Here is a 57671-nt window from a genome sequence, read left to right as displayed (position 1 = left end):
TAGAACCTAAACCACCTTTTTGTTCTATTTCAAAGGAACCAGGATCACTACCAGGCTTTGGTTTCTGTCCAGTTCCTCTTGGGCTGTGAAATATTTTTCCAGCTGCCACAGTTGAATAGCCATATTGGTTAAAATATTGAGGAAGCGTTATGGTGTTTTCAAACCCTTTTATGTTTCTAAATATTTTACTATTACCATACACTCCTGTTGTTGAAGGGTTATAACCGGTAAGAATACTTGTTCTTGAAGGATTACATAAAGGAGCAGAACAATACGCATTTTTAAAAATGATACTTTTTTCTGCTAATGCATCTATATGTGGTGTGATGGCTTGTTGATTTCCACCAAAAGCACCAACCCAATCATTCATGTCGTCTACCATTATTAAAACTACATTTGGTTTGTCTTGGGAGAAACTAAATAGTGTACTCAGTGATAAAGAAAGGGAAAGTATAACTGTTTTCAACATTATTGGTTTAATTAAGTATTAATTTTTTAACGGATTGATGTTCGATATTGACAAAATAGACACCCCTTTTTAAATGATGTAAATTGATTTGATGTATGGTGTTTGAGCCGTTCAATTTTGTTTTGAATACTTCCTCTCCAAGGACATTAAAAACTAAAATAGTTTCAATTCTATTATTTGTTTTAATTGTGAGTTCTCCAGTTGTCGGATTTGGATACATTAGAACTTTATTGAAATTTATGTTTTCAATTGATAAGACTCCGTTTTCTAAAGGGTTTCTCGGATTTGGAGTGTTTCTAAAATCAGCAGGAACCCAAAAATTCACATCATCAATGGTTTCGTTACAAACTTCATAATCATCGAAACTATTTATAAAAAATGCATTTGGTGGTAAAAAATGCGCTTCAATATTATACCCAATTGGAGTTACTTCTGAAACGGGAAAATCTATATCGTAATGTCCAGGTTTGTCTTGTTCTGATAAAACAGCACCAATAGCTGGTCCATTTCTACTTTCGCCATCTATATTTAAAGTTGTAGAAATTCCAATACCATTAGAGCGTTCTACACGTAATTGACATGGTATATATCTTAATCTTTTAGATAGATGTAATTGTGCATCTTGACCAAAGGTTGCGGTTACGTTTCTAATTATTGAAGAGCTATCAAAGGAGCCAGGTGTTAATCCATCGGCTTCTTGGTCGTCTGTTGTAAAGCCAGCGGACCAGACAACACCACCTTCGCAGCTCGTTGCTGTAATATTTCTCATATCAAAAAATCCTTGGTCTAAAGTATGTGGGGAAAGTTGTAATGTACTTTGACCATTGGTACACTCAAGGTTTCGTCCATAAATATTATCAAGTTTAAGCTCTTCAAAGAGAGCTTCAGGTATATATTGAATTAAGTTAAAACCTGTTTCTAGTCTCAAGGCAACACCTCCAACACAGGATAAATCTCTGAATAGTATGTTTTTTCCAGCTTGTGTTTGCACCAATCCATATCCATAATGTCCATTAACCATGGAAGCATTTTCAATAATACCATTTTGTGGCACACCTCGAACCGAATTAATTACACCGTTTGAAGTTGTATAATTAGTTCCAAAAGCTAAAGAAGAAAACTCGGTATAACTATCAGTAATATGAAAATTGGCGATTTTAAAATTGCTGCAATATTTGAAATTTATGACTCTAATTCGAAGTGTTGAGGCCAAACCTGTTAAATCAAAATTGAATTTACCACCTGTACCAATAATACTGAAATTGGTAATTCCAGCATTATTGTCGGCATTAAAGATGGCGTTATTTACTCCTGCCATTGGATTGTAAGGTAGAATGGTTGCGCCAGCATCAATTTCGATATGCACGTTAGATTTTAAAGGAACTTCAAGAATTCTATATATTCCTGCTTGCACAGTAATGGTTCCTCCTGAAACAGTTAATGCATTGATAGCATTAATAAACAATTGAGAATCGTCTCCAGTTCCCGCAGATGGACTAATAGTCTGTGTTCCAGTGCCAACGATTGGGTCATAAAATGAGTTGTCTGGTGGTGTTTGTGATATTATTGGCATTATAAAACCCAGAATGAATAATATTAATGCGTAGTATTTGGTTTTCATATAAAAAAATTTAAAAGTCTTACAAATTAAAAGAGGTTGTCTAAAAAGTTAAAACAAGATATCATAACGAACCTTTTGACTGTCGCTCAAGACAAGCTAAAGTGAAGTGACCTGTTTGTTGATTTTTAATAATATAAAGATTGCTTTACTTTGTCCACGCTCAGTACAGGCTTACCTCGCAATGACGTGTAATGAACCTTTTTAGACGGCCTCTTGTTGGTTTTATAGTTGTTTCTGATAGTAAATGGATTGTTTATTCCCAAATGATTGGCATAAATACAGTCATTTCACTAACACCTCTATTACTCCAAGCGTAGTATGGTATAAAGGTAGCATCAAAAGTTTTCCAAGTTGGTTTTTCCAATGTTTTATACATTTTATCACCTCTATCTTCAGTTAACATTATTGTTCCCTTTAATGTTGATAAACCTCCTAAAAAATTCACTTCTTTTTGTGGAGTCAACTTAATACCCGAAGGGATATATACATCTAAAATATTGGTGTTTTTAGGTAAATCTGGAGTTTCTATACAATATACAACTGGTCCTCTTTTAATAGCTGCTTGATTTCTTACTTCTTCAATGTTTCTATGTCCAACCACTAATTCTGGTTTCATAGGCATATATAAAGAAACTATATCTCCTTTTTTCCACTTTCTATTCATTGTAAAGTAAGTTCCTGCTGTTGCTTTTTCTTCTTTTCCGTTTACAGAAACTGTACTTCCTTTTGCCCATTCTGGAATGCGTAGCATAATATCAAAAGCTTCTTTTTTACTTTCTAATACTTCAATAGAAACTGTCCCATCCCATGGATAAACTGTTTTTTGAACTACTTTAATTTTGGATTTATCCAACAAATTTGTTTCCAATTTATTTCCTCCATATAAATTAACTGCAATTCCATTTTTTGTTAAACTATATGCCCAAGCTGAAAGTTTTGCAATGGTACGTACCAAGTTTGGTGGACAACAAAAACAAGGAATATACGCGACTCTTGTAGCATAATCTGTTGCTCCCATTTTATGGTCAAAACCTCTTCTTAAAGGATTTGTATAGAAAAAATTTGTCCCTCCAATATCAATTCCAGATAATGCACTATTGTACATTACTGTTTCTATAACATCTGCATATTTTGCTTCACCTTTAACACTTAACATTCTATAATTAAACATGGCATTACAAAGGTTTGCACAGGTTTCATTATAAGAATGTGCGTTATGCATTTCATAATCTACCGTAAACGCTTCGTGTACAAAATCTCTTTGAGAAGAACCCCCATCGTGTTTTTGCCCACAAGCTCCTGTGATAAACATTTTCTTATCAACTATATTTCCCCAAATTCTATCTAATGCATCAATCAAAGCTTGTTCACCAGTTTCTGCATAAATATCAGAAGCACCAGCATAATAATAAAGCGCTAAAACGGCGTGACCAACCGCTTCATCTTCATCTCTTAAAGCTGTTCTTTCTTGCGTCATATCACCAATATTTCTAAATCTTACAGAATCATCTAGGGTTACTTTAGACTTACCACGCATATTCACAAAAATTTCTGCGAGCTCTAAATATTTTTTATCTTTTGTAGTTCTATACAATTCTACCAAGCCCATAATTTGAACTTGATTAAAGCCAAAGCGCGCTAATTCTTTTGGTTGGGGTTGAAAAACACTATATAAATTGTTTGCGTGTTTAATAGCGATGTCTAAAAAGTTACGTTTACCTGTAATTCTATGATGAATAATGGCGCTTATGTATAAATGACCAGCATTATACATTTCATGATGCTTTCTTTCTGAAAAAGGCTTTTTACCCGGAATAGAAACTTGTGTTTGCAAATACCCATTTTCTAATTGAGCTTTGCCTATAATTTCTATATATTCATCGATTTCTTTTACAATTTTAGAATCTTTATTTATTGCATAAATATATAATGCAGCTTCCATCCATTTATAGAAATCTCCATCGTGCCAGAACATGCCTTGGTGCTTCCCTTCTTTAAGGCCTGCTGCAATTTTGAAATTGTTTAGTGCGTGACCTGTATCACTTGCCAACAATTTACCCATAGATGGCACCATCGATTTTTCTGCAATCTCAAACTTATCTGCCCAAAATCCATCTGTCCAGACGCAATCGCCAATATCAATACTTTTAAATTTTACAAATTTGCTATCTACATTATTAACAACCCCTTTTTCTTGGGAAAATAAATTTCCAAAACAAAGTATTGTAACCAATATAATTTCAAATTTTTTCATAATTTTAGTTTTGTGAGTGCAATATAAATTCGAAGCTGTATTCCCCAGAAGGAATTATGTACTTGGGTAAGGTTTCAGATAAAGTTCCATTTACACTCATTTGAATTAAATGTAAATTCAAGGTATAAAAACCTTGTTTTTCTAAATCGAAAGGATGTTTTGCAGTTTGAATATTTTCCGCTGAATATGGCCAGATTGAAAAACCAAAAGTTGGAAAACCTTCAATTTTGAAACTCCTTTTTTCGCTTTCCGATAGTTGTAACCATCTTACGTCTGAGCGATTTCCGTTTTCCTGTGGAAACACATAATTGGTAAATAAGTCATCAGTTTTAAAGGTAAATTCATCTACTTCTGTTCCTCTTTTTCTATCAATATAATTTTCCCAAGGACCTTTCCCATAAAATATTGTGTTTTGATATTCTTTTGAAACTCCTAATGTCATTCCGAATTTCACCAAACTTGGTAAATTTTCTTTGGCATCCATTTCCATTTTAACAACAATACTTCCATTGCTTAAAAATGTGTATAGAATATTTAATTTCACTTCGTCTTTGTGAAATTTTTCAACTAAAATAATCGCTTCATTTTTCTTTTTTGAAATTACCTTTACAGATTTTATTTCTAATTTCTCATTTAGTAACTCCCAATAATCTCTTGATTTTCTAAAATCACGACTGCTTGCTCCTCTTAAATCATTATCGATTGGTGGTCTAAAAAAATTAGGCTTTAATGGTGATAAAATGTGCTCTTTTCCATTTGTAGATAATGACGTTAAGTTTCCGTTTTCTTTAGATATTTTTATGGTAACACCATTTCTTGTAATGGTAATTTTATTATCAACTTCAATAATTAAAGCCTCTGAGTTGCTATTCTTTTTAAAATTATTTAATTCAGTTTTCTCTTTTAATAAAATCTGGTCTTTTGCAATTTCAAAACCTTTTTCTGCCCAAAATATTTCTTGTTTTTCGTGAACAGATATTTTTAACCAATATTCGTTTTCATCTTTAAAACGAACCTTTTTATATGGAATATTTATTTCTGATGATGATTTTGGTTTTACATCAACATTTTCTAAAACGCCAGATTGTAATTCTTTTCCATTTTCGGATAAAACCCATTTTACATCATAGTTATTTAAATTGGTTTCATTTAAATGATTAATCGCTAAAACTGTTCCGTTTATCACATTAGCTTTAAAATTAAATGGTTGATGAATATATTTTACTTCCCAAGCGTGTGGATTTGGTTTTCTATCAGAAGAAAAAACACCATTAATACAAAAATTCTTATCATTTGGGTAATCCTCAAAATCGCCTCCATACGCATAAAAATCATTACCGTTTTTATCTTTTTTCTCCAAACCTTGATCTATCATATCCCAAATAAAACCACCTATTAAATTCTTTTTAGAGTTGATTAGATCCCAATATTCACCCAAACCACCAATAGAATTTCCCATTGCATGAGCATATTCACACATAATAATGGGTCTGTCTATATATTTACTTACTGACATCGCTTCCAATTGATAGATCTCTGGATACATTCTGCTTAAAACATCTACATATTTTGGGTCATCAGGATTTGCATGTGCTTTTCCTCTAAATGCTTTTTGTCCTTCCTCTCCTTCTTTGTATTCAGGATGATTTGGATTTCCTTGAGCGCCTTCATAATGAATAAAACGTGAAGCATCATAATTTTTAGCCCAACTTGCGGCTGCAGCAAAAGCGGGTCCTGTTCCTGCTTCATTACCCAAAGACCAAGAAATGATGGATGGATGATTTTTATCTCTATCAATCATTCGCATCACTCTACTTAAAATAGGGAATGCTAAACTTGGTTGCTGTGGTGCATAACTTCCTAAATGATGCGTTTCTATATTTGCTTCATCCATCACATAAATTCCGTATTTATCACATAAATCATAGAAATAGGGATCATTGGGATAATGAGAAGTTCTTACTGCATTAAAATTGAATTTCTTCAACAACTTTACGTCTTCTTCTAAATCTTTTCTTGTCAACGCTTTTCCTCTAATTGGATGATGATCGTGACGATTTACACCTTTAATTTTTACTGATTTTCCATTGATTAACAACTCATTTTCAGCTGAAAAACCAACTTGTCTAAAACCAACTTTTTGACTGCGAGACTCTACAATGTTGCCTATTGCATCTTTAACATCAAAAACTAACGTGTATAAGTATGGGTTTTCAACAGACCATTTTTGCGGATTTTTAATATTCGCTTCTAAAAAAGCAAATTTAGTAATATCACGTTGTGGCCATCGTTCATAAAAAATAGCTTCTATAGAAGCCGACATGCTTTCGGATAAGACTTTGTTGTTGTCTGCGTCGTATAATTGCCCTTCTATTTCCCAGCCTTTGAGATTGTCTTGATTTTCTTTTACCCATAGTTTAGGTCTAATTTCAAGCTTAGCATCATTTAAATTTTTATCAAATTTTGTCCTTACAAAAAAATCGTTTATAGCGATTTTTGGTTGTGCCAACAGCATAACTTCTCTATGTATGCCGCTTAAGCGCCACATGTCTTGATCTTCTAAATAACTACCATCACTCCAGCGAAACACTTGTACAGCAACTCTGTTTTTTCCTGAGGTAACATAATCCGTAATATCAAATTCGGCAGCTAAACGACTACCTTGACTATATCCCACTTTTTCTCCATTAACCCATACATAAAAAGCAGAAGACACACCTCCAAAATGCAAGATGATAGATTGGTTTTTCCAATGCGTAGGTACTTCAAAGTCTCTGTAATAACTACCTACAGGGTTGTCTCGATATTTTTCGATATATGGATATTGAGGTGGGTGAGGTCCCATGTAATTAAAATTCCTCGTTCCACCCGTTAAAATATCTGGAGTAAAAGGATAAATTATATTAGAATATATAGGTTGTCCATAACCTTGTAATTCCCAGTTTGATGGTACCTCTATAGTGTGCCAATCGCTATTGCCTTCAAAGTTTTTTGCAATAAAATCTGATGGTCTTTCACTAGATTTTTCGACATAATTAAATTTCCAAATACCATTAAGAGATTTCATTCTTGCCTTTTTCCTGTTGCCATTTAGTGCATCAGAATGATTACTAAATGAATAACTTGGGACACGTGCATCCATTTTGTTTTTTTCGAACATCAATTCATTTTCCCAATCATTTTGAGCAAAGCAAAATGGAACACTAATAAAAACAAGTAAAATTGAAGTTATTTGTTTTAAAATCATTTGTTTATATTTTTTATGTTTGGATGTTTTTATTTCGAATAAGCTTAAAAGGGATTATTAAAAATAATAGCAAACTGATTTTAGAAATTTTCACGCTCAAGTCATTTTTAACCTTTATAAAGATAAAAAGTGTCCCTCTAAATAATTAGAGGGAACTTACCATGTTTTAATTTATATTTATCTTTTATTTTCTGTTTATCAAAGTGTTGGTAGATTTTTTTTGCTTTAATTCATTAGTTTTAATAGAATTAATAAGCAACATCAATAAAACGTACTGAACCTGCGGGAACTACTAGTTTAATTGATTCTTCAGAAATTTTAAGTTCGGTATTGCTTAAAATATCTCTAATCCATTTTGGTTGTTTGTTCTGAAAAATGATGGTTGCTTCACAATCTCTTGGATTAATATAATTCGGTTCAATTAAAATTATTCTAGTATGAGTTTTATCTAATCTGATTGCGCTCCAAGAAGCACCTTTTACAAGGATTGGTAAACTTTTTTCGCCTTCTTTAACCGTTTTTTTAATGGTTTCTCCAAATCGATTGGCAGGTATTTTTTCTTCGTTTTTAATACCTACTTTTCCGTTAGAAACAAAATATGGTTTACCTTGTTTTTCAACCATGGATTTTGATTCAATTGGAGCAACAGGAACCATTCCATGTGGCATTTCTGGCATATAGTTTAACCAACGATATTTTACACCTAATGCGGCATTCGAATAGTCGTATTCAGGAACATCAGTTCCTGCCCAATGCATTTGTCCTACAGAAAACACAGCATTGTCATCATCCTTTTTATATTGTTTTAAATCATGATGGTTATCTACTGAATGAATTAAATGTTCGTCAACATCTTCAATTAAATGCCATGAACCAATTGAAAGTATATCTTCTTTATCAACTATAGGAAGAAGACCTGATTTCATTAATGCAAAGAGTACATTTAGCCCTGGTTCTTCAGTAAAATTGTTATTTCCAACAATTCCATAACGCGCACCATAAGCTGCCATAATCACACCTTGTCTTAAAAATGGAGAAATGGAGTTTTGTCCTCCGGGAGATAAAGGTCTCCAACTTGTTGGGTTATCATCAATTAAGCGCATAGCAAAATCATCTACATAACCACCAGATTGCATTCCTACTCGTCCTGCTAGATTTAAATCCTGAATTCTATTGCTTGTATCTTCCGATGCTGGAACCAAAATATCACTATATTTCCCAGAGAAAAACATATCTTTCCATAAAGGCAAATGCGAAGTTGCAGCCCAAAACATATTTTTATATCTGAAATATAATTTTGCCTTATTATTTTTTCTGATTGCTTTGGCTAAACGCGGTAAATATTCCTTTACAAAGTGTATAACTCGAGGGTCGTCAACATTATCCATTTCTGCATATACAAAGCCGTAGCACGTATTTGGTGCGACTTCTAATATTTGTTCTAATGTTTCAATCTGAATATAAAAAGGGTCGTTACCATGCCCTGCCCAAAAGGTAAACGGTTGACCTTGCGTCTCGTAATCTCTAGCCATTTGTACAATGTCTTCTCGGGAGTCTTCATATTTCCCGCGTTTATCCTTCTTTAAGGCTGACTCACCAATCATTTTAACTAAATGGGTGCGATCTGTACTTTCTTTTGGAGATTTTTGAATGACGAATTTAATATCTTGTCCATTAAGTTTTTTAACTTTATAATCAATTTCTTTAGAGGTAATCATGACCCAATCTTTATCAGATTTCTGTTGATAACTTGGTAGTGTGAATTTTAGTGTTTCCTCATACAGTGTATTCAAGTTTTGTTCTACTTCTAACATTCTACCTTGTTTTTTATGAGTCGTTTTCCACCAATTATTTTTGCCTACGTCATAAAAATATAATGCGTTTCCACCATCAACTTCTCCGGCTGCAATTAATTGATTGGATTTTGGTTCGAAAACAAAATCATTATGAACTAAACTGCCATATCTAGCGCCTGATTTATCAATCAATTTTCCTTTTGCGTCCAACACAAATAAAATTCCACCATGCTGCAACATAATTTCATTTCTATTTGGTAAGTAGGAGCCTTGTGAATGGCCATAGCGTTGCGCTTCCTTTTTTGTCGCTTTAAATTGTGCCAGTACATTAAAATCGGAATTTAAAGCAGTCATAAATGGCGTAAACGAAATATCAGCAAAAAATAAAATATCGTCTTTTTTATCGTTGTTGATATCAGAGATGGTAATATCAGTAACCATTGCTTTCCTTAACTCTTTTAGTCTTTTATCATTAATAGAGACATCTTTAATTGCTTGTTTGTTATCCGCATCTAAAAAGCCCATAAACTCCCATCGGAATTTATCATGGCTATACGTCATTAAAAAGAGTGATTCTTTATTTGCATCAATAAAATTTCCAGCTTCAATTTTTCTAACAACTCCTCTAATTGCAGTTTCTGAAACTAATTGTCCTTCAGCATTTAACTCGTATAATTTATAATCATTTCCACCAGCAAAAATTTGAATTTTACCATTGTTTACAACAGCAATTTCAGAAAAACGAACTTTATGACCTGGATTAAATTTCCATAATAATTTGCCTGAACTATCCCAACAATAAATATTTCCGTCGCCACTGGATGCTAGTAAATCATCGTTTTTATCTCCATTTACATCTGAAGCAACAATTTCGAACATAACAGCTGGTGAAGTAGTTTCATTTCTCCATATTTTTTTACTGTCCATTGTATAAGCTGAAACGCTTCCATCTAATTCTGATAGATAGAGAACCGTTTTTCCTTTAACATGAGCAGTAATACTGTTTCTAATGCCATTTCCATCTGTAGCGAAGTTTTGACCTTTCGTAGTGAAAGACACTAAAGCAATAAGTATGAAGCTCAAATATTTAATCATGTGTTGTTTAAGTTTAAATTGTTCCTTTTCAAAGCGTGTTCCAATATAGGTTCACTATTCTTTAGTTATAAACTGATCGTATTCTGGATTTTTTTTAGCATCTCTAAATATTGGGCGATCCTTCCACATGTTGTAAGTAGCTTTAAGTTGTTCGGCATCTTCAGGATATTGACCTTTATCGTCTGTTTCTTTTATCCATTTTTCCAAATAATCTCTATGTTCCTTAAGAATCAAATCAAATTCGGGATTTGATGCCAAATTGTTCATTTGATGCGGATCTGCTTTTAAATCATATAACTCTTCGTTAGGACGCACTCCAAACCAATGTTTTTCTTGATAGGGCGTAAGTTTGCCTTCTTCATGAAGTGTTTTGAAATCTTTTACTATAGGTTTGTTATCTCTGTAACCTGCTTGAAGCATTGGTCTGTCTGGGAAAAAGTTTCGAATGTATCTGTAATCTTCAGAAACAACGGTTCTAATTCTATCAATGGTATAATCACACCGGTCTCTGGCGCCAACTACATATTTTGGTTCTTTATAATTGGTTCCGAATAAATCTTGACCATCTAAATAATCAGGTAAAACAGCCTGTCCTAAGGCTAATGTTGTGGCTGAAACATCTAATAATGATACTAAATCGTTTCTAACAGTTCCTGACTTTAAAGCAGGATGATTTCCTTTAATCATTAAAGGCACTAGCATACCACCTTCATAACAAAATTGTTTATGGCGCAATGAGGTATTACTACCGTGATCTGAAAAGAAAAATATGATGGTGTTTTCTAGCTCACCATCGGCTTCTAATTGTTTTAATACTTTTTCTAAAGTAACATCAGATCCACGATTTGCGTTGTAGTGATCTGTCCAAGCTTTTCGTTGTGATGAAATATTTGGAAAATATGGAGGTAATGGAACTTCGTTTTCTTTTAATTTTTCTCCTTCACGAACATATTTAGAATCTTTTTTTCCGCCCATTATTTGTACTTGACCAAACCACGGTTGATTTTTATCTTTTCTGGCATTCCATACATAATCATCTACAGTCATATAATCAATTGCAAAATTACCTTGCCAACCGTTCATCCCCGCTAAATAATCATCTTTGGTACCAACATCGTAAAGTGCTCTTCTGTCGTAATGAAAATTATAATCATCTTTTCCACTATTGAATGTGAAATATCCAGCTTCTTTCATTAATTCAGGAATGGTTTTTACACCTTCAGGAAATGAAATTTGTAATTCTTCTGGAACAATTTCTCCATTGGTAAATCTGCTTGATCTATGATTGTGGGTTCCGGTTGTTGTTTGCATAATTCCAGAAATTAGTGCAGAACGACTTGCAGAACAAACTGGAGCAGTTGCATAAGCTCTCGTAAATAAAACGCCATCTGAAGCGAATTTGTCAATAACGGGAGTATGACCTTTGTTAATCGAGTCACCATAACAACCCATGAAAGGAGATAGATCTTCTGCGACTATCCAAAGAATATTTGGTTTTTTTGTTTGAGGTGTTGTATTACAAGAATAAAAAATACAACAAATAAAAGTTAAAATAATAAACTTAGATGCAAAGGTTTTCATAGTATAGGATGAGTTATATAACCATACCAAAGTTAATTTGATTGTGTAGTTTTTTGTAGTTAATAGTAAAAAGGATGTATTCAATAGTTATTATTGAAATTTTGACGAAATAAATAAGGGTTGAAGTTTAAAAGTTTCAGGCCTTATTTATAATGATTTAATTTTTTGTAATTTCTACAAAGTAAACTTCGTGAGGTTTTAAAGTAGGAGTGGAGCTAACAGAAATACCATCTATTAGGTCTTTACAAGTAATATTTGAGTTTCCGTTTAGTGATATTTTTAAGGTAGCATCAGATTTCCCAACGTTTACAACAGAAAGTACATTGTTTTTAGCTTCATTTTTAACCACTTTCCAAATGCACCCCTTAGTACCAATAGAATTAGTTTCGGTTACAACAACTTCAGAGAGTAGGTTTTTGTCTTTTAAAATTGATAATGCTTTTTCTTTTATTTCAGAAACAGAATTTAACTTGATAATAGTCCCTTTTGATTCTTTTAAACTTGAAACAGATTCGTCATATTCATTTGTCAGTAAACTTTTATTATCTACAATTACAATTCCTCCTTTATCTATATAACTTTGAAGTGCATTTAATTCACCATTTGTTACAAAAGGTGTGTCATAAACTATTACAACATCCCAGTTGTGATTGTTTTTTGTGTTAATTATGTTTTCAGTTACAAAACCTAAAGGTGTACCTTCAAAAGTTAAGGATTCATACAATTCAAAAAGGTCATCCATGTGTTCCTTTTTGTTGATAGCAGACGTTTTTGAATAGAAAAGCCTTAAAGGTTTTTTTTGTCTTTGCATAGACATGATTTCTTCTGAATACGAATTTAAATCGATTAGTGTTGTAGCTACTTCGTTGGTAACTCTTGGTTGCTGATTGTTAGAGCCTGCATACCCTTTATCATTTTGAGCTTTTTTAGAAATGGAACCATCTGCATTTCTTGGCCAATACCAAATCTGACTTGCAGTCATTCCGAATGAATGCGCTAGCCAAAACGTTGCTCTTGCATAGTTTGGATCTAAATATAAATTTCTTGACCGAACAGTTGATAAATAATGTAGCTCTGAATTAAAATTGATTTTATTTGGACTTACAGATTTCATGAAGTCATATCCCATGCACAATTCTCTCCAATCAAATGCGTAGTGTTTTTGCCACTCATGCGGTTTTCCCCAAATATAGGTATGGTCTGCTCCGGAGTCGTTTCCAATAATCCCACTTAAGTCTGTTAATGCCTCTAAATCGATACCGTGAACGCGCTTGTTTTCTGTCCATAAATTTGGCATAATCTTCAAATGTACTTTACCTTCAGGATCATATTTAGTCACTTCAGATTTTAAGAAGGTATACCATTCTGTAACGCGATCCATGTTGAATGATGTCCAATCAAACCAAATAGGTGTTCCTTTTAAACTCATATCAATTGGGATTTCGATTTGTACATCATTAAAACTAGCAAAGTTGGTTTCCCATAAACTGTTCAAGCTTTCAATTGTATTATGTTTGTTTTTAAGCCAAACTTTGAATTTGTCTATTGTAAATTCAGAAACACCTCCAGAAGCCCAAGGTAATTTTTCCCTATTAGCATCTTTATATGTGTAAAAATGTGGCTCGTTACATAACATATATCCCAATTGGCTATATTTCTTACCTGCCATTTTAGGCACAACAGCACGTATTAATTTTTCTTGAATTTCTCTTGCTCCAGGGTTATCAATATCGTAGGCTGTATAGGTGTCTTCTCTCATGCTAAAATTTGGACCAAATTTTTCTTCAGACCATTTGGGCACACTTTTATGGTTCATAAAAATAAACCCTAAAGTGCCATCAGGTTTTGAGTTTAAATCTTCTGCTTTTTGTTTATTAATTGTTCCATCTTCTTTGGTAACATAAGTTGGAGTTAGAAAAAATCCATCTAGATTGCCGTGAAATTCGGTTAACTCTTTTACCTTTGGCTTCCAGGTATAATCTGTTAAAAAAACAGGACGATTATTAAATGTAAGTTGGTCGTTTTCTACGGTAACTTTTTCCCAGTCAACTTTAGGACTAGGTGTTCTGAATGCTTTTTTTGAAATAATTAATTTTAAATGCTCTATAGATTCATCTAGCATTAAATTAACATCCTTTCTTTCAAAATCTGCTAACTCTTCGGCCATTTTCAAGGCTTCCTTTTTAAAAGAGGGTACTTTTTGATACAAACCTTTATTTATATCAATATTTTTTTCATCCCAATTGGCAAATTTTAAAAATACTTCTGCAGTTCTAACTGTTGTTTTTTCTTTTAAAACATCAATGTCTTTTTTTTCGGCTGTCTTGATTAATTTTTCAAGGGTTTCAATTTTTTGTTTTGCTTGATGCTCTAAAGATTGTGAGTTAACAGCCAAACTAATGGTTAGAATTAAGGTAAAAAGTATATATTTCATTCGGTTTGTTTTAGATAGTATTACATTTAAATTGTTGTTTTTTCTGTTTTCAATTTTGGAATTGGTTTTGCATAAATAATGCTCCTTTGGCTCCAGTTTTATAAAATTGAATACCTAAAAATGAAGTTTTATGTAGCCAAAACTATCTTTCAGGGTAAATATGTTGTCTTTGTGAGTTTATTTATAGCGTTTACATACGTTTTTCTTTTCTTTTAAGTGCTGCTTTCTCAGCATCATAATTAGGGTTTCCAATCATCATTTGTGCGCCAACAGAAATTCGCCACGCTTTTAAATTTTGAAGTAATTTTGCTGTTTTTTCAGGTTGAATAGAAGCAATATTGTTGGTTTCATTTGGATCAATAGAAAGGTTAAATAATTCCAATCTTCCATTTTCAAAAAATTCAATCAATTTATAATCCCCTTTTCGAATGGCACCGTAAGGTTTTGTTCTATGATAATGAGGATAATGCCAATAAAAAGTATCTCTATCTAATGTATTTGAACTTCCATCGAGTAACGGAACCATACTAATCCCATCTTTATGATCATCTGGACGTAGTGGTAAATTGGCAACATCTAAGAATGTTGGATAAAAATCTGTTCCAATAACAACCTCATCACTTACGGAACCTGCTTTGGTTTTTCTTGGCCATTTAACAATTAAAGGTTCTCTAACGCCACCTTCATGTGAAAAACCTTTATAACCTTTTAAGCCTCCGGTTGTTTCATCAAAATTCCCTCCATTATCTCCAGTAAGCACAATAATTGTGTTGTCTGAAATCCCTAATTCTTCTAATTTTTCTACAAGTCTGCCAACACTATTATCTAATGCTTCAACCATTCCTGCTCTTTTGGGATTGATATATTCATTTTTGGTATTAGTGAAATTCTTAGCTTTTTCCTTGTATTTTTCTTCTAATTTAGGCGGACACATAATAGGGCCATGAACTGTGTAATAAGAGAAATATAATAGAAAAGGTTTCTTGTTATTTGTGCTATCTATAAATTGAAGCGCAGCATCTGTTAACTTATCTGTTAAAAAATCGCCAGGTTTTCCATCATCTAAATTTGGCATTTCAAAAGGTGAAAAATATTTCCCTCTTCCTTTTGGTTGTCCCCATTCTCGTCCTCCAACATTAATATCAAATCCATGATTGGTAGGGTAGTGCGCTTCAAAATCAGTTTGTCCAGAAGGCATTAAATGCCATTTTCCAATAAAGGCTGTTATGTAACCTTCTTCTTTTAAAGCTTCTGGTAACGTGGTTAATTTATGCTCAATTCGTGTGTTCCAATCTGGAACAGATAATTTGGCATGAGGAAATTCATGTCCTGTAATCCAATCTGTAAGATGTGTTCTTGCAGGATATTGCCCGGTTAAAATAGCGCCTCTTGAAGGAGAGCAAACGGTAGCAGCTGCATACGCATTATTAAATAGCATACCTTCGCTGGCTAATTTATCTATGTTTGGAGTTTCGTTAAATTCTGCTTCATAACAACCGAAATCTCCATAACCCAAATCATCAACTAATAAAAACACAATGTTTGGTTTCTCTTGACTAAAACCAAGTGTTGTACTAAATAATAAAATTATGAATAGAATATTTTTTTTCATCAAAGCTATTTTGTTTTTTCTTTGCTATATAAATATTGTGTTTTTCAATTTATCATAAACTATTGGAAAGATTTTAGTTTTAAACTTGGCTTTTTGTTTCTAATGCTTACAAAACTATTATACTTAATAAGAATATTACAATGGTTGATGTGAATGTTTGCTTCACCATTATTTTACAATATATGGCTGGTTCTTTAGCCCAGGTTCATCATATTTTTCTAGTTGCTTAAATAATTCTGTTTGCATTTTTGTTGCAATTCCTTTGTATTCAGGATCATTGTAATAATTGATTAATTCATCTGGATCTTTTTCAAGGTCGAATAAGTATGGCTTCTCCTTTTTGTCAATCACTAATTTGTATCTATCGTTTACAGCAGAAACCCACCAACCTCCTGATTTGGCGAAATAGGTAATTCTGTCTCCCGTGATTTCTTTTTCATCATTCAAGAAATCTTCAGATGTGTCTAATCCATGGAATTTAGCATTATTTTTCACTCCCATCATAGTTAAAATAGTTGGCGCAAAATCTACATTGGTGTAAGCTGTATTAATGACTTTACCTTCTTTTATTTTATTAGGATAGCGAATTACAAATGGTATTCTTGATGAGGCTTCATAAGGCACGCCTTTGTTTCTTCTGTTATGCTCAAAAAACATATCGCCATGATCTGAAGTGAAGATTATAATTGTATTATCGGTTAAATTATTATCATCTAAAAAAGTCAGGATACGTCCAACACTATCATCAATATGTTTTACTTGTCCGAAGTATTGTTTTAAAGCTACTTTATCAAATCCTTTCCCTTCATTTTTATCTTTTGGACCTCCTTTTGCCCAAGATGGCTTAATAGCTGTATATTCTTCTGCCATGGTTTTAGGAGCTTGAAGATCCATATGGTCGTACATTGTTCTGTAAGGTGGACGTGCATAATCTGGTGTATGAGGATCTGGAATAGACAACATTAAAGCAAATGGTTTATTCTTATCACGCTCTAAAATTTCAAGAGTTTTATCTGTAAAATAATCTGTTTGGGTAATGACTTCTTCTTTTGGTAATTTAGCTGCTGCTTTATCTCCAAGTCCATCAACAACTTTACCGTCTTTTAACTGAAAATATGGGGCATGACCACCACGCATCATATATCTATTATCATCAAATCCAGCTTTATATTTAATTCCGAAAGTATATTTTTCATGACCAGCCAAATGCCATTTACCTACATAGGATGTGGCATATCCTTGATCTCTTAAAATGGTAGCAAATGTTGGAATATCTTCACGTATATGCAATCCGTTTTTAGGAGCACCAGTAGCTTGGGGGTATAAACCCGTAACTAATGAAGCTCTAGAAGGTGTACAAACAGGGGAGGAGGCATAATAACTGGTGCAAATAGCACCTTCATTAGCTATTTTATCGATGTTTGGGGTGTTAACATTGTTTCCTTTACCCCAGATGAAAGCCTGATCTTCGGATAATAAATTTTGATAACAACTTAGAGTTCTGAAATTATGCTCATCTGTATGTATGATAATCAGATTAGGTTTTTCTTGAGCGTTTTCTGTTTTTTGGGTTACTTGGGGTTTTTCTCCTTTTTGAGCTTTACAATTTGTTTGTAAAAAGAGAAAGGGGATTGCTATTAAAATGAGATATTTTGTTTTCATAAATTTGATGATTATAACTAGTTATTTTATTATTCTAAAGGAAGTTAATAAGGCGTTTTGCAAAAGCTGTTCCTAAACGTGTTTGACCTTCTGTATTGTAATGAACGTTGTCTGAATGTTTTGGGTAATCATTGTAAGGACTGTCTCTTACGGTTCTAATTGTTTCTACGTTTTTATCTGAATTAGATACTTCTACTATGGCTTTTCTAACCAAATCAGAACAACCTTTAATTCCATAATGCGAATTTATTTGCCCCGCAATAAAAGGCATATCCATTACATTAAATTCCGCACGATATTTTGTAATTAATTTTTTAAGATTTGAAGTGTAACTATTCGCTGCTACTTCTAAAATCGCATCATTTTCACCTTGCATCCAAGCCATTCCAATAATTTTGTAACGCTTTCCTTTTTCAGTAAGAAGTGCTAAATTCTTTTTAATACTTTCAATATGGATTTCACAAAGATTCCAGCTTTGTTTGACTTCTCCCTTTTCAATTTCTTTAGCTTTCTCAGAAGTCCATTCAGGATTCCAAGCACCGTATAGGGACGTCCCGCCTTTGGCTTCCTTAATCAATAAAAATTCTTGATTCGGATATTTTTCGGCTAAGGTTAATCCTATAAATAATTCTGGACCGAAACGCTTAGTAAAATTGTATTTTTCACTTGGTTTGTTGTTATAATAACTGAGTGGTTTTTGTTCTGTGTTAGATTGACTTACCCAAACTCTATTTGATACTTTTTTAATTCGTGCTTTAACAGATTCATCTAATTCATCATAATTTCCAGCTCCAGCCATATTAGATTGACCCGCTAATAAAATCACTTGAACCTCATTAGATGGTATAGAAAAGCCAAAAAGATTGGTAGCGAATACTATTAAAACAATGCATGTTAATTTGTTATTCATCTAGGTTAAATTAATTGTCCCAATTATCAGTTCTAAAAGAAGAAGCAGGCAATCCGGCCGTGTTAAATAGGGAGCCATCCACCCAATCTTGCCAACCATATCTAACAGCAATGGGGTGTTCTACTTTATCACTCCAAACTATTAATTTTCCTTTTAGAAGTATAGCGTCTGCTTCGTAAAAAAATTTATCGGCCCCTGCCACTTTAAAGCCATGCAATTCTTTCCCGAAAGTTGCTAACCCATTTGGTGCGTAGTCAAACTCAATAGCAACTTTGTTTTCTGCTACAGACATTGACTTATATACAGGACCACTATATTGTATATTCTTATACCCGTAATCTTTTGCCAATGCCCAAAGCGCTAGTCGTTCTCCAACTTTTTGTTTTTCAGCTGGATGAATGTTTCCTTTTTCGCCAATATCCAAGGTTACAGCCATTCCTGTATTTGGAACTGCGTGCATTGTTTTTAATTGAGCTTCTCTTAAAAATGCTTGATTATCGCCTCCCCAACCCAGTGGTGCAATTTGCACAAAATAGAATGGAAAATCACCTTGATTCCAATTTGTTCTCCAACTTTTAATCATAGATGAAAACAAGTATGTGTAATTTTGATAGTAGTTTTTGTTGGCTTCTCCTTGATACCAAATCACACCTTTAATGGTGTACGGTTTTAAAGGATGAATCATTCCGTTGTATAATACTGATGGATTTTTTTGAGGTTTAGAATCGTCTGTATTCCAGCCCTTAAAATCTTTAAATTCAGAATCGATGATTTCTTTTGGTGTCCAAGCTTCTGCTGGAGTTCCACCCCAACTACTATTGATTAATCCTATAGGGATATTTAAAGTTTCCTGAAGCATTTTTCCGAAGAAATAAGCGGTAGCACTAAAACCTTTAACAGTTTCGGGCTTTGCTAAAGTCCATTCACCTTCGCAAGAATTCAACGGTTCTGAAGCCATTTTTTTCCCAACTTTAAACAATCTGATTTGTGAATTCTCACTATTTAGAATTGCTAAATTACTTCCGTTTATGGGTTGCCCTTTATTTCCTTGTACAGGCATTTCCATGTTTGATTGACCAGAGCACAGCCAAACTTCACCTACTAGAATATTTGATAAAACGACTTCGTTTTCACCTTTTATTGTTAAAGTATATGGGCCGCCAGCTTGTGATTTATCTAAAAAAATTATCCAGTAACCATCTTTAACCTTAGTAGTATAGGTTTTGTCTTTAAATGAAATTTCTACGAATTTTTCTGAAGTAGCTTTTCCAAAAACGGCAATAGGCTGTCTGCGTTGCAATACCATATTGTTTTGGAATAATGAATTTGGAATAACTTCAGCAATTGCGGATTGACAAAGAATAAATATTGCTATAAAGAGAAATTTTTTCATTTAAAAATGGTTTACTCTAAATTAGAAAAGCCTTTATTCCCTTTTGTTTTTAAAGTTTTTAATGATGTTTCGTCAGCGGAAATTGCCTTAGCATTTTTTCCTTTATATGTGTTATTAGAAATCTCAACATCATTACAATTTATCAGTTCAAATTGAGGTGTATTTGGATACAATTGTTCTCCTTGATCATCAGCCTGATTAATTGTATTTCCTGTAATTTTTAAACCATCAACTCGGTCTGCTATAACAATTCTGTTACCAAAAGTTGTAATTGTGTTATTTTCAAAACGTATGTTTCTATCGTATAATTCAGTTTGGTCAAATGTTTTTCCTAAGCGTGGTGTTACGTACAAGACAGCATGTTCAGAGCCACTATACGCCACATAATTAAAATTGTTATTACGAATAAGTACATCCTCCACGGCTCCTGATTCGAACCAGAAAAAAGTTTCACCTCTAAATAAGATTGAAGACATCATGGATGATAAATCATTATTTTCAATTACGATTTTTTTTGGTGTTTTAATAATAATATTCCTGGCTCTATGGTCTTTTATTGTGCATCCACGCATAGTGAATTTTGGATTCCAAGTTTTGTTCTCAATAATATCTCCTTTTGCGATGTTTTTTGGAAGTTCGTTTTTAAATCTCAAGTCTATAAATTCATCGTTGATAACATTGACATCAACAACTACGTTTTCTGAAGCTCTTTTTGGACTTGGATTTTGAATGAACCAAACTTCATCACCAATAGCAGCAAATTCAAATCCCATTTGTTCAAAATGTTTAAGACCAACTCTTAATGAGTGAGAATCTAATACTTGATTAACTTCTACATAAGTACCGTGAACGTTTGTTCCATCATCTAACATGTGCTTAAACGTACAGTCTTCAACTAAAATATTTCCTTTGCAATTGGCGAAATGTGTTGCATCGGCAATAGTTGAAACGACTCTGTCAGACCCTTCACGAACATATACACCACATTCTTTAATAATAATATCCTCTGTTCTTTCAAACAAAAAACCCATTCCTAAGGCATGGTGAATTACAATATTTTCAAAAAATACATTTTTAGAAGATGTAGTGTGAAAAGCTGGAGCATAGCGATTTTGTCCATGAGGACCTTTAGAATGTAGAATAGATCCAACTGGAGGATAGTATCTTAATTTTTCATGAAATCGCAAAATTCCTCCATCACGCTTTTCAACCCAACGCGGATGACTAGAAATATCGTAAGCGCCATGTTCTACACGTTTTAGTTCTTTATTAAAAGTTAATGAGCTCCCTAGTTCAGTAAATGAGAAGCCATCAATATCTGGAAATATTAATTTATCTTGTTTTATTTTCCATGAGAAGCCTTCGGTAAAAGGTTTTATATCTCTCCAGCCTTCTTCTTTGCTAATTGCCACAACTTCACCTTGAAACGAAAAAGGAATATCCCAATCGATAGTTAGGTTTTTAACGGTTACCTTTTTTATATTATGAAAACGAAATGGCGCGACCTGACCGTGAAATATGAACTCGGAACCATTTCCATCTATTTCAACAGAGTCGAAATCTTCTAATAAGAATATCACTTTTTTAAGGCCATTACCATGATTGGTAATATACGAGTACTTGTCTGTTGCATAATCTGGCAGAAATAAATAATTGCCTTTTTCAAAAACCAATTTAATGTCTTTTGTTTTGGCACCTTCAATAGCTTTTCTAACCTCCCATGTTGAATCACCATCTGTAGGTTTAAAGATTATGGTTTCTTGTGCAGCTAAACTGCAAGAACAGAACAGCATTAAAACAGTAATTAGGCCTAAAATTTGTGATTTATTTATCATTATTACATGTGTTTTATTTTTCAGAGGAAAATTCGGTAAATTCCTCAAGTGTTTTGTATTTGTGGATTAATTCGATGTGCTTATGGGTAAAATACATGAGACATCAATAAAATTATAATTTGATGACCCTCAAATTGCAATTATAAATTAACTCCTGAACCTTGTAATGATGCATCATGACTCCACATAATCATCCAAGGGTCTTTTGTTTTAGTTTGAAAATCTTTCATTTTAGTTTTTAAGTTTTTCAATATTTCAGCAAAGTTGTTATTTGTAGCTAAATTGTTGATTTCGTTTGGATCTTTAGTCAAATTGTAAAGCTCAAATTCTGGTCTGAATAAATAATCGGACACTTTTTTGGGACCATAAAATTCTTCGTGATTTCTATAAATACTTTGCCATGTTGAAGATGCCCATAAATCGGATGCAAAAGGGTATTCTAGTTGATAAGCGATGTTCCAAATTAGCTTATAATCTCCATATCTAACAGCACGCATCGGATAGTACATCGTTACTTCATGAAAGGTATGTGAGGCATAAACTTCGTCCCAACCTTTTGGGTTTTCTTCTTCAATAATAGTATTAAACGATTTACCATGAAATGCTTCTTCTTTATAATCTACTTTAGCCATGTCTAAAATAGTAGGAGTGAGGTCTACCCATGAAATCATAGCATTGTTGGTCGTTCCTTTTGTTTTGTTTGTTGGATCTTTAATTATACAAGGTAATTTAATTCCAGGTTCATGAACGGTTGTTTTTGCTCCCGGAAAAGCCATTCCATTATCAGAAATATAGAATACTATGGTATTATCTGCTTTACCTGTGTCTTGAAGTATTTTCATTAGTTTTCCAAAACCTTGATCTATTCTTGATATACTTTGATAGTATTGTGCAATTTCTTCGCGACTTTGTTTGGTGTCTGGCAAAAACTCAGGAACTAATACATCTTCTGGGTTGTAGGTAATAGCATCAACATTTTTGTAACCTTCTTTTTTATTTCCAAAAGTATTTGGTGCATCCCAAGGTTCTGGTGTAAAAGGATGACCTCTATGAGGATCGTCTGTACAGAAATATAAGAAAAAAGGTTTGTCAGATTTTAATACATTCGTACATGCTTCAGCCATCTCTACTGTGTTTCTAGGATCTGCTTCTAAAACAGTATTAAAATGATACACTTTTTCTGGTGCTACATGGTACTTACCAATTCTTGCAGTTTCATAACCGGCATTTTCTAATAAAACCGGTAAGGTTTGAACATTATCATAAGTACTAAAATGATGATAATCGTGAACATGACCGTAAGATCCTGTAGCATGTCCAAATTGTCCCGATAGAATTACTGATCTACTGGCAGCACAACTTGCACTTGTACAATAGGCGTTTGTGAATTTAACACCATCTGCTGCTAGTTTATCTAGGTTTGGCGTTTTTATTATGGGGTTTCCATATGCACCTAAAGCATCTAAACCATGATCGTCGGAAACAAATAAAATAATATTTGGTTTATCGCTATGAGCTGTTATAACTTCTTTTTTCTTGTTGGAGCAACTGATTGTAATCCAAGCTAAAATAATAAGTAATGTTTTGAAACTCATGTTTTTCATTTATATTATGCTATTTATTTGTGGTGATTTAATGGTATGTTATTAAATTATTTTAAACCCGTTCAAAACTGTTTTTATAAATACATTAAATGTATCTGGGAATATTTTAAAGCCGTTTAAAGCTAGTTTTTATGTACATACATTTATTACATCGTCTGTCAAATCAATAATTGCTTTTTGCAATTGTTTAATATCCTTTTTACAAAGTCATTGTCAATTTGAGTAAAACTTTGTATTACTACAAAAGGCTGTAATACAGGTTAGCAGTGAATTTTGTTTTCATGTTTATAATTTTTCTTTCAATTCAATATCTATAAATCTGAACCCACCTAAAGGAATTTGTATGTCGAATGATGAATCTTCGTCAACTTTAAATTCTTCATTATTTAATAAATCAGATATTTTAAGCGGCTTAATATTATTGACTTTTACAATAGCTGTAGCTTCCTTTGGATTTATATAGCCATTTTCGACCACTGTTAATCGCAAATGCGTGGGAGATGTTTGAGCAACAACCCATCCTACATTACCAGAAACCGTAATTGGTAATAAAGCAGCACTTTTCTTAATATCTTCTTCAATTACTTTATAATATTCACTTGCTTTGTAGGTTTCTTTACCGTCTGCTGACATGTAATTTTTCCCATCAGTATGGTACTCCTTCATAATGTTTTTGTACCAAGGGTGAATGTTGTCTACTAATGGTTTTCTAACTGCATTTTTATCTGTAAAAATTCCTTTTTGAGGTGGTGTTATCAAAACCATTCCGTTGCTATATTTTGGTATAAAATTTAAACGTCTTTCTTTTGCACCTGCTGCATATCTTGAAAAATCCCATGCTGTTAAAGGTGCCCCTGGCCACGTTCCATTTAACCTACTAAATGCTAGCTCATCAAGATTATCTTCATCTTTCTTAAAAAAAGTTAACCATTTTACATTACTCGAACTTTGTATATAATCGGCATCAGGATTGTTTACACTTAAATGTACAGGTGAAAAACTTAAAATATCTGATCGTTTTGGCACATACAATACACCTTCGGCAATTAACTCCCATAAGAGACTCATATAGTCTTGATCTACTGAGAAATTATTAATGTATTGAGCTCCACTAGAAATACTATAAACCATTGTTTTTAAGAAATGATTAGGCAAGGTTTGATTGGAATGTTGACGCAAACGATCAAAACTGGCATTATCTCTTGCACAACGAGCTCCCCAACTATCTACAGAACCACTTGCCCAAAGCCCCAATCTAGATGTAAAGCTCAGTTCCATAGATTTATCTGTAGTTTCTTCCATAGCAGGTACAAATACATTTGCAAAACGTCCTGAAACTAGTGGTTCCCATTTGTCGGTATAAACATCAGCTTGCCAAAATAAATGCTTATTACGCATAAATAAGTTACCATTTTTATCTTTAGCATAGTTTGCTAATGGAAGTATTAAATCATTCATTACAAATTTGAATTCGTCTGAATGATCCTCAACTTCTGGATATACAAGTACTGTTTTTTTACCATTAGCAATATCTAGTCCTTTCATTGTAGTTGAAACTTGATACATATAAGGATCATTACCATGTCCTCCCCAGTACGAAATTCCTTTTCCGTAAGACTGATTGTGTTTTTTTGTTATTATTTCTAGAACTTCATCTTGCGTCAGATTGTATTTCATACGACCATCTCGCTTATTCTTGTAGATTTCGCTAGGCATTGCAGAACGGTCCCAGTTTTCTTTATCAAAATTACCTCCATTTAAGAAAATTGGATTGTCATATCTAGCTTCAATACTGTTAATAACCGCTGCAGCCGATTTATCTTTTCTACTCTCAGTCATAAAATAAACTTTAGCAGATTCATATTGGTAGGTTGGTTTTTTGAAATTTTTAAGATTCTTTCTTATTTCTTTAGTATTTGCTATGATAGTTTGAATTTTTCCAGGTGGATCTAACTTTTCAAACTCCTTTTTCCATGAATTTTTATTAAAATCTATGATATGAATTGAACTACCTCCACTTTGAGCACTAGCTAGAATTAGCTTATTAGAATTAGGATCCTTAAACATATCATTAAAGGAAAACCGTGTAGGCGCAACATTTGCATCTGCAATATTAGAATCTACATCTGAAATGACAATGTTACTACCTAACAACACCATATAGGCAGGTTTGCCATTATTAATAATAACTTCGGGCTGCATCACTCTATACATGCCTCTGTTAAGCGATTTGTCTTTTACTTTGTTTATGTCTAAATAGCTCTGTTCTGAAGTTTTGGTATCAATTATAATAACGCCATTTCCTTTAGCTCTTGCTCCAACACGACCAAGAAGTACTTCGCTATTTCCATCTGCGTCTGCATCTACAACTCTAACATCTCCATAGGGTCCCTTTTTTTTGACGCTTATGGTTTCGAAAGGCATCATTTCTAAAGGATTGAAAAAATACACAGAGCCATTTCCATTCATACTATTTTGTACACCGTGCACAACAAGGATATCCTTTCCTTCTTTTTTAGCTGGTCTTATAAAGTTAGTTACATGTAGCCCTTTAGGTGGTAATACTTTATGTTTAGCTTTACCAAATGGTTTTTCGATTGAGTAGGTTTTTGAAGCGACTTCACTAACCAATTTCCCTTCACTAGTCACATAGTAAAAACTATTGTCGTACCCCCCACAAACCACATAGGCTTTGTGGTCTTTTTTTATAACAGTTACTGAATACATAGGTGCATTATTCTGTTTAAATTGCCAAAGTAATTTACCTTTGTTGCTTAGACAATACACACTACCATCTGCATTCGCTGCAAAAATTTCGTCTACACCATCGTTATTAATATCGCCTGCCCAGAGGTCATGATTCATAAATCCTGACAACGGATTCTTCCATAGTATTTCTCCATCGAAAGAAATCCCAAGAACAGTACCTTCGTAACTGCTGGCTAACAATATAGTTTCCTTTTTGGTTTTCCCTGTGCGTACCTTGGTGATAGTGTATTTTGTATCGATACTATACAGCTCACTTTTCACATCAATCTTTTGTTGTGCAAAACCACTATTAGTAATTATAAATACAAATGAAATTGAAAAAAATAATTTAAAAAAAATTCGCATAATAAGGCTATTGATTTGAATGATAAAATAATAACATATATACCGTAAAGTTGTATTCCACAATTTATAATATGTACCTTATAGTACAAAAAAAAGAAGCTACGTATAGCTTCCTTTTTAATTCAATTATTTAATATATGGACTTTTTGTTTTTTATTTTAGATGAACTATTTCGAAGTTATTTTAAAATCATCTAAATAAAAAGTACCTGTACCGCCCCATTTTGGATTTGTTGAAACTGATATTATCAATACAGAAGATTCTTTTTCAACAAGTATTTCTTCACTAATACTTACCCATTGGTTTGTAGGCACTTTGTTCAACTTAATACTTGTCTTTACAAATGGTTTTTTTAAATTGATACTTAAACCAACAACTTTTGAATGCTCTTCAATAAATATTTTTGAAGTAATCGTATAAGTTCCTGGCGAAAGTTTTACATCGTTATTTTGAATTTGAATATTATTAGCTCCAGCTGGAAAATCACTACAACTAAATTTTAAACTTTTTGTTCCTTCCGCAGCTTTCTCGATAGATACAGACCAAATTTCTTTATATTTTGTCCACCATTCTTTTTGAACGTTTTCAAAATCAAATACAACATCTTGGGCCGCTATATTCATTACATTTAAACTTAAAAAAGTAATTACTACTACTAATTTTTTCATTTTGAATTCTATTTAGATTTATATTATTTCAAATTTCAACTTAAACAAATTATATAATGTCTTGCAGCGTAAATAGATTGTGGTTGAGAATAAATACCAGGAGACACTTACTCTTAAAACAGTAAAGGGCTTCATATAAATTATGAAGCCCTTTACTTAACAATCAATTCTAAACTTATTTTTTAATAATTTTTTCTTGATAAACTTTTCCTTCATTTGAAATTTTCACGAAATACAGTCCACTTCTTAAATTAGAAACCGATACGTTTTGTAAAGCATCTGTTGACTTAATAGTTTTCACAGTAGCTCCTACAACGTTATAAATTGTAATATCACTTCCAACAGGACTCTTAATGCTTAAAGTCTCTCTAACTGGGTTAGGATAAACGCTTACACCCTCTAAAGTATTTTTGATTACAGTTAGGGTTGCTGATAGTTCTGCGTGAAGGTCATCAATATAAACTATATCCCCAGCAAGTAAATCCGCACCATCAATTCCGTATCTAAATTGTGCCGTTGAGTAAGGAGCACTAGGAGTGAAAGCAAAATTTACTTGTTCCCATGTTCCATCTGTTTTAGTTGTTGTTTGATTATCTCCTACCGTAATTAAATTACTAACAACTAAATCAGTACCAAATCTACCTTGTCCTTGGATGTCTACAACTGGAGAAACACCTGGGGTACTTGGTCTAACAACTTTTACCCATACTGAAGCTATCATATGGTCTGAAGTAGTTGAACCTATATCATGAATGTAGTCATTAAAAACAAAATGAGTTCCACCTGAAGGCGCGCTATATTCATGTTTCAAACTGTAGCTTCCCGTATTAACATCCTCTGAACTTACAGCTATAGTGGCCCAAGCTTGTGAAGCAGGATTGAATGGATTAATGGAACCGCCTAAATCATCAAAACTTGGATTTTGAACTAATCCACTCAAAGTTGCTGGTGGAATCGCTGTCAAGAACTCAATTTCATCAATTATAACGAGTGAGCCAGCAGTATCAGGGCTTAATTGTCTAAATATAATATCTAAAGTAGTTATCTCGTGATTGGATGGGATGGCTGTAATATCAATGTAATAAGATTTATATGTACTAGTTTCTGATTCTACGCCATTTAAAGTAACAGCGGTAAAAGCAGGTCCTGTTTCACCGGTAACTCCAGATTCTCTAGAAGTACCTTGAATTCTAATCTGGTTAGCTTTTGTTTCATTTTTTACTATAATCTTGATATAATTATATACAGCTCTATCTAAAACAATAAAAGCATCATCACCATCTTGTTCTCTTCTGATATTTGCATTGTTATTACCATTTCTTTCAAGAGTTAATGCGCCATCTCCAGCAACACCTCCAGTTGGATCATGATCAACTACAGGAGTAGCACCATAACCTTTAGCCCAGTTTTGTTGACCACTTGTGAAATCATAAAGTGTTGGCCCTTGTTGAGCAGACATTGTTATTGCTGCAAAAAATGCAGTAACCATCGTTAAATTTTTAAGTAATCTTGCTTTCATAATTGTTATTTTAAATTAGTAATAGAATAATTGTTTTACTAAAGTATTTCAAACCTTAAAAATTTTTGTAGCTACACGTAAATTAAATGTGTCTATACGTAAAATGCTGAATGTCAAGCTTTAAAATGCTAATTAGCTAGTGTGAACTAACAATGTATTAAAAATTTAAAATGAGTATGCATTTATAAAATCACTTTGTTTCTTGTGTGAGAATCGTTAAGGACTATTAATTATGTGAGGAGGACGGGTGCTAGAGGAATTAAGAGGACTTATACTTTTCCTCTATACTTGAAGCATATTTACCAGGAGTAACATTATATTGCTCTTTAAAGCTTTTACTAAAATGTGTACGGCTCTTAAATCCTGTCATGGTAAACACCTCATTAACAGGTAGTTTATTGACGCTTAAATACTCTGCAGCTTTTTTAAGCCTAAAAGCTTTTAATAGCTCAAATGGAGATTGGTTTGTTAGTGCTTTTACTTTTTGGAAAAAATGCGTTCGATTTAGATATAGTTCTTTGGCAAATTGGTTTAAATCAAGTTCAGAATTATCTAAATTTTCGGCAATTAAACTGTATAACTTCTCGAGGAAAGCATTATCGTTTCTATTGTTTAAATTATTCTCTTTAGTTAATGGGATGCCTATTTGAAAACGTTCGCGTAGTTGTTTTCTGTTGTTTAGCAAAGACTCTGTTCTGGTTATTAAATGCTGTACATTAAATGGTTTATTTATGTAGGCATCGGCGCCATCTCTAATACCTCGTATAGTATCTTCAATATTGGTGAGAGCGGTTAATAAAATTATTGGTATATGACTTGTTTTAATATCTGCCTTTATAGTTCTACATAAGTCTAAGCCGTTTAATTCTGGCATTTGCACATCGCTAATTACAATATCTGGCCATTCGTCTTCCATGGCATCCAAGCACTCTTGCCCGTTGCTAAAAGATTTAATTCTGAAGAATTTAGAAAGCGCATCGGTTACATACAATCTCATGTCAAGATTGTCTTCGGCATAAAAAATCAGGGTTTCAGAGAGGTCACTATCAACCGTAATATTTTGAGGGTTATTTTTTGCCATTAACTGTGTGCTAATTTCAAAATCTTTTTCGGCAGATAGAATAGTTTTCTCTATTTCTTTTTGCTCGTCGGAGGTGTGTTTTTTAACAATTGGTAATTTAATATTAAAGACAGAGCCTTTACCTAATTCACTTTCAGCACTAATATATCCGTAATGCATTTCTACCAATAATTTAGAAAAAGCTAAACCAATACCAGAACCACTAGAGTGAATGTTTTCATACTTGTGAGATTGATAGAAACGTTCAAAAATGTGCGATAAATCTTTTTCGTCAATACCTTTTCCAGTATCACTTATTGATATTGATAAATCTTTATCACTGCTATAGAATTCAATTTTTATAGCATCATTAGGCTCGGTATATTTAAAAGCATTATTAATTATATTATTAAATACTTTTTCCAATTTATCCTTATCGGCAGATACAATAATGTTCTCGCCAGAATCCTTAATCTCTAGTTTTTTATTTTCATTTTGGGCAAAAAACGCAAAATCTCCAACAAGTTCATTAATAAAGGTGTTAAAATAAAAACGTGAATAATTCATTTTCAAAACTTTTGCTTCCGCTTTTTGAAAATCATGCACTTGGTCGATTAATCGCGATATTTTTTTGGATTGACGTTCTACTATTTCTAGTTTCTCTTTAACGTCTTGGTTATTTTTAAAACGATTTAATAAAATAGAAATTGGTCCAGAGATTAATGTTAAAGGTGTTTTAATTTCATGAGATATATTTGAGAAAAAACGAAGTTTTTCATCATTTATCTTTTTCTCATTATCTTTTTCTAAATGCTCTATTTCTAAATTATGATTTAAAGTTTGTATTCGTAAAATTATTTTCACTACAACAAAAGCTAAAAGAGAGGCTATTAAAAAGTAAAGTAAATAGGCCTGTGTTGTTTTCCAGAATGGTGGTGTTATGTTGATTATTAGATTTTTGGGTTCTGTCCATTTATTTAATGAGTTTGAAGCCATTACACTTAATGTGTAATTTCCCGGTTGAAGTCCATTATATGAAATGTTATGTTGACTTGAAGGGACTTCAATCCATTCATCATTAATAGGAATTAATTTATACCTTAAACCATGATTGTCTGGATTTGAAAAATGCAGTGATGTTATTCCAATAGAAAATACATTTTCGTTATATTTTAGGATAATTTCATTCATTTCTGCTAAGCGCTTATCAAGCAGCACTCTATTTGAAATGGTATCACCGGGTAAAACGAATTTGTTAAACACTTTTAAATCTTCAAATTCTAACTTGGGTAGCGATTCTTTATTCGATATCATTTCTGGATTAAAATAACAGAAGCCATCTAACGATGAGAGCACTATTAAATTGTTTTCTAGCGTTTCTCCTGCAAACCAAAAATCTTCATAAGGCAATCCATTTTCCCTGGTGAATTTTCTAATACTTAGATCCTTCGTGTCTATTTTATTTAATCCAATATTTGTAGTTACCCATAAATTATGTTCCTTATCAAAAAGAATATTTTTAATAACATTATTTGAAAGACCATTTTTTTCTGAAAGAGGAGTAAAATATGGTTTTTTATCACTGTTTAAAACTTTACATAATCCACCTCCTTCTGTACCTACCCAAAACTCTTCATTAGGTAACCTAACCATTGAGGTCACAAAGTTGCTGGAAATGCTTTTTTTGTTTTTGTTGTCATGTAAGTACTGATCAATTTTTAAATCTTCAACGGGTTCATTTGCTTCACCAATCTTTATTCTAAATAATCCATTAGCATCGGCACCTAGCCAAATATAATTGTGTAAAGGGTCCGTATAAACACGTCTTGCTAATTTTAATTTATTGTTTTTGAATAAGGGGTGGTTTTGATTTAAAGATTCAATATTTATTATATCATCATTTTTGTCTATAGAAATTTTGTAAACATCCTCAGCACATCCTATCCAGATATTTCCATTTTTATCTTCTGTATATGATCGCGGAGCCATATCGTCAAATGACTTATCACCAATTTTAAATATTTTATCAAAATTGGTTTTACCAGCTTTTACTCTACACAAACCATAACCATTAATTTTAAACCAAATGTTTTTGTTGGAATCTACAAAAACGCTTGTACTTGTTTCAAATTGATGTGAAGGAATTTTGAATGGTAAGGGTTCGAACCTCTCCGTTTTTGAGTTAAAAAGATAAATACCATTATTATTTGTACTTACAAATACTTTTTCTTTGTTATAAGGAGAAATACTAGTTACATGATTAGTTTTAATCCCATGGGGCATATTCATTTGTGCATTGATGCCTTTAAAAGGATTCTCATCAATATTAAATTGAAATAATCCCTCGTTAAAAGTTGCTACCCAACAACTACCATATGTTGAAGGAGCTATAAAACTAGTTCTTGTTAGCCCAGATTCTAAATGAAAAAATTCCTTTTTAAAGGTTTTGTTGTCTAAAAATGTGTCAAGGCTATTTATTTTAACTACCCCAGTAGTAATAGACCCTAACCATAAACTATTATTAATGTCTAATGTTAAAGTTGCAAAACTCTGGTTAGGTAACTTTATTTCATCCAAAGAAAAATTATAAGTTTTACCAGTGAATTTATAATTAATAACGGCAATTCCAGAATTTAAGGTGACTAATAATTTATTGTCTTTAATTGCGATAATTGAACTTGAAGGTTTACTTAATGAAATTTGATTATCTAATACTTTTTCGAACTTTTTTGTTTTGATATTAAAGACAACTAAACCAGAGGACGATGTAAAAATGTAATGGTTTTTATCTAGTTTAATACCATTATAAAAAGCTGTGTTTTTTGAGTTTGGATACAGATAATGTTTTTCAATAAATGAATAATCCTGATTAAAAAGTAAAAGCCCATTACCTTCCGAAGCACAAATAGCTAGATCATTTTCATTATCAAATAGTATCTTTCGAATAATTGGTCCAGTATCCTCTTTTTTTATAAACCCATTGGAATATATGTTTTTAAACTGTTCTTTCTCGTAATTATATATTGATAAACCTTCATCTGTACCAATCCATAGATTACCTTTAGGGTCTTCAGCAATAGTTCTAACTCTATTGCTTACAAGTATAGTTTTATCGATTGTGTTTTTGAAGGTCTTTAGCGAATAACCATCATATTTGTTCAGACCATCGTAGGTTCCAAACCATAAAAAGCCTTTAGAATCTTCAAGAATAGACGTGACTCCATTATGAGCCAGCCCTTCGTATATAGAAAGTTGTTTTGAGTATTCAAGTTGCTTATTTTGAGCGAATAAGCTACAAAAAGTGAATACTAATAATAATGGGAAGTATTTGTTCTTAAACAATTTCGAAATTTAATAGGTCAATATAATATAAAATAGTATTTTAAAATAGGTTTTGTTGCTAAAAACTTCAATCAATTTAGACTTTTACACGATATTAAACTAAACCTTAAAGATTAAGAACAATACTCTTCTATTTATTTTGAGAACAGGATAACTTGATTTTAAAGAATTATCTTTGGTTAATAATCTAATAGTCAATTATCTAATTTGCGTCCAATCAATAGTGTTAATAGGTTTCGTCGAAAGTTTTAGAGCAACACCAATAGAGGGTTTTGAAAAAGAGCAAAAGAAAATTACTAAAAAAAGGATAAACCGAGGATCATTCGCAACTATTGTATTTATGCGGAAATTGTAGTTAATCTATAGAGGAAGAATTAGTTATTTAGGTAGTATTAATATGAAAGGCTAAGATTTTACTTAAAACGACTTAATAACCTTAAGTCTAAATATAATATCATTTGTTTTATAAATACCACCAATATCTTGTTCGGTATAATGATAAGCCAGCATGCCTTGAATTTTGAAGCTACGATCGAATTGGTATCCAGCTCCCGGGGTAACACGGATAACATCACTAAACTGAGAAAGCTCCACAATATTATAAAAGAATTCTATCCCTACAGGGAAATAGAAGCCTCTTTTGTCGCTAAATAGAAAACCTTGTAATCCAATATTGGCCATAATTTGATACCTAAAACGTAATCCGAAATGGTTGCTATTTTCTTGAGCGGTGATTAAAAAACGTTCTTCTAATCGGAAATAATTAGTAAGATGGATACGTTTAGTTAGATCAAAATTAAGTCGGTAGCCTTGAAACGGTCTTATTTCTAGAGAGTTGTGTCCTGATTTGTTATTGAGATGAAATAATCCTATTCCACCAATGTAAGATTCATAACGTTTTAAATCTTTTAAAATAAAGGGTTTAATTGTTTTTTCGTAGCCAGCTCTTGCAACGAAGCGATCCCAATCATTAGAGCTTACGGTACGGTAGCCAACATCGGTTTTAAGAAAAGTGCTGTCTTTTAATTTCCAGCTTGGGGCTAGACTTATCCATAATTGTTGGGTGAAGGCGTTGTCTTCCTCTAATGGCGCATTCTGTGTATATCCTTTAAATAAGCCAATAAAAAAAATAGTAAGAAAGGTAAGTATACCTTTTACGTATTTTTTATTGCAAAAAACATGACTATTATATTGCATTCAACCTAATTGGATTCTATAATTTATTGTAAAAGTAAATTAATTTTTAACACGTTAACGAGCGAATTTACTTAATATTTACTAATGTGAGTTGTTACGAACATAATGACATCTTTTTGTTTGACAAGCCTCATTTAAATCTCACGCAAACGCTTTCGTTAATTTTTAGTAAATTCTAGCTATTTATTAAACACAACCCATTAAAGGTTATATATTTGCAAAAATCAATTTATAATTTACTATAATGATTTAAAAAGCAATGCTCAAAACATCGTTTTTGACATGTTGTTTTTTGTATTAAATTGATTTTCATGAGTTTAATTTAGGAATATTATCGTTATTTCTAAAGAGAAACCTAAGATTAAAGTTATAAAATACAAACTATAATTAAAAAATGAACAAACAAATTGATCAGCAATCAGCAGATAATATTAGAGCATTAGCTGTTGCCATGGTAGAAAAAGCAAAATCAGGTCACCCAGGTGGACCTATGGGTGGTGCAGATTTTATGCACATTTTATACTCAGAATTTTTTAATTATGATCCTTCAGACATGGAGTGGGCTTTTAGAGACCGTTTCTTTATGGATGCTGGTCACTTATCTACTTTAATGTATGCGCAGTATTACCTTTTAGGAAACTATGCTAAAGATGATGTTGCTAATTTCAGACAATGGGGTTCTATCACACCAGGTCACCCAGAGGTTGATGTAAAAAGAGGTATTGAAAATACTTCTGGACCACTTGGTCAAGGACACACTATGGGTGTGGGAGCTGCAATTGGAGCGAAATTTTTACAAGCGAAGTTTGGAGATTGGATGAACCATAAAGTATATGGTTTCATTTCTGATGGTGGTATTCAAGAAGAAGTGTCTCAAGGGGCAGGTCGTATTGCAGGTCACTTAGGTCTTAACAACTTCATCATGTTTTTCGATTCTAACGATATTCAGTTGTCAACTCCAACCGATGAGGTAACTACTGAAGATACCGCTATGAAATACGAAGCATGGGGTTGGAAAGTAGTAACTATCGACGGTCATGATCATGATCAAATCAGAAAAGCATTAACAGATGCGAATAACGAAACTGAAAAACCAACCTTAATTATTGGTAAAACAATAATGGGTAAAGGGTGTTTAGCTGCCGACGGAAGTATGTTCGAAGGACACTGTGAATTACACGGACAACCAATTGGTGCATCAGGAGCAGATTACGAAAAAACTTTAGAAAACTTAGGAGCAGACGTCAATAATCCTTTCGATATTTATGACGATGTTCAAGATTTTTATAAAAATTTAATTGCTGAAAAAACAGCTCAAGCGGCTGAAAAGAAAGCAGAAATTAAAACTTGGAGTGATGCTAACCCAGCTTTAGCTGAAAAATTAGATTTCTTCTTCTCTGGCGAATTACCAGAATTAGATTTCGATTTAGCTCAAAAAGAAGGTCTAGCTACTAGAGCAGCGTCTTCTGCTGTTTTAGGTTATCTAGCTGAAAACGTAGAAAACATGATTGTGTCTTCTGCCGATTTATCAAACTCTGATAAAACCGACGGTTTCTTAAAGAAAACACATGCGATGCAAAAAGGTGATTTCTCAGGATCATTTTTACAAGCAGGTGTAGCCGAATTAACTATGGCTTGTATTGCAAACGGATTAGCTTTACACGGTGGGATTATTCCTGTTGTAGCGACCTTCTTTGTGTTTTCAGATTATATGAAACCAGCCATTCGTTTAAGTGGTATCCAAGAATTAGGTGTTAAATATGTATGGACTCACGATGCGTTTAGAGTAGGTGAAGATGGTCCAACACACCAACCAATCGAGCAAGAAGCTCAAATTCGTTTATTAGAAAAATTAAAGAACCATAGCGGAAACCCAAGCTTCTTAGCTTTACGTCCTGCCGATTCAGCAGAAACAAACGTGGCTTGGAAAATGGCCTTAGAAAATAAAAATACACCTACTGGTTTAATTTTATCTAGACAAGGAATTAAAGATATTCCTGCTCAAGGTGAATCAAGATACCAAGAGGCTTTAGCTGCTGAAAAAGGTGGTTATTTAGTGAAAGAAGTTGAAAATCCAGATGTGGTTTTAATCGCAAACGGGTCGGAAGTTTCTACGTTATTAGCGGCTGCTGAAATTTTAGAAGACGAAAAAGGATTAAAAGTAAGTATTGCTTCTATTCCTTCTGAAGGTGTTTTCAGATTACAATCTAAAGATTACCAAAATAGCATCATTCCTAAAAACAAACCTTTATTCGGTTTAACTGCAGGTTTACCGGTGAATTTAGAAGGTCTTGTTGGTGACAACGGCAAAGTATTCGGTGTTGATCACTTTGGTTATTCTGCACCAGCAGCTGTATTGGATGATAAATTCGGATTTACAGGCGAAAAAGTAAGCAACGAAGTATTAGAATATTTAAAAACAGTATAATTATGAAATTTTTTATAGATACAGCAAACCTTGATGATATCGCTGAAGCACAAGCTTTAGGTGTTTTAGATGGGGTAACAACAAACCCTTCTTTAATGGCTAAAGAAGGTATTACAGGCGCTGAAAACATATTAGCACACTACACTAAAATATGTGATATTGTTGAAGGTGATGTAAGTGCAGAGGTGATCTCAACTGACTTTGAAGGTATGGTAAAAGAAGGTGAAGCTTTAGCTGCCCTTCACCCACAAATTGTTGTGAAATTACCTTTAATTGCCGATGGGATTAAAGCGTGTAAGTATTTTTCAGATAAAGGGATTAGAACAAACGTGACTTTAGTATTTTCTGCTGGTCAAGCTTTATTAGCTGCCAAAGCTGGAGCAACTTATGTGTCGCCATTTATTGGTCGTTTAGATGATATTTCTACCGATGGTTTAAACCTTATTGCTGAAATCAGACAGATTTACGATAACTACGGTTTCGAAACTCAAATTTTAGCAGCTTCAGTACGTCACACGATGCACGTTATTGATTGTGCTAAATTAGGATCTGATGTGATGACTGGACCATTATCGTCTATTAAAGGTTTATTAAAACATCCTTTAACAGATATCGGTTTAGCTAAATTCTTAGAAGATTACAAAAAAGGAAACTAGTTCCTTAAAATCATAAAATTTAAAAGCTTTGCTTTTCAGGAAATAATCTTGAAAAGTGAAGCTTTTTTTATTAAAATCATAAATTCGTAAGTTTATGCTTGTTATTTCGACTATTTTTAAGCTGAAATAAGCACATTTATAACAATTAAATTAAAGAGAGGAATCATTTATGTTAACTTGGAAAGATGTCATTAGCTATGCTGTAAACGGAAACCCAATTCCCGATAAACGTGTAGAAAAGAGAGAAGAAGAATGGAAGGCTGAATTAACGGCTGAGCAATTCAGAATTACACGTCAGAAAGGTACAGAGCATGCGCATAGCGGTGACCTGTGTACTACCTATGACGAAGGGAAATACAATTGCGTATGTTGTGATACACGGTTATTCGATTCGACCATAAAATTTAGTTCTGGAACCGGTTGGCCAAGTTTCACACAACCTATAAAAGAAAATGCCATTAAATACGAAAAGGATAATGCCTTCGGAATGGTGCGTGTTGAAGTGATGTGTAATACTTGCGATGCGCATTTAGGACATGTGTTTCCTGATGGTCCTGAACCTAGCGGGCTGCGTTATTGTATTAATTCGGCATCCATGGTTTTAGAAAAGGAGGATGCTCATGAGTAATATACAAATTGCTACCGTTGGCGGTGGTTGCTTCTGGTGTACAGAAGCCGTTTTTCAAGAAGTTAAAGGTGTAGAAAAGGTCGTTTCAGGATATTCTGGTGGAAAAGTGCCAGGACATCCTACGTATCGTGAAATTTGTTCTGGGTTAACAGGGCATGCCGAGGTGATTCAAATTTCTTTTGATTCGAATGTGATTTCGTATCAAGATATTCTAATCATTTTTATGACGACTCATGATCCAACAACCTTAAACCAGCAAGGCGCCGATAAAGGCACGCAATACCGTTCGGTGATTTATTATCACGATGAAAAACAAGCACAAATTGCGAAAAGTGTAGTTGAGGAAATAAGCACTTATTATGAAAAACCTATAGTCACTGAAATTTCACCTTTAGATGTTTTTTATGAAGCTGAAGCCGAACATCAAAATTATTACCGCACGCATCCCACGCAAGGGTATTGTAGTTTTGTAATCACACCAAAACTAGCGAAACTCCGACAATTACATTCGGATAAATTAAAAGCATGAAACTGAACATAAACGACAAATTTACCAAAGAATTACCCGCGGATCCCATTCTGGAAAACAGCAGAAGACAGGTTGAAAAAGCCTGTTTCTCTTATGTGACGCCAAAGACAACGGCACAACCAGAAATGCTTCATGTGTCTCCTGAGATGCTCGAAAATTTAGGGCTTTCAGAAAAAGACAGCAAAACAGAAGATTTTCTAAAGGTCTTCACTGGGAATACGGTTTTACCAAATACAACACCGTATGCCATGTGCTATGGTGGTTATCAATTTGGAAATTGGGCCGGACAATTGGGTGATGGTCGGGCTATTAATTTATGTGAAGTTGAACACGATAATAAAAACTGGGCCCTTCAATTAAAAGGTTCGGGTGAAACACCGTATTCACGAACGGCTGATGGTTTGGCTGTGTTGCGTTCTTCCATTCGTGAATATTTGTGTAGTGAAGCCATGTTTCATTTGGGGGTTCCCACGACGCGTGCGCTATCACTGGCCTTATCTGGTGATCAAGTACTTCGCGATGTCTTATATAATGGCAACCCTGAATACGAAAAAGGCGCTATTGTTTGTCGTACTGCCGAATCCTTTTTACGCTTTGGTAATTATCAAATATTTGCCGCCAGACAAGATACAAAGTCACTCAAAACTTTAGTTGATTACACCATAAAACATCATTTTAAAGACTTAGGTGAACCTTCAAAAGATACTTATTTAGCGTTTTTTAGAGAAGTTTCAAAGCGTACTTTAGATATGATTATACATTGGCAACGTGTTGGTTTTGTTCATGGTGTTATGAATACCGATAACATGTCCATTTTAGGTTTAACCATAGATTACGGACCATACGGTTGGCTAGAGGGCTTCGATTTTGGATGGACGCCCAATACTACTGATAGACAACATAAACGTTACCGTTTCGGAAATCAACCCAATATGGGACTGTGGAATTTACTGCAGCTAGCGAACGCTATTTATCCGCTAATAGATGATGCGCCAGCTTTAGAAGCCATTTTAAACACATATCAAACCAATTTCGATAAGGCCTCTTTTAAAATGATGCGCTCAAAATTAGGTTTAAAAACCGAAGCAGATTCTGATAAATTGCTCATTCAAGATTTAGAAGATATTCTACATCTTACAGAAACCGATATGACCATCTTTTTTAGAAATTTAAGTGGTTTTGAAAAGGAGAAACCAGACGAAGGTTTGAAAGTCATAAAGGATGCTTTCTATAAACCTGAAGAAGTTACGGGAGACGTTGAAACCCGTTGGAAGATTTGGTTTGAAACTTATGCGAACCGACTAAAAGAGGAGTCTGTTTCAAATTCCGAAAGGAAAGAAAAAATGAACGCGGTAAATCCGAAATACGTGCTTAGAAATTACATGGCACAACTCGCCATTGATGCCGCCGATGACGGCGACTATACTTTAATTGACGCGTTGTTTCAGCTATTAAAACAACCTTATGCTGAGCAGCCTGAACATGAAAAGTGGTTTGCAAAACGACCTGAATGGGCTAGGAATAAAGTAGGTTGTTCCATGTTGTCTTGCAGTTCGTAAGGGCTAAGTTAAAAAGCAATAATTAAAAATTAAAAATTTCATATCATTAAAACTACACCAACAACTAAAATAGGATTAGGCTTAGCCGCCTTAGGAAGACCAGAATACATTAACATTCGAAGTGATAAAGACATCGATAAAACGGAAGAAGCTTTTAAAAACACAGCATTTTCAGTGTTAGATGAAGCTTATAATCGTGGTGTTCGTTATTTTGATACGGCACCTTCCTACGGAAAAGGAGAAGCTTTTTTACAAGAATGGGATGCTAAAACACAACATAAAGATGCTGTTTTGGGTACAAAATGGGGTTATACCTATGTAGCGAACTGGGAGCTTGGTTATTCAGGAAAACATGAAATTAAAGAACATTCATTAGAAAAGCTGGTGGAGCAATGGGAGGTTTCAAAAGCCATGCTACCAAGCTTAAAATATTACCAAGTACATTCCGCGACCTTCGATAGTGGTATTTTAGAAAATCAAGCTGTTTTAGTAGAGCTAAACCGTATAAAAACGGAAACAGGTTTGCATATTGGAATCTCAACAAGCGGTGAAAATCAGGCCGCTATTATTACCGAAGCTTTAAAAATTGAAGTAAAGGGCAAGGCTTTATTTGATAGTTTCCAAGTATCGTATAATGTTTTCGAACAATCCACTTTTGATGTTTTAAAAGCGGTTATGGAAAACGGAAAGACAGTAATTATCAAGGAAGCCTTAGCAAACGGACGCGTTTTTGAAAGTGAACAGTTTCCTAAGTATAAAGAAGTTTACGTGATTTTAAAACAACTATCCAAGAAATACAATGTAGGGGTAGATGCCATTGCATTACGCTTTGTTATGGATAGTTTGAATCCGCATTATGTGTTAAGTGGCGCTTCAAATGTTAATCAATTAGAAGAAAATTTAAAGGCAAATGATTTTGAGTTAAGTGCCGAAGATTTACAAAAATTGAAGTCTATCTCAGTTGAACCCAAGTTTTATTGGGAAGAACGCAGTGCACTTGATTGGAATTAATTAGAAATCATGATATTTTATCGATTATCGACGCTGAAACCTTGTGGCATCACCGTGTGTTTTGAGAAGTAACTTCATAAAACGTAGTAAAAAAGTGAAGTGTTTTAAATCAGGTGTTTAAGTAAAATTAAACCAGATAATTTTTGAAAACCTAATTGTAATTGGCGTAATTTTAAACAAAATAAAAGGAATGTTGGTGAATTATAAATTAAATTTTATTAATCTATTGGTAAAACATTCTCGTAGCCGTTCATAATTTAATAAATTTACCCCGTAAAACAAGAATTAACAATGACCACGGTTGAGGACTTATTAAAACTTTTGGTTTTAGAAAAGGTTAATGATTATGTTTTTAATGGCATAAGCAAAACTATTGGAAGCCCTATCGTATTTGGTGGTCAGGTTTTGGCTCAAGCTATTAATGCAGCGTCAAGAACTGTTTCAAGTCAGAGGATTTTACATTCCATGCATGCTTATTTTTTAGAAGCAGGGAATTTAGATTACCCAATAACATACAATGTTACTGTGGTAAGAGATGGTGGTAGTTTTTCGGTTCGTCGGGTTACGGCGCATCAAAATGAAAACACCATATTTATTTTATCGGCATCGTTTCATATTAAAGAGCATGGTTATAATCATCAAATTGATATGAAACCAGGTTTAAAGCAACCTGAAGAACTATTAAGTTGGACCGATATTTTACATCAGTTTGGAGCTGCTTTACCAAAAAGTTTAAAAGCCTTTTTTGAAGTGAAGCGCCCGATTGAATTTAAACCAACAGAAATAGTTAATCCTCTGGATAAAAAGGATGTACCACCTTACAGTGATGTTTGGTTTAAGGTAAAAGGTGATGCTGAAAATTTAGATTTAGCCACAAAACAACAAATTTTAACGTATATTTCAGATTACAATATTTTAGTGTCTGCTCTTAATCCGCATGCCAGTAAAGCGCATTGGGGCAATACACAAACTGCTAGCTTAGACCATTCTATTTGGTATTTTAGAGATTTCGATTTAAACGACTGGATGTTGTTTTCTATGGAATCTCCAAGTTCCTCGGGAGCCAGAGGGTTCGCTAGAGGAAACATATACACTAGACATGGCGAATTAATAGCATCGGTAGCACAAGAAGGTTTAATGCGTCCAATTGAAAAAAAATGACAGACAAAGTTTTAAAAATAGGGCATCGTGGTGCCAAAGGTCACCTTGCAGAAAACACATTAGAATCCATACAAAAAGCTCTAGACTTAAAGGTTGATGGTATCGAAATAGATGTACACCGTTGTGCATCTGGAGAGTTGGTGGTGTTTCATGATTTTACCTTAAATCGAGTTACCGATGGGTTAGGTGAAGTTTCAAAACACACCCTAAACAACTTGAAAAAGGTTAAGGTTAAAGGCCGTTATCAAATAGCGACCTTATCACAAGTTTTAGCTTTGGTAGATAATAAGTGCTTATTGAATATTGAGTTAAAAGGACAAGACACCGCTAAGGAAGCCTGTCGGTTAATTACTTTTTTCGTGGATAAAAAAGGCTGGGATTACAGTAATATTATTGTGTCTAGTTTTCAGTTTGATTTATTAGAAGAAGCTTTTAAAATCAATAAAGACATTCCGTTAGGCGTGCTTACAAATACTAATTTGGAAGAAGCCGTAAACTTTGCTAAAAGCATTAATGCGGTATCTATTCATCCAAATTATACTATGCTTACTCCCGAAAATGTAGAGGAGCTTAAGCAAGACTTCAAAGTTATTGCCTATACCGTAAATAACCTGAAACCTATCGAACGCATGATCGAATATGGTGTTAATGGCATCATTTCAGATTATCCAGATAGAATATGATCGTTAAAGACGTCATTATTGTTGGTGGTGGCGCTGCAGGCTTTTTTGCAGCTATAAATATTGCAGAACAAAATCCGAATTTAAAAGTCGCTATTTTAGAGCGCGCCAAAGAAGGTTTAGCAAAAGTTAAGGTTTCGGGTGGCGGACGCTGTAATGTGACGCACGCTGAATTTGTTCCTTCTGAATTGGTTCAAAATTATCCCCGTGGGGAAAAAGAATTACTGGGGCCTTTTCACCAGTTTATGACTGGCGATACCATCGAATGGTTTGAAAAACGTGGAGTAGCACTTAAAATTGAAGATGACGGACGCATGTTTCCAGTGTCAAATTCATCGCAAACCATTATCGATTGTTTTTTAAATGAAGCTGAAAAGCATCAGGTAGATATCTATTATAATCATCCAGTAAAAACGATTGATGCACAAACCGAACAATTCATTATAAATACTTCTGAAGCGACTTTTTCTGCTAAGAAAATCATGATTGCTACTGGAAGTAATCCGAAAATTTGGAAGCTTCTAGAGAGTTTAGGGCATACTGTTTCACAACCGGTGCCATCATTATTTACTTTTAACATTAAAGACGAGCGCATCCAGGATATCCCTGGTGTTGTAGCTTTAAATGTAGAGGTTCAAGTTTTAGGGACGAATTTATCGAGTGAAGGGCCACTGCTAATCACTCATTGGGGCATGAGTGCACCATCCATTTTAAAATTATCAGCTTTCGGTGCTTTAGAATTAGCCAAACGCGAATATAAATTTCAAATTGAAATTAATTTTATAAAACGTGGTTTTGATGACTGTTTAGATGTTTTAAAAAGTTTAAAGAAAGATTTGGCTAAAAAAACAGTGTTTAAATCAACACAATTTGATTTACCAAAACGCTTGTGGCATAAACTGGTTTTAGCATCACAAATGACCGAAACCACCCGTTGGGCAGATTTAAATAAAACGCAATTGGAAGAATTAGCCAGTCAGTTAACAGCTGCTGTATTTAATGTGGATGGAAAAAGTACTTTTAAAGAAGAGTTTGTTACAGCAGGCGGGGTGAACCTCAAAGAAGTGAACTTTAAAACCTTTGAAAGTAAACGGGTTGAAAACCTTTATTTTGCTGGTGAAGTATTAAATGTTGATGCCGTTACTGGCGGATTTAACTTTCAGAATGCTTGGACAGGGGCGTTTATTGCTGCGCAGCATATGTCGAAATAATTGCAAAATTTTTTTCATTCAAGTCTTTGTTGAGTACCTTTATGTGTAAATTATATATCATGGGTAAATCAAAGAAAATTAATGAACTGGATCGTGTGTCTACCGGCTTTATCTCGCCTTCAGACTCCTACAAAGCTATGATGGACGATATGATTGCAAGAGATGAAAACGGTACACTAAAAACCTATGATTGGGAAGGCATTAAAGCGCAATATCGTAGGTGTTAATTTTTAAAGCAAAACTTCTTAATGAATACCTACATAGCATTCTTACGAGGCATTAATGTGAGCGGGAAAAACAAGATTCCTATGGCAACGCTTCGTGAAGTACTTGCTTCAACGGGATTAGAACAGGTGCAAACCTATATTCAAAGTGGCAATGTTATATTCCAGTCTTCCGAAGATAATATTGAAGGTTTAGAAAATAAAATTCACCAAGCGATTAAAAATCATTTCACATTTGAAATTCCGGTGTTGGTAAAAACGCCGAAATTGCTTCAGGAACTTTTTGATGCTTGTCCATTTTCTCAAGACAAAAAAGAAAACAGTTATTTTATACTTTTATTTGATGTGCCAACTTCAGAAAACATTGCTGAAGTTTCAGAAATTAGCTATCCTAATGAAACCTTTTTTATAACAGATTACTGTGTTTATTTTCACAGTGCCGTGGGGTATGGGAGAGCTAAATGCAATAATAATTTCTTCGAACGTAAGTTGAAAATTACGGCTACAGCGAGAAACTATAAAACTATGGTCAAGTTATTGGAGTTGTGCAAACAAACAGGCGCATAAAAAAACCTTCGTAAATGAAGGTTTTTTGTGAATAGGAATATATGTGCTTACTATTTCGCTAATTCAGCTTTTAAACGTTTTTGTAATTCGGTGTCAGATTGAAGCGCCATGGCTACCTCTTGATAGCGGTTAAGTGTAAGCCCTTCTTCGGTAATAACTGTTTCCATTTGCTTTTGAATACCGGCACGTTGTTGTTGTAGTTCGTTCATGACTATTCCAAATTTTTCTTTTTCTTCGTCAGTAGCATTGGCATCGCTTTTACCTGTTTGTGATGCTTCATATATTTCGTTGAATCGATCTAATTCAAAGCCATTGTCTTGAACAGTTTTCATCATGCCTTCTTGAGCTTTCATATTAATAGCTTGTACGCCTTGAAAAACAGAAGCTATTTTGCCTAGTTCGGCATCAGATACGGTTACATTTTGTGGGGCTGGACTTTGTGCTATCATCGTGCCGCCCATCATTAAAAAACAAATAATTAAAGTTTTAAATTTTTTTGAAAATCTCATGCTGTAATAGTTTTTATTGATTTTTATTTTTCCAATGATACAATAAAACGGATGCCTTCCCAAATCAGAAAATTATTTAACACAACATTAATATTATGAAAAACAAGTGATTAAGTGTTGTTTTGTTGAAGAAGTAGTAGAACATCACACTGAGAGCTAAACATTTAATTAGGAAAAAGTATCTTTGTTAAAATTTTTTTTATCCCGTTATGACTGAAGCACAATTTATACCTAAAACATACACAAAAGCAGTTGAAAACGGAAGTTTCACCTGGTCGTCACCAAGTAATATCGCTTTGGTGAAATATTGGGGAAAGAAGAAAGATCAAATTCCAGAAAACCCTTCAATAAGTTTTACGCTTAACAACTGTAAAACAACGACCACTTTAAGTTTTTCAAAGAAAACAGATAAAGAAAAGTTTTCGTTTGATGTGTTTTTAGATGGTGAAAAGAAAGATGGTTTTAAACCGAAAATTGAGACTTTTTTTAAGCGTGTTGAAACCTATTTACCTTTTTTAAAGGAGTATCATTTTAAAATTGAAACTTCAAATACCTTTCCACATAGTTCTGGTATCGCCTCTTCAGCTTCAGGAATGAGTGCTTTGGCTTTATGTTTAATGAGTGTTGAAAAGGAGTTGTTAAATGGTCAAGTCATTTCGAGCGCCGTTGATAAACCTCAAGAAGACGATGCATATTTTATTCAAAAGGCATCGTTTTTAGCCCGTTTAGGGTCTGGAAGCGCCTGTAGAAGTTTGGAAGGCGATTTGGTAGTTTGGGGTAAAAATGATTTTATAGAAGGCAGTTCAGATTTGTTCGGAGTTAAATTTCCGCATCAAGTGCATGACGTTTTTAAGAACTACCAGGATACGATTTTACTTGTAGATAAAGGTGAAAAACAGGTGAGTAGCACAGTTGGGCATAATCTGATGCATGGTCACCCGTTTGCTCAAGAACGCTTTAAACAAGCACATGAAAATCTAGAAGCTATTTCTACAATTTTACAAGAAGGCGAGCTCGATAAATTTATTGCCCTAGTAGAAAGTGAGGCGCTAACCCTGCACGCCATGATGATGACTAGCATGCCGTATTTTATTTTAATGAAACCTAATACACTTCAAATCATTAATAAAATTTGGGCGTTTAGAGCTGAAACGGGTTCTAAAGTGTGTTTCACTTTAGACGCTGGAGCAAACGTACATGTTTTATATCCTGAAAAAGAAGCCACAACCGTTTTAGAATTTATTCAAACTGAATTGGCTGAGTTTTGTCAAAACGGACAGTTTATTAATGATAAAGTTGGGTTTGGGGCGAAATTAATTAAAAGTGAATAATTAAAAATTTAGTCTCAGTCTCAGTTGCAGTAGTTCGATTCAACGAATAAACCGTTTTCAAATAAACGCACCCCTTAATATTCAATAGTCAATAAAAAATAATCAATTTAACACTTTACTTCAATTAAGTTGTACGGTCACCGATTACACGATTCAACAAATAAACGTATAAACAAATTTCGCTAACCAGTAATCGCGTTTTTCCAACCACTCATAGATGTGCCATTACAAAGTACAACCTATTTAAATTTTTCTAACTATCTTTGCTGCGTATTTGATGTAGAAGCCTTTATAGAGGTTTAATTAGACATTGAATCAAAAAAAATTATTAATTTTTCATTACGAATAATTAATTGAATATATGAAAGGACCTTTATTTTATTCTAAAATTCTACTTTTCGGCGAGTACGGAATCATAAAAGATTCTAAAGGCCTATCCATTCCTTATAATTTTTATAATGGTGCATTAAAGAAGTCTGAAAACCCTTCGGAAGCTGCCATAGAATCAAACGCGAGTTTAAAACGTTTTGCTGAATATATTCAGAATATCGATGAGGACTTGGTGCGTTTTGATAATGATTTGTTGTTGGAAGATGTGAATTCAGGGATGTACTTTGATTCTTCAATTCCGCAAGGTTATGGTGTAGGTAGTAGCGGTGCGTTGGTTGCAGCTATTTACGACCAGTATGCTTTTGATAAAATTACAGTTCTTGAAAATTTAACCAGAGAGAAGTTATTAAAACTGAAATCGATTTTTTCGACTATGGAATCTTTTTTCCACGGAAAATCTTCTGGATTAGATCCTTTAAACAGTTATTTAAGCATTCCTATTTTAATAAATTCTAAAGATAATATTGAAGCTACAGGAATTCCTGCCCAACAAAGTGAAGGGAAGGGCGCTGTGTTTTTAATTGATAGTGGAATTATTGGAGAAACAGCACCAATGGTGAGCTTGTTTATGGAAAACATGAAGCAAGAAGGCTTTCGTAATATGCTTAAAACACAGTTTATTAAGCATACCGATGCTTGTGTGGACGATTTCTTAAAAGGAAATGTAAAGTCATTATTCAAGAATACAAAGCAACTTTCTAAAGTGGTTTTAAGTCATTTTAAACCCATGATTCCGCAACAGTTTCATGAGCTTTGGGAAAACGGTATTAATACAAACGATTACTACTTAAAACTTTGTGGTTCTGGTGGTGGTGGCTATATTCTTGGTTTTACCGAAGATATCGAAAAAGCCAAAAAATCGTTGAGTGACTATAAACTGGAAGTCGTTTATAACTTCTAAATATCTCCGCAACCCTTAATACAACTAAGGGTTTTATTCCAAAGTTTTTTTATGTTAAACCGAAGACAGAAGCACATTCTACTTAAGTTTTTTAGTATGCTTTCTGTAGTTCGTGGTTATAATATTTTAATTGTTATAATCGCCCAGTACCTAACGGCTATTTATATTTTGGCTCATGATAAACCTTTAAAAGAGGTGGTTTCAGATCTTAATTTACTCATGTTAGTTTTAGCTTCTTCGGCAACCATTGCTGGGGGGTATATTATTAATAATTTCTATGATTCTGAAAAAGATTTAATCAATCGGCCTATAAAATCACGGTTAGATAAACTGGTGAGTCAGAATACAAAACTCTCCTTTTATTTTGTTCTTAATTTTCTAGCAGTAGTCATGGCGAGTTATGTATCGTTTAATGCTGTTATATTCTTTTCTATTTACATTTTCGGAATTTGGTTATATTCTCACAAGTTGAAAAAAATGCCTTTTATTGGTAATTTTACTTCTGCAGTACTCATGATTACGCCATTTTTCGCCATTTTCATGTACTATAAAAATTATGAAACCGTCATTTTTGTTCATGCCGTCTTTTTGTTTTTAATGATTGCGATGCGAGAATTAACCAAGGATCTTGAAAATATTAAAGGAGATATTGCTCAAAATTATGTGACTATTCCAGTGGCTTATGGTGAGAAAGTGTCTAAAGTGATGCTGACTATTTTAGCTGGTTTAACGCTAGTACCTGAATATTTTTTGATTTTTAAGTATGATGTGGGGCACATGGATCTGTTCTTTTATCTGAGTACATTTCTATTGTTTTTGTTTTTAATATTTCTTTGGAAATCAAATGCGAAACTGCACTATTTAATACTGCATAATATTTTGAAGTTTATTATCCTTGCCGGTGTTTTTAGCATTCTACTTATTGATGTACATGTTATTTTGAATCGAATTTAAAGGTGTCATGTCGCTTTAAAAAATGCCTATTTTTAACTCACAATGCCTAATTAGCACACAAATAATACATCTTAATTAAGAAGTCATAATTTTAAGTATATCTTTGCATAAAATTTTAAGTCATGAACAGACACCAAGGGAGTAAAGGAAAAGGAAAGCCATCGGGACGCGGAAGTGGAAACACACGTTCTACAAGTTATGCAAGAGGAAATGCACCTATTAAAAAATCAAATACAGAGCCTAAAAATCCAGCACCTAAAAAAGCAGGAAACCCTGATGAAATTAGGTTGAATAAATATGTTGCCAATGCGGGGATGTGCTCACGTCGTGAAGCCGATGTGCATATTGCAACCGGTTTAGTTGCTGTAAACGGTAAAATAATTACCGAAATGGGCTATAAGGTAAAGCCTGGCGATGAGGTGCGTTACGATGGAGCGCGTATCAATCCAGAGAAAAAAGCTTACGTATTGCTTAATAAACCTAAAGGTTTTGCGACAACAACTAGTGAGGGTAAAGGAAGAACTGTTATGGATTTAGTAGCTAATGCTACAAGTTCTAGAATAAAACCAATAGGTCGTTTAGGAAGAAATTCCAAAGGATTGTTGTTGTTTACTAATGATGATGCTATTACAGCTAAATTCACGAATTCTAAGCATGGCGTACCACGTTTATTTCAAGTGGAATTAGATAAAAACTTAAAGCTTGAAGATTTAAAAAAGATTCAAGAAGGATTTAAGTCTGAAGGTAAGTTGATTGAAGTTGAAGAGATTAGTTATATTGATGGGGCTTCTAAAAAAGAAATCGGATTAAAAATCAAGAATACAGGTAATACGATTATCCGTACTATTTTTGATTACTTTAAATATGAAATTATCAGCTTAGACTGTGTAGCGATTGGACATCTTACTAAAAAAGATATTCCTCGTGGTAGTTGGAAACACCTGACCGAGCAAGAGCTTAATACGCTTAAAATGCTTTAATAAAGCATAGATGTTATAATTTAAGAGATGCTGAAATGAATTCGGCGTGACAAAACAAGAAATGTGAGTCATGTGGAAATTGTTTCAGCATTTTTTTGTGCCGTTGAGGGGACTACAGGTGTGTCCGAGCCCAATTTATCTTCATTGCTTAGCATAATAATCTCTCGCATAGTTGCAGGAGACGCAAAGAGTTGCAACGCATGACACAATTTGTGAAAATCGGTGAAATCTGTGTCTAAAATTATTGGTTGCTAGTTGTTAGGCTTAATCTTACGTTGATTTTCATAAACAGTATAAGTATCAATTCGTGTCTAAAAAACTCAGTGAACCTCTGTGAAACCATAGCGTAACTCCGTGTTACAACCCCGCAAGAGTAAGCAACTAAAAACCAAAACCCGCGTTAGGGATAGCAGTGGAAATCCTTTTTTTATTTTCAAAAAAGATTGAAACGGATAGCCCGACCACCTGTCCTGAGCGGAGTCGAAGGATGTGGTAACGCCCAAATGACGATGAAAAGAATTGAATTATAAAATTTTCAAAAAAAAACTAAAAAAAAGTTTGTAATTCATTTTTTTGTTTTTCATTTGCACTCTATTTAGCTGAACAAATTGAACTGTGTTTCTATGTTCGGGCTTTTGAAAATTAGGAAGTCATATTCAAAAGCAGCTTACAGATTAAGCGACCGAATTTTAAAGCTAACTTCCGTGTCTCCCATATATGCTATTCAGCATAAATACGGCTTTGTGCCTACTACCGAGAAGGAAATTCAAATTTGATATTATTTATTTTTCGTTATATTAACGTACAGTTAATCTGTGCATTACATCTTTAACTTTTTAAAATAAATTACATTGAATACTAAATATATTGATTTAATAAATCAAACTTATGATTTTCCGCAGGAAGAATTTAAGGTTGATAAAGGACAGTTGCATTTCCATGATATCGATTTAATGGCTCTTACAAAAGAGTACGGTGCACCGTTAAAATTCACATACTTACCGCAAATTTCTAACAACATTGGTAGAGCAAAAAAATGGTTTGCCGATGCGATTGAAAAACATGATTACAAGGGGAGATACAACTATTGTTATTGTACAAAAAGTTCGCATTTTAAGCATGTTTTAGATACGGCTTTAAAGAATGATATTCATATTGAAACCTCGTCGGCTTTTGATATTGATATCGTGGAAAGCCTAAAAGCTGAAGGCAAAATTACAGATGAAACTTTTGTAATTAGCAACGGTTTTAAACGTGCCCAGTATGTGACGAACATTGCACGATTAATTAATAACGGGCATAAAAATGCGATTCCGATTATTGATAATTACGAGGAAATTGATTTGCTTTCTCAGGAAATTGAAGGCAAATTTAATGTGGGGATTCGAATAGCTTCGGAAGAGGAGCCTAAATTTGAATTTTACACCTCTAGACTAGGGATTGGATATAAAAACATTGTGCCGTTTTATAAAAATCAGATTGCTAACAATAAAAAGGTCGAACTAAAAATGCTTCACTTTTTTATTAATACGGGCATTCGCGATACGGCCTATTACTGGAACGAGCTTCTTAAATGTTTGAAGGTTTATACCAGTCTGAAGAAAATTTGTCCGTCGCTAGATAGTTTAAATATTGGTGGTGGTTTCCCTATTAAAAACTCGTTGGTTTTTGATTTTGATTATGAATATATGGTTGATGAAATCATTAATCAAATCAAATTAACTTGTGAAGAAGAAGAGGTTGATGTGCCAAATATTTTTACCGAATTTGGAAGTTTTACAGTGGGTGAAAGTGGTGGTGCGATTTACGAGGTTCTGTACCAAAAACAACAGAATGATCGTGAAAAGTGGAATATGATTAACTCATCATTCATTACAACTTTACCAGATACTTGGGCAATAAATAAGCGTTTTATTATGTTAGCATTAAACCGTTGGCAAGATAGTTATGAGCGTGTTTTATTGGGTGGTTTAACTTGCGATAGCGATGATTATTACAATAGCGAGCAGCACATGAACGCGATTTACATGCCTAAATATAACAAGGAAAAACCTTTATATATTGGCTTTTTTAACACAGGTGCTTACCAAGAAAGTATAGGTGGTTTTGGCGGATTACAACACTGTTTAATTCCGTCGCCGAAGCATGTGTTAATCGATAGAGATGCCGATGGAAACATCACAACAAAATTATTTAGTGAACAACAAAAAAGTGAAGACTTACTTAAAATTTTAGGTTATGAGCAATAGAACCTACGCGGGGATTCCAGAAGAATTCGGGAAATTAGAAAACGCAAAAATAGTTTTAATTCCTGTGCCTTACGATGGTACAAGCACTTGGCAGAAGGGATCTGATAAAGGTCCGGAAGCCTTTTTAGATGCTTCAGAAAATATGGAGCTTTACGATATTGAAACGGAAACAGAAGTATACCAACAAGGGGTATATTTAGCTAAAGCGGTTACTGAAAATGAATCGCCTGAAGCTATGGTTGAGGCCGTACATAAAGCGACTAAAAAATATATAAAGAAAAATAAATTTGTAACCATTTTTGGTGGCGAGCATTCTATTTCTATAGGAACCATTCGTGCTTTTAATGAAATGTACCCAAGTTTAACGGTGTTGCACATTGATGCGCATGCCGATTTACGTAAGGAATACGATGGTACAACTTGTAATCACGCTTGTGCCGTTTATGAAGCGAGCCAAACCACGAATTTAATTCAAGTGGGCATTCGTTCTATGGATGTTATGGAAAAAACCGTGATGGATCCTGAGAAAACCTACTTTGCACACGAGATGGCTATGGATGATTCTTGGATGGATTCAGCCATTGATCAAATGACAGATAACGTATTTATCACATTCGATTTAGATGCTTTCGATCCGTCAATCATGCCAAGTACAGGAACTCCAGAGCCTGGAGGATTGTTATGGTATGAAGCTTTAGATTTCTTAAAACAAGTGTTTGCAGAGAAAAACGTGGTGGGCTTTGATATTGTGGAGTTATGTCCGAATAAAAAAGAAAAATCATCAGATTTCTTAGCTGCTAAGTTGTATTACAAGATGTTAAGCTATAAATTTATAGGCGAAGGTGTTGATGATGATTACGATAATGCCTTCGACAATTCAAAACAAAAAAATAACGTTTCAAAATTTACCGATAACGATGAGTACTAAAGGACCAATTTCACAATTCATAGAAAAACATTATTTACATTTTAATGCTGCTGCTTTGGTTGATGCCGCAAAGGGTTACGAAGCGCAATTAGAATCTGGTGCTAAGATGTTAGTATCTCTAGCTGGTGCGATGAGTACGGCTGAGTTAGGTAAAAGTTTTGCCGAAATGATTCGCCAAGATAAAGTGCAAATTATTTCTTGTACCGGTGCGAATTTAGAAGAGGATATCATGAATTTGGTAGCGCATTCACATTACAAACGTGTGCCTAACTACCGTGATTTAACACCTCAAGAAGAATGGGATTTGTTAGAAAAGGGCTTAAACCGTGTTACAGATACGTGTATTCCAGAGCATGAAGCTTTCCGTCGTTTACAAGGTCACATTGTTGAAATCTGGAAAGAAGCTGAAGCTAAAGGTGAGCGCTATTTACCACATGAATACATGTACAAAATGTTATTGTCTGGCGTTTTAGAGCAATATTATGAAATCGATTTAAAAGATTCTTGGATGTACGCTGCCGCGGAAAAAAACTTACCTATTGTATGTCCAGGATGGGAAGACAGTACGATGGGGAATATTTTTGCAAGCTACGTTTTAAAAGGCGAATTGAAAGCAAGTACCATGAAATCGGGTATCGAATACATGACCTTTTTAGCGGATTGGTATACAGATAATTCTAAAAACGGTATTGGTTTCTTCCAAATAGGAGGTGGTATTGCTGGCGATTTCCCAATTTGTGTGGTGCCTATGCTTTACCAAGATATGGAACGTACTGATACACCATTTTGGAGCTATTTCTGCCAAATAAGTGATTCTACAACAAGTTATGGTTCGTATTCAGGTGCTGTGCCTAACGAGAAAATCACTTGGGGTAAATTAGATATCGATACACCAAAATATATTATTGAAAGTGATGCTACAATTGTGGCACCTTTAATTTTCGCCTATTTATTAGGTCAGTAAAAAATGGATATCAATAAAATTGAAAATATAGAGCTTAAGTACCTTACGGTTGATGATTTCGCCGAGCTAAAAGCAGCAACTTTAGAGTCGTATGCGGGGGTGCTTAATTCGTATTGGAAGAAACATCATATTAAAGATTTAACCACCATGTTCCCAGAGGGACAGGTGGTTATTAAAGTAGATGGTGATATTGCAGGTTGCGCCTTATCGCTTATTGTAGATTATGATACTATTGATGATGAACATACTTATGAGGATATTATAGGTGGTGAATCGTTTAAAAATCATAATGCCAATGGTGATGTTTTATATGGTATCGATGTGTTTATCAAGCCAGAATATAGAGGTTTACGTTTGGGCAGACGTCTTTACGATTACAGAAAGGAAGTTTGTGAAAACCTAAATTTAAAAAGTATTGTCTTTGGCGGAAGAATGCCTAATTACCATAAGCATAAAACGTTAACACCTAAAGAATACATTGAAAAAGTAAAACGTAAAGAAATTCATGATCCTGTTTTAAATTTTCAGATTTCAAACGATTTTCATCCCGTTCGTGTTCTAAAAAATTACTTAGAAGGGGATACAGCCTCTAACGAGTATGCGGTTTTAATGGAATGGGATAATATTTACTATACAAAACCCAATATAAAGGCGAGTACCGTAAAAACTATTGTTAGACTTGGCCTGATTCAATGGCAAATGCGTCCCTATAAAGGATTAGACGATTTGATGCAGCAGGTAGAATATTTTATAGATAGTGTAGCGGCTTACCGTTCCGATTTTGCTGTGTTTCCAGAGTTTTTCAATGCCCCGTTAATGGCAGAGTTCAATCACATGCATGAACCTGATGCCATTCGGGAGTTAGCGAAATTTACAGAAACGATTGTTGAAAAGCTTAAACAGTTATCTATTTCTTATAATATCAATATCATTTCTGGATCTATGCCAGAAGTTGTGGATGATAAATTATACAACGTAGGCTATTTATGCCGAAGAGATGGTAGTTTTGAGCGTTATGAAAAAATACACGTCACTCCAGATGAAGCTAAAGTTTGGGGTATGCAACGTGGAAATAAACTGCAAACCTTTGAAACTGATTGTGGTAAAATTGGAATCTTAATTTGTTATGATTCAGAGTTTCCAGAATTAGCACGTTTATTGGCAGATGAAGGCATGGATATTTTGTTCATTCCGTTTTTAACCGATACACAAAATGGTTATTCTCGTGTGCGTTTATGTGCCCAAGCACGTGCTGTGGAAAATGAGTGTTATGTGGCCATTTCAGGAAGTGTTGGTAATTTACCAAATGTGAATAATATGGACATTCAGTACGCGCAATCAGCCGTGTTTACGCCTTGCGATTTTTCATTTCCTAGTAACGGTATTAAGGCAGAAGCCACCACAAATACCGAAATGATTTTGGTTGCCGATGTCGATTTAAGCTTACTAAGAGAGCTGCATTCATTCGGTGCCGTTAAAAATTTAAAGGATCGAAGAAAAGATTTTTACGATGTTATTCGAATTAAAAATCAGAAATAGTATATTTAAACTTGAAACTAAATAACATTTTACCCTTACAAAATGAAAAATAGAAATGATAATTTAAAACGTGTCATTGTTGATTTTAAAAAGTTAACACCTGAGATCTTAGCTTTATTGGTTGAGCGCTACCCTGATGGTTATGATGAAGATCAGATCATTTCTTTTAGAAATCAGCATAACGAAATTATCGAAGCTGTAGAAGTAACAACTCATGATACCAAATACTTGGTGAAAGTAAGTACAAAACTTGCGATTACTATGGAAAATTATGATGAGGATGATTATGAAGATTTCGATAATAACGATCCTGAAGCGGTTCAAGAACCTGAGGTTACAGACGAAGACGACGATTAATAAATATCCAATAAACAACAATTAATACTATAGTGTTATGAGAACAGCCGCTTTTAAGTCCTACAAAAACGGTTATTACAATTTTTGGTTTGAAAATGGCGAAGAACTTGCTTTTGAAGATGTTCACCCGCGTGTTTTGAAACAATTCGACTTAAAAAATGATGAAAGCCTTATTGATAAGGACTTTAAAATCACTTTCGTGGAAGACGAAGATGGCGATGACATCTTCTATCGCATAGAAAGTTTAAAACCACTTTAAAAGTCGTTAAATAACATAAAATGTACGCTGTAGTTGCTTACCAAGTAGCTAGTGCTATCAATATAAAAACTAGTAAACAGGAGTTGCCGTGGCAGCTCTTGTTTCAAGATAGCGATGAACTTTACTATAAAAGTTCCGATCAAAAGTTTATCTATATATTTCAATATGGGATGGTTGGTTTTTTTAATCTAACCGCAGCTGAAATAGAAGATGCCTTAAGCAAAATTAAACCTGTTTGCGATAATTATTTTTCTGAAAAACTTTCCGAATCCTTAGAGATTTTTATCAAACCTGGCGCTTTAAATGTACAGTTTGATCATGTTGTTTTACCCGAATTAGATCAAGAAATGATTCGTTTGGTGATGCTGAATACTTCGCAATCTGTGGCCTTAAGCCGTTATTCTGAAATCACTGAAGAGCTGATTATTGAAACCAATAATCATACTTCGTTTTTAGAAAAAAAAGGTAGATTAAACATCTCTGGAAATAAGTTGAAACGTTTTATTGGTAAAATTTTGAACATTAAAAATAAGATTTCAGAGAATCTATACATTTTTGATGCGCCTGAAATCACTTGGGAAAATGAACAACTTAATAAACTAGATTTAGATTTAAAACGCGCGTTCGATTTAAAAGATCGTTACCGTATAATTCATGATCGTATCGAAATTATTAAAGAAAACCTAGAGCTTTTCAAGGACATCATGGATCACAAAGAAAGTAGCCGACTAGAATGGATTATCATCATTTTGATTGTTATTGAAGTCATTGATATGTTCATCATCAAATGGTCTTCGTAAGTTAAAAGAATAACACCCGATGTTCTATAAGGCTTCCGTTTTGGGAGCCTTTTTTATAAACACCTCCCAAATAAACACCGCGTAAACAACAGCATACTCCAGAGCAATCACCCATAAGTTTTCAGATTTATCGGCTTGATTGCTATTTAGGTAAGCGAGATAGCTTAGAATGATAACAAAGCTCCAAACCAATGGAAACTTGTATTTAGTGAATACCGATAAAATTAAAAGCGTGGCAACGTACCAAGGGTGTACGGTCGTGGCGGTAAAATAGTAAAATGATAAAGCGAATAACATGGCTGTAATAAGCTGAACAGTGTTTTTGTTTTTTCTGAAAAAAGTAAGTCCAAGAACGATAAAAACGACTAAAATAGCAATGCCTTTGCCTATAAAAGCGATTTCATTATAACCTCGAAAAGTATAGCCAATTTCTCTAGCGATAT

At 33.7% G+C, this 57671-nt stretch carries 42 protein-coding genes (2 of these 42 running past the window's edge); 22 read left to right on the top strand and 20 right to left on the bottom strand.

Annotation, left to right across the window (positions count from 1 at the left end; genetic code table 11):
• The 18 genes from Q4566_RS12235 to Q4566_RS12150 form a co-directional block, all read right to left on the bottom strand.
• On the bottom strand, positions 1-469 hold the beginning of the coding sequence (locus tag Q4566_RS12235; protein ID WP_303421543.1) for a sulfatase. It extends 935 nt beyond the left edge of the window; 469 of the gene's 1404 nt are visible here — the first part of the coding sequence; its start codon is at positions 467-469; the stop codon falls past the left edge of the window.
• Positions 470-476: 7 nt separating this feature from the next.
• Complete coding sequence (locus Q4566_RS12230) at positions 477-2090, bottom strand: T9SS type A sorting domain-containing protein (protein ID WP_303421541.1); 1614 nt, start codon at positions 2088-2090, stop codon at positions 477-479.
• Between the two features lie 253 nt (positions 2091-2343).
• Positions 2344-4344 (bottom strand): glycoside hydrolase family 127 protein, encoded by a 2001-nt coding sequence (locus Q4566_RS12225; protein WP_303421539.1) that lies wholly within the window; start codon positions 4342-4344, stop codon positions 2344-2346.
• Between the two features lie 4 nt (positions 4345-4348).
• Positions 4349-7591 (bottom strand): glycoside hydrolase family 2 TIM barrel-domain containing protein, encoded by a 3243-nt coding sequence (locus tag Q4566_RS12220; RefSeq protein WP_303421537.1) that lies wholly within the window; start codon positions 7589-7591, stop codon positions 4349-4351.
• Positions 7592-7839: 248 nt separating this feature from the next.
• The gene (locus tag Q4566_RS12215; protein ID WP_303421535.1) at positions 7840-10482 is read right to left on the bottom strand and encodes a hypothetical protein; all 2643 of its coding nucleotides are present in this window, start codon (positions 10480-10482) and stop codon (positions 7840-7842) included.
• Positions 10483-10536: 54 nt separating this feature from the next.
• Complete coding sequence (locus Q4566_RS12210; protein ID WP_303421532.1) at positions 10537-12063, bottom strand: sulfatase; 1527 nt, start codon at positions 12061-12063, stop codon at positions 10537-10539.
• 157 nt (positions 12064-12220) lie between these two features.
• The gene (locus tag Q4566_RS12205) at positions 12221-14497 is read right to left on the bottom strand and encodes an alpha-amylase family protein (protein WP_303421530.1); all 2277 of its coding nucleotides are present in this window, start codon (positions 14495-14497) and stop codon (positions 12221-12223) included.
• Between the two features lie 190 nt (positions 14498-14687).
• Entirely contained in the window at positions 14688-16109 is a 1422-nt protein-coding gene (locus Q4566_RS12200; RefSeq protein ID WP_303421528.1) for a sulfatase, read from the bottom strand.
• Positions 16110-16277: 168 nt separating this feature from the next.
• Positions 16278-17771 carry a sulfatase gene (locus Q4566_RS12195; RefSeq protein ID WP_303421526.1) on the bottom strand — a complete coding sequence of 498 codons (1494 nt, stop codon included), beginning with the start codon at positions 17769-17771 and terminating at the stop codon, positions 16278-16280.
• 34 nt (positions 17772-17805) lie between these two features.
• Entirely contained in the window at positions 17806-18681 is an 876-nt protein-coding gene (locus Q4566_RS12190) for a sialate O-acetylesterase (RefSeq protein WP_303421524.1), read from the bottom strand.
• A gap of 10 nt (positions 18682-18691) precedes the next feature.
• Positions 18692-20074: a sialate O-acetylesterase gene (locus tag Q4566_RS12185; RefSeq protein WP_303421522.1), complete on the bottom strand. Its 1383-nt coding sequence runs from the start codon at positions 20072-20074 to the stop codon at positions 18692-18694.
• An 11-nt stretch (positions 20075-20085) separates the two neighbouring features.
• Complete coding sequence (locus Q4566_RS12180; protein ID WP_303421520.1) at positions 20086-21909, bottom strand: right-handed parallel beta-helix repeat-containing protein; 1824 nt, start codon at positions 21907-21909, stop codon at positions 20086-20088.
• Positions 21910-22049: 140 nt separating this feature from the next.
• A complete protein-coding gene (locus Q4566_RS12175) occupies positions 22050-23504 on the bottom strand; it encodes a sulfatase (RefSeq protein ID WP_303421518.1) in 1455 nt (484 codons plus the stop codon).
• Positions 23505-23798: 294 nt separating this feature from the next.
• On the bottom strand, positions 23799-26627 hold the full coding sequence (locus tag Q4566_RS12170) for a PQQ-binding-like beta-propeller repeat protein (protein WP_303421516.1): 2829 nt from the start codon (positions 26625-26627) through the stop codon (positions 23799-23801).
• 167 nt (positions 26628-26794) lie between these two features.
• Entirely contained in the window at positions 26795-27295 is a 501-nt protein-coding gene (locus tag Q4566_RS12165) for a hypothetical protein (protein ID WP_303421514.1), read from the bottom strand.
• Between the two features lie 175 nt (positions 27296-27470).
• Positions 27471-28814, bottom strand: a complete 1344-nt coding sequence (locus Q4566_RS12160; protein ID WP_303421512.1) for a T9SS type A sorting domain-containing protein — start codon at positions 28812-28814, stop codon at positions 27471-27473.
• A gap of 259 nt (positions 28815-29073) precedes the next feature.
• Positions 29074-33216: a two-component regulator propeller domain-containing protein gene (locus tag Q4566_RS12155; RefSeq protein WP_303421510.1), complete on the bottom strand. Its 4143-nt coding sequence runs from the start codon at positions 33214-33216 to the stop codon at positions 29074-29076.
• A 417-nt stretch (positions 33217-33633) separates the two neighbouring features.
• Complete coding sequence (locus Q4566_RS12150; RefSeq protein ID WP_303421508.1) at positions 33634-34413, bottom strand: DUF2490 domain-containing protein; 780 nt, start codon at positions 34411-34413, stop codon at positions 33634-33636.
• A gap of 394 nt (positions 34414-34807) precedes the next feature.
• Between Q4566_RS12150 and Q4566_RS12145 the strand changes: the two genes are divergently transcribed.
• The 11 genes from Q4566_RS12145 (at position 34808) to Q4566_RS12095 (ending at position 45067) form a co-directional block, all read left to right on the top strand.
• Positions 34808-36841, top strand: a complete 2034-nt coding sequence (locus Q4566_RS12145) for a transketolase (RefSeq protein WP_303421507.1) — start codon at positions 34808-34810, stop codon at positions 36839-36841.
• A 2-nt stretch (positions 36842-36843) separates the two neighbouring features.
• Positions 36844-37497, top strand: coding sequence for a fructose-6-phosphate aldolase (gene fsa / locus Q4566_RS12140; RefSeq protein WP_068605241.1), 654 nt, complete (start codon positions 36844-36846; stop codon positions 37495-37497).
• A 169-nt stretch (positions 37498-37666) separates the two neighbouring features.
• The gene (gene msrB / locus Q4566_RS12135; RefSeq protein ID WP_303421502.1) at positions 37667-38125 is read left to right on the top strand and encodes a peptide-methionine (R)-S-oxide reductase MsrB; all 459 of its coding nucleotides are present in this window, start codon (positions 37667-37669) and stop codon (positions 38123-38125) included.
• The gene (gene msrA / locus Q4566_RS12130; RefSeq protein ID WP_303421500.1) at positions 38112-38654 is read left to right on the top strand and encodes a peptide-methionine (S)-S-oxide reductase MsrA; all 543 of its coding nucleotides are present in this window, start codon (positions 38112-38114) and stop codon (positions 38652-38654) included. Before msrB ends, msrA begins: the two co-directional genes overlap by 14 nt.
• Positions 38651-40213 carry a YdiU family protein gene (locus Q4566_RS12125; protein WP_303421498.1) on the top strand — a complete coding sequence of 521 codons (1563 nt, stop codon included), beginning with the start codon at positions 38651-38653 and terminating at the stop codon, positions 40211-40213. The genes msrA and Q4566_RS12125 overlap by 4 nt, the downstream gene beginning before the upstream one ends.
• Before the next feature lie 42 nt (positions 40214-40255).
• A complete protein-coding gene (locus tag Q4566_RS12120; RefSeq protein ID WP_368506594.1) occupies positions 40256-41224 on the top strand; it encodes an aldo/keto reductase in 969 nt (322 codons plus the stop codon).
• Between the two features lie 291 nt (positions 41225-41515).
• Positions 41516-42385, top strand: coding sequence for an acyl-CoA thioesterase II (locus tag Q4566_RS12115; RefSeq protein WP_303421496.1), 870 nt, complete (start codon positions 41516-41518; stop codon positions 42383-42385).
• A complete protein-coding gene (locus tag Q4566_RS12110) occupies positions 42382-43068 on the top strand; it encodes a glycerophosphodiester phosphodiesterase family protein (protein WP_303421494.1) in 687 nt (228 codons plus the stop codon). Before Q4566_RS12115 ends, Q4566_RS12110 begins: the two co-directional genes overlap by 4 nt.
• The gene (locus Q4566_RS12105; RefSeq protein WP_303421492.1) at positions 43065-44276 is read left to right on the top strand and encodes an NAD(P)/FAD-dependent oxidoreductase; all 1212 of its coding nucleotides are present in this window, start codon (positions 43065-43067) and stop codon (positions 44274-44276) included. Before Q4566_RS12110 ends, Q4566_RS12105 begins: the two co-directional genes overlap by 4 nt.
• A 59-nt stretch (positions 44277-44335) precedes the next feature.
• Positions 44336-44503, top strand: coding sequence for a hypothetical protein (locus Q4566_RS12100; RefSeq protein ID WP_303421490.1), 168 nt, complete (start codon positions 44336-44338; stop codon positions 44501-44503).
• Positions 44504-44524: 21 nt separating this feature from the next.
• Positions 44525-45067 (top strand): DUF1697 domain-containing protein, encoded by a 543-nt coding sequence (locus Q4566_RS12095; protein ID WP_303421488.1) that lies wholly within the window; start codon positions 44525-44527, stop codon positions 45065-45067.
• Between the two features lie 50 nt (positions 45068-45117).
• Here the strand turns inward: Q4566_RS12095 and Q4566_RS12090 are convergent, their stop codons facing one another.
• Entirely contained in the window at positions 45118-45576 is a 459-nt protein-coding gene (locus Q4566_RS12090; protein WP_303421486.1) for a DUF4168 domain-containing protein, read from the bottom strand.
• Positions 45577-45785: 209 nt separating this feature from the next.
• Between Q4566_RS12090 and Q4566_RS12085 the strand changes: the two genes are divergently transcribed.
• From Q4566_RS12085 to Q4566_RS12035, 11 genes are all read left to right on the top strand, one after another.
• A complete protein-coding gene (locus Q4566_RS12085) occupies positions 45786-46907 on the top strand; it encodes a diphosphomevalonate/mevalonate 3,5-bisphosphate decarboxylase family protein (RefSeq protein ID WP_303421483.1) in 1122 nt (373 codons plus the stop codon).
• Between the two features lie 361 nt (positions 46908-47268).
• Complete coding sequence (locus Q4566_RS12080; RefSeq protein WP_303421481.1) at positions 47269-48198, top strand: mevalonate kinase; 930 nt, start codon at positions 47269-47271, stop codon at positions 48196-48198.
• Positions 48199-48249: 51 nt separating this feature from the next.
• Positions 48250-49152: a geranylgeranylglycerol-phosphate geranylgeranyltransferase gene (locus Q4566_RS12075; RefSeq protein ID WP_303421479.1), complete on the top strand. Its 903-nt coding sequence runs from the start codon at positions 48250-48252 to the stop codon at positions 49150-49152.
• A gap of 122 nt (positions 49153-49274) precedes the next feature.
• On the top strand, positions 49275-50132 hold the full coding sequence (locus tag Q4566_RS12070; protein WP_303421477.1) for a pseudouridine synthase: 858 nt from the start codon (positions 49275-49277) through the stop codon (positions 50130-50132).
• A gap of 851 nt (positions 50133-50983) precedes the next feature.
• Positions 50984-52381, top strand: coding sequence for an arginine decarboxylase (locus tag Q4566_RS12065; RefSeq protein ID WP_303421475.1), 1398 nt, complete (start codon positions 50984-50986; stop codon positions 52379-52381).
• Complete coding sequence (gene speB, locus Q4566_RS12060; RefSeq protein ID WP_303421473.1) at positions 52371-53309, top strand: agmatinase; 939 nt, start codon at positions 52371-52373, stop codon at positions 53307-53309. Before Q4566_RS12065 ends, speB begins: the two co-directional genes overlap by 11 nt.
• Entirely contained in the window at positions 53299-54273 is a 975-nt protein-coding gene (locus tag Q4566_RS12055; RefSeq protein WP_303421471.1) for a deoxyhypusine synthase family protein, read from the top strand. Before speB ends, Q4566_RS12055 begins: the two co-directional genes overlap by 11 nt.
• Before the next feature lie 3 nt (positions 54274-54276).
• A complete protein-coding gene (locus Q4566_RS12050) occupies positions 54277-55812 on the top strand; it encodes a bifunctional GNAT family N-acetyltransferase/carbon-nitrogen hydrolase family protein (protein ID WP_303421469.1) in 1536 nt (511 codons plus the stop codon).
• 42 nt (positions 55813-55854) lie between these two features.
• Positions 55855-56169, top strand: coding sequence for a hypothetical protein (locus Q4566_RS12045; protein WP_303421467.1), 315 nt, complete (start codon positions 55855-55857; stop codon positions 56167-56169).
• 37 nt (positions 56170-56206) lie between these two features.
• Complete coding sequence (locus tag Q4566_RS12040) at positions 56207-56428, top strand: hypothetical protein (protein WP_303421465.1); 222 nt, start codon at positions 56207-56209, stop codon at positions 56426-56428.
• Between the two features lie 20 nt (positions 56429-56448).
• The gene (locus Q4566_RS12035; protein WP_303421463.1) at positions 56449-57228 is read left to right on the top strand and encodes an RMD1 family protein; all 780 of its coding nucleotides are present in this window, start codon (positions 56449-56451) and stop codon (positions 57226-57228) included.
• Between the two features lie 24 nt (positions 57229-57252).
• On the opposite strand, the gene Q4566_RS12030 is transcribed toward Q4566_RS12035, so the two are convergent.
• Positions 57253-57671: the 3' portion of a mannosyltransferase gene (locus Q4566_RS12030; protein WP_303421461.1), read on the bottom strand. It continues 1057 nt past the right edge of the window; only the last 419 of its 1476 coding nucleotides appear in the window; its start codon lies beyond the right edge, outside the window; it ends in the stop codon at positions 57253-57255.

It is taken from the genome of Tamlana sp. 2_MG-2023, assembly GCF_030548465.1.
Lineage (GTDB): Bacteria > Bacteroidota > Bacteroidia > Flavobacteriales > Flavobacteriaceae > Pseudotamlana.
Note: the sequence above shows the minus strand (reverse complement) of the source record. Positions and strands in the feature narration are given on the sequence as shown.

Coding starts and splice junctions, on each gene's coding strand:
- Q4566_RS12230 (WP_303421541.1), bottom strand. CDS start 2,090: ATGAAAACCAAATACTACGCATTAATATTATTCATTCTGGGTTTTATA.
- Q4566_RS12225 (WP_303421539.1), bottom strand. CDS start 4,344: ATGAAAAAATTTGAAATTATATTGGTTACAATACTTTGTTTTGGAAAT.
- Q4566_RS12220 (WP_303421537.1), bottom strand. CDS start 7,591: ATGATTTTAAAACAAATAACTTCAATTTTACTTGTTTTTATTAGTGTT.
- Q4566_RS12215 (WP_303421535.1), bottom strand. CDS start 10,482: ATGATTAAATATTTGAGCTTCATACTTATTGCTTTAGTGTCTTTCACT.
- Q4566_RS12210 (WP_303421532.1), bottom strand. CDS start 12,063: ATGAAAACCTTTGCATCTAAGTTTATTATTTTAACTTTTATTTGTTGT.
- Q4566_RS12205 (WP_303421530.1), bottom strand. CDS start 14,497: ATGAAATATATACTTTTTACCTTAATTCTAACCATTAGTTTGGCTGTT.
- Q4566_RS12200 (WP_303421528.1), bottom strand. CDS start 16,109: ATGAAAAAAAATATTCTATTCATAATTTTATTATTTAGTACAACACTT.
- Q4566_RS12195 (WP_303421526.1), bottom strand. CDS start 17,771: ATGAAAACAAAATATCTCATTTTAATAGCAATCCCCTTTCTCTTTTTA.
- Q4566_RS12190 (WP_303421524.1), bottom strand. CDS start 18,681: ATGAATAACAAATTAACATGCATTGTTTTAATAGTATTCGCTACCAAT.
- Q4566_RS12185 (WP_303421522.1), bottom strand. CDS start 20,074: ATGAAAAAATTTCTCTTTATAGCAATATTTATTCTTTGTCAATCCGCA.
- Q4566_RS12180 (WP_303421520.1), bottom strand. CDS start 21,909: ATGATAAATAAATCACAAATTTTAGGCCTAATTACTGTTTTAATGCTG.
- Q4566_RS12175 (WP_303421518.1), bottom strand. CDS start 23,504: ATGAGTTTCAAAACATTACTTATTATTTTAGCTTGGATTACAATCAGT.
- Q4566_RS12170 (WP_303421516.1), bottom strand. CDS start 26,627: ATGCGAATTTTTTTTAAATTATTTTTTTCAATTTCATTTGTATTTATA.
- Q4566_RS12165 (WP_303421514.1), bottom strand. CDS start 27,295: ATGAAAAAATTAGTAGTAGTAATTACTTTTTTAAGTTTAAATGTAATG.
- Q4566_RS12160 (WP_303421512.1), bottom strand. CDS start 28,814: ATGAAAGCAAGATTACTTAAAAATTTAACGATGGTTACTGCATTTTTT.
- Q4566_RS12150 (WP_303421508.1), bottom strand. CDS start 34,413: ATGCAATATAATAGTCATGTTTTTTGCAATAAAAAATACGTAAAAGGT.
- Q4566_RS12145 (WP_303421507.1), top strand. CDS start 34,808: ATGAACAAACAAATTGATCAGCAATCAGCAGATAATATTAGAGCATTA.
- fsa (WP_068605241.1), top strand. CDS start 36,844: ATGAAATTTTTTATAGATACAGCAAACCTTGATGATATCGCTGAAGCA.
- msrB (WP_303421502.1), top strand. CDS start 37,667: ATGTTAACTTGGAAAGATGTCATTAGCTATGCTGTAAACGGAAACCCA.
- msrA (WP_303421500.1), top strand. CDS start 38,112: ATGCTCATGAGTAATATACAAATTGCTACCGTTGGCGGTGGTTGCTTC.
- Q4566_RS12125 (WP_303421498.1), top strand. CDS start 38,651: ATGAAACTGAACATAAACGACAAATTTACCAAAGAATTACCCGCGGAT.
- Q4566_RS12115 (WP_303421496.1), top strand. CDS start 41,516: ATGACCACGGTTGAGGACTTATTAAAACTTTTGGTTTTAGAAAAGGTT.
- Q4566_RS12110 (WP_303421494.1), top strand. CDS start 42,382: ATGACAGACAAAGTTTTAAAAATAGGGCATCGTGGTGCCAAAGGTCAC.
- Q4566_RS12105 (WP_303421492.1), top strand. CDS start 43,065: ATGATCGTTAAAGACGTCATTATTGTTGGTGGTGGCGCTGCAGGCTTT.
- Q4566_RS12100 (WP_303421490.1), top strand. CDS start 44,336: ATGGGTAAATCAAAGAAAATTAATGAACTGGATCGTGTGTCTACCGGC.
- Q4566_RS12095 (WP_303421488.1), top strand. CDS start 44,525: ATGAATACCTACATAGCATTCTTACGAGGCATTAATGTGAGCGGGAAA.
- Q4566_RS12090 (WP_303421486.1), bottom strand. CDS start 45,576: ATGAGATTTTCAAAAAAATTTAAAACTTTAATTATTTGTTTTTTAATG.
- Q4566_RS12085 (WP_303421483.1), top strand. CDS start 45,786: ATGACTGAAGCACAATTTATACCTAAAACATACACAAAAGCAGTTGAA.
- Q4566_RS12080 (WP_303421481.1), top strand. CDS start 47,269: ATGAAAGGACCTTTATTTTATTCTAAAATTCTACTTTTCGGCGAGTAC.
- Q4566_RS12075 (WP_303421479.1), top strand. CDS start 48,250: ATGTTAAACCGAAGACAGAAGCACATTCTACTTAAGTTTTTTAGTATG.
- Q4566_RS12070 (WP_303421477.1), top strand. CDS start 49,275: ATGAACAGACACCAAGGGAGTAAAGGAAAAGGAAAGCCATCGGGACGC.
- speB (WP_303421473.1), top strand. CDS start 52,371: ATGAGCAATAGAACCTACGCGGGGATTCCAGAAGAATTCGGGAAATTA.
- Q4566_RS12055 (WP_303421471.1), top strand. CDS start 53,299: ATGAGTACTAAAGGACCAATTTCACAATTCATAGAAAAACATTATTTA.
- Q4566_RS12050 (WP_303421469.1), top strand. CDS start 54,277: ATGGATATCAATAAAATTGAAAATATAGAGCTTAAGTACCTTACGGTT.
- Q4566_RS12045 (WP_303421467.1), top strand. CDS start 55,855: ATGAAAAATAGAAATGATAATTTAAAACGTGTCATTGTTGATTTTAAA.
- Q4566_RS12040 (WP_303421465.1), top strand. CDS start 56,207: ATGAGAACAGCCGCTTTTAAGTCCTACAAAAACGGTTATTACAATTTT.
- Q4566_RS12035 (WP_303421463.1), top strand. CDS start 56,449: ATGTACGCTGTAGTTGCTTACCAAGTAGCTAGTGCTATCAATATAAAA.